Source organism: Haloarcula sp. MBLA0138, assembly GCF_055632455.1.
In genome coordinates, this window is sequence record NZ_CM145746.1 from 2,405,296 (window position 1) to 2,460,079 (window position 54,784).

The following is a 54,784-nucleotide window of genomic DNA, read 5'->3' on the forward strand; positions in this document are numbered from 1 at the left end:
CGAACGCTATCGGGTCGGGAGACGAGAAGTCCGAGTAGTCCATCCTGGATTCGAACCAGGGTCGAAGCCCCCAGAAGGCTTCAGGATTGGCCACTACCCCAATGGACTGCGCCGTCGCCGCGGACGGCGACGCGTACCCGGTTGTACCCCGCAGCCGTATTTCAGTGTTGCGGAGTGGGACAACCGTGGGAGAGGTCGGCATCCGCCGGGGACCGCCAGGGACGACACCGACGCGGCCGCGGAACATCGACACCGATTTCCCCGGACCGCCGGGAGTGTCGGGTATGTACGTCGGACGATTCGTCGTCGTCGGCCCCGAGGTCGGCGCGTACCGCGTCTCCTCGCGGTCGTTTCCCAACCGACAGGCAACCGAACGTGACGGGACCGTCACCGTCGAGCCGACGCCGGACGCCCCGGAGACGGACAACCCCTACATCTCCTACAACGGCGTCCGCGTGACCGAGCGCGGCGCGGTCGTCGGCAACGGCTCCCACGTCGACCCCATCGCCGAGAAGCTCGCCCTCGGGTATCCGGCGCGGGACGCGCTGGCCGAGCCGCTGCTGGCGCTCGACTTCGAGAAGGACGACTACGACACGCCCCGCATCGCCGGCATCGTCGGCGTCGACGCCGCGGACCCGACCACGACCGCCGACGGCCCGGGTGCGGTCGTCGGGACTGTCCGCCGGGACGCCCTGCTGGTCGAGGAGGTCATCGAGCCGACGCTGGTCGCCACCTACGAGGAGGACAGCCCGACGCCGTTCGACCTCGCGGCCACCGACGCCGCGGGCGCGGCCCGCGAGACGTACGCCAACGAGTTCGAACACGCGGTCTGTGCCGCCGGCGTCGCCGGGGCCGCCGACGACGGGTTCGACGTGGCCGTCTACAACGGCGAGTAGCTGGCGACACCCCCCCCCCCTCGAAAACTGACGCGGTGCCGACACTCAAGACCCCACACCCGCTAGGCCCCGACAATGAAGGTAGGCGTCATCTCCGACATCCACGGCAACCGGGTCGCGCTGGCGACGGTCCTGCGGGACATGCCGCCGGTCGACCGGCTGGTCTGTGCCGGCGACGTGGTGGGGTACAACCCGTGGCACGCCGACTGCGTCGACGCGATGCGGGCCGAGACAGACGGCCTCGACGACGGCGTGCCGTGGCCCGACGGCCCGGTGCCGACGGTGATGGGCAACCACGACCGGGCCGTCGCGGCCACTACCCCCTTCGCGTTCAACGGCATGGCCCAAGCCGGCGTCGAACACGCCCGCGAGCAACTCACCGACGCCCAACGCGACTGGCTCGCGGCGCTGCCCGACGAACGGCTTGCCTGTGCCGACCGCGTGAAACTCGTCCACGGCCACCCGGACGACCCCGACCACTACACCTACCCCGACGAGTTCGGGCCGGAACTACTGGGCGACGAGGACGTGCTGGTGCTGGGTCACACCCACCACCAGCACCACGAGGTGTACGCCGACGGCGTCGTGGTCAACCCCGGCAGCGTCGGCCAGCCCCGCGACGGCGACCCCCACGCGGCCTACGCCGTCCTCGACCTCGACGACCTAACCGTCGACGAGCGCCGCGTCCCCTACGACACCGACGCCGTCGTCCACGCCGTCGAGGACGCTGGCCTCCCGCGGGAAATCGGGTTCCGACTGACGCAGGGGCGGTAGTCGGTGCGGTCGTCTTCGATGAGCGCTCTCCGCGCGAGCGACGCGAGCGCGGTTCACCGGAATCGCCGGCGGCGATTCCGGCCTTTTTCATCGACGTTTTTCAAGGAGTGGTTCCCGCAGGGCCGCCGCCGGCGGCCCGAGGAAACCCGACGCCGAAAAAGGTCGACGGGCACGGTGGGATTCTCACCCGATGCCAGACCTCACTGCGTTCGGTCTGCCGTGATTCGAATCCCCTGCGTGCTGCGGTTCAGCACGCCTCGTGTTCACTCGGCGGCTTCACGGGCACGGTGGGATTCGAACCCACGACCGTCGGATGGCTTCCGCCACCGGCGAGGCCGACGGCGATAGAAGTCCGACGCTCTATCCGGACTGAGCTACGTGCCCTCGTGGACAGGTGCGCGGGGGAGTCCCAAAAGCCGTGCGATTAGCCGTCGAGGCCGTCCTCGTCGGCGGCGTCGGGGGCGGTGATGGCGATGGCGGCGGTGGTCTCGACGGCGTCGAGGCCGTCGAGGGCGCAGATGTCGGCGACGCGGTCCTGCGGGACGGTCACCGCGAGGTCGTCGAACTGGAGGTGGCGCTCGACGGTCGCGCCGGCGGCGCGGGCGGCGTCAGCGACGGTCTCGGGGTCGGCGTCGGGGGCGGTGGTGAGCGCGAGCGCGACGGACGCGTCGGGCGCGGGGTCCGCGCGGATGCTCCGGACGGCGTGGGAGACGTACATCACTCCGAGGAGGGGCCGCCGGGGCCTTGGTTGTGGCGCTCGGCGGGGTCGAAGCGGGCCTCGGCGACGGCGAAGGCGAGCGTGCTGACCAGCCCCAGCAGGGTGCCGCCGGTGAGCACCACGGCGAGGTATTCGAGGTCGCGGACGCCGAGGAAGAAGGCGCTGACGCCGTGGAGGACGGCGGCGATGGCGAGGACGTAGAAGGGCGCGTTGAGGTAGCGCCACTCGAAGGTGCCCGCCAGATACTCGTCGGTGACCCGGCCGAGGCTGGTGGTGATGCCGGCGGCGGCGAACCACTGTATCGCGCCGTAGACCAGCGCGGCCAACACCTCGACGGCGGAGAGGCCGGGCCGGTTTTCGAGGGTCTGGACGCCGCTGAGGCCGCCGATGGCGAGTAAGGCGGCGGCGACGACGTAAGTGATGATGGTGACGCGCCCGGCGTAGATGCTGGACGTGACGCCCTCGACAGCGGCGTCGAGACGCTCTTGGGCACCGAGGCCGCGAGCGAGGACGTACAGGCCCAGCAGGCCGGAGATGATGCCCAGCGCCGACCCCGGGAGGCCCAGCGAGTCGACGGCGACGGTGAGCGGGTAGACGAGCAACAGGATGCCGAGCGGGACGAGGATGGTCCCCCGCGTCTCGGGGTCGTCGAGCACCTGCTTGATGGTGTAGTACATCGATTCGAGGTCCTGTGCCTGCCGGACGACGACGCGGTGGACGCCGTCGATGGGGACCCGCGAGCGGATGACGGGGACCACCGACTCGTCCTGTGCGCCGTCGGTGACGACCAGCGCGCGGACGTCCTCGCTGGCCGTCAGCGACGCCAACACGGTGTCGAGTTCGTCGCCGACGGCGCGGTTGGCGGCCACGTCGCCTCCCTCGACCCCGGTGACGGCGGCGACCTCGACGGGTTCGTCGGTCACCTCGTCGTGGAGGTGGACGCCCTCGAAGAGGACGTTCACGTCCGAGTCCTCGGGGTCGGTCTCGGCGAGGGCGACGGCGGCGTCCTCGACGGCGTCGCGGCCGATGACCGGCGTCTCCACGTCGGTCTTGCGGCCGATGTCGTCGTCGAGGTCGACACACAGCACCAGCAGCATCGGCCGGCGATACGCCGCCGGTGTTTAACTGTCTTCGGGGGACGCCGGCCCCTCGTCGGCGCGCGCTCGGGCGGCCAGTCGGGCGACGCGGAGCGGTTCGGGCCGGCCGCCCTCGGGCGTGAACGCCTGCACCACGTCGGCCGCCTCGTCGTCGGTCAGCCCGACAGCGCGGACGTAGACGGTGCCGTCGGCGACCGCGACGGAGCGGCGGTCCGGCTGGGCGCGGTAGGTGTCGAGGCGCTCCCGGACGGCGTCGGGGTCGTCGAAGGCCTCGCGGAGGGCCGACTCGAGCCCGGGGGAGTCCTCGAAGGTGACCGAGACGACCGGGCGCTCGGCCGCGGCGCGGAGGCGGCGGAGGTCGAGAACGTTGAACCACGCGGGGGCGATGCCGGCGACGAGCAGGTACCGAACGTCGTCGCGGTCGAGGCGCTCGACCATGTCGGTGACGGCCGCGGTCGCGTCCGTCCCGCCGACCGTACAGGTCCCGAAAACGAAGCCGTCGACGACTCGGCTGGCTCTGACGACGACGCCCGCGAGGTGACTGGTCTCGTGGCGGTACGACTCGGCCACGCCGAGGGCCCGCACCCCGGCTTTCACGTGTTGTCTTGGTCCTGATTCTTGATGTCTTCGAGCCTGTCGAGCAGTTCGTCGTTGGACGCGGTGAACTCGTACTCCACGTCGCCCTCGTGGGTGTTCTCCTCCGCGTCGACACCGTCTTCGTCCTCGAAGTCTGTGTCGTACTCCTGATTCTCCTGTTCGGACTCGTCGTAGCTCCCGAACCCCATAGTACATTGAGGGGTACGGGATTCGGCCCCAAAAATCACTCGGCGGTTCGGATTGACAGTCGCGCTCGCACACGCGTGAGCGCGGACGGCGGCCGTTTTCGACCACCGTCGACGGTGGGGCTGGCTGTCAGAGCGACTCGCGGGGGTCGACGTTCCGGTTGCCGCCGCGGGCGTCGGCCCCCTCGGTGGGCGCGGCCCAGTCGACGGCGTTTGCCAGCACCCGCTGGACGTCGTCGCGGTGGTAGATGGGGTAGGTCTCGTGCCCCGGACGGAAGTAGAATATCCGCCCGCGGCCCCGCCGGTAGCAACAGCCCGAGCGGAACACCTCGCCGCCCTCGAACCACGAGGTGAAGACCAGCCGGTCGGGCTCGGGGACGCCGAAGGGCTCGCCGTACATCTCGGCCTCCTCGATGACCAGCGAGTCGTCCAGTCCGTCGGCGATGGGGTGGCCGGGGTCGACGACCCAGACGCGCTCGCGCTCGCCGGCCTCGCGCCACGTCAGGTCACAGGGCGTCCCGAGCAGGCGCTTGAACGGTTTCGACGCGTGGGCGGAGTGGAGGGGGACGAGTCCCATCCCCGCGGTGACGCGGGCGGCGACGCGCTCGACGACGGCGTCACGAACCTCGTCGTGGGCGGCGTGGCCCCACCACAGCAATACGTCGGTGTCGGCCAGTACCGACTCGGTGAGCCCGTGGTCGGGCTCGTCGAGGGTCGCCGTGTGGGTGTCGTGGCCCCGCTCGGACAGGGCGTCGGCGATAGTCGCATGGATGCCGTCGGGGTAGACCTCCGCGACGGCGTCGTCTTCGCGCTCGTGGACGAACTCGTTCCAGACGGTGACTGCGGCCATGCCCGTGTTCGGGGGGCGGTTCACATAGTGGCCCCGGTCGCCGCCGTCTGCGCCGGGTGGCCGAACGTGTCGGCTCGCTTCCCCGAAAAAATGCCACGTACGAAATATACTAACCGCGGAGGTCCGACCGTTCTGGTGACTGTGAACAGCCCACACGACCGGACGACCGGACCGGAATCCGGGGGTGCGAGGCGGTGAGTTCGGCGGCCCCGGTCAGACGGAGCATCGAAGTGGAGTACTGGGTCGTCGACGACGAGGGCCGGCTGACGGAACCGGCGGACCTCGTCGACGCGGGGCCGGGCGTCGAACCGGAGTTCGTGAAGCCGCTGTTGGAGGTCAAGACGAGCCCGTGCGAGACGACATCGGCGCTCCGCGAGGAGCTTTTCGACCGGCTCGGGACGGTCCTCGACCGCGCGGCCGAGCGGGGACTGGGGCTCGTCCCGCTCGCGACCCCGATTCACTGCGGGACCGTCGCCGACCGGCCGGCCGAGCGGACCCGGATTCAGGACCGCGTGGTCGGCGGGGACTTCGACTACGTGCGCCACTGCGCCGGCACCCACATCCACGTCGAGCAACAGCCCGGTCGGGCCGTCGAACAGTTCAATGCGCTCGTGGCACTCGACCCGGCGCTGGCGCTCGTCAACTCCTCGCCGTACTTCCGGGGGCGCTCGCTGGCGGCCAGCGCCCGGTCGAAGCTCTACCGCTGGATGGCCTACGACTCGCTCCCGGACCAAGGCCGGCTCTGGCCCTACGTCGAGGACAAGAGCGACTGGACCGAGCGGCTCGACCGCCGCTACGCGGAGTTCGTCGAGACGGCCGTCGACGCCGGGGTCGACCGGGCGACCGTCGAGGCGAACTTCGACCCCGAGAGCGCCGTCTGGACCCCGGTGCAGTTCCGGGAGGCGTTCGGGACCGTCGAGTGGCGCTCGCCCGACGCGACGTTCCCGGAGCAGGTGGTCCGGCTGGCCGACCGGCTGGCGACGGTCGTCGAGCGCGTCCGCGACGCCGAGGTGCGCATCGGGGGTCAGCGGGGCCGACTGACCGACGACGCGGTCGTGCTCCCGGCGTTCGACAGGGTCGTCGAACTGGCCAACGACGCCATCCGAGAGGGGCTGGCCGCCGACTCGGTCCGGTCGTATCTCGAGCGCATGGGGTTCGACGTGGCGAGCTACGCCCCCCTCGGCGACGAGGTCGGCGGCCGCGCGCCGGTCGACCGGGAGACGGCCCGGGAGATTCGCCTGACCTACGCCCGCCGCTTGGACCGGGCGGTCCGGGGGTGCCGACAGTAGACTCAAGCGGCCGCGGGCCGACGGTGGGGCTATGGAGGTCCACAACGTCACCGCGGACGCCGAGACGTTCACCTGCAACGCCTACCTCGCCGTCGGCGAGCGGACGACGCTCGTCGACGCGGGCGCGATGGACGGCGTCGTCGACGCGATTCGGGACCACACGGACGCGCTCGACGCCGTCGTCCTGACCCACCAACACGGCGACCACGTCGAGCGACTCGACGACGTGTTGGACGCCTTCGACGCGCCGCTGTATGCCTACGGCGACCACCCGCGTCGGGACCACGCGCTGGCCGACGGCGACGAACTGCGGGTCGGCGACGAGACGGCCGAGGTGGTGTACACGCCGGGCCACGCCGATGACCACGTCTCGCTGGTCTCGTCGGCGTCGCTGTTCTCGGGCGACGTGGTCGTCCACGACGACGGCGCGTTCGACGACGGCTCGTTCGGCCGCACGGACTACCCCGGACAGTCCCGCGACCGCCTCGTCGAGAGCATCCGGACGCTGCTGGAGCGGCTGCCCGACGGCGTCGAACACATGTACTCGGGCCACGGCGGCGTCTTCCGGGGCGACGTGCGCGCGGTCGTCGAGCGGGCCTTGGAGCGGGCCGAGCGCCGGGAACCGAAGTACCCCGACGAGTAGCGCCGCTGGCGGGGCGAGTGCGACGGAGAAGCCGACGGTCGGTTACGCGCTGCGCGGTTCCTTCGCCTTCGGGCGGAGCTTCCCGTAGCCGCACTTGCGGCACTGGCGAGCGCCCTCGGAATTGCGGGCGTTACAGCGCATGCATATCTGCTTGTTCAGGAGCCGGTCGGACGCGTCCTCGAAGCTAGCCATACGCTCCGATATCCGGTCCGCGCGTTTAAGTTTTCAGTTTCGGCCTCGTCGTGGGAGCGGCGACGAGCCGCCCCGGCGAAACCGCCCTCACGGGCGGCACGAGCGCCCCGTCGACCGAACCGAAATCGTACAAGCCTTAAGCGTCCCGGGTCCGAACGCCCGCGTATGAGCGACAACGGCGGCCGGAAGAACCTGCGGATGCCCGACGACGACGAGGTGTTCGCGGTCGTGCTGGACATGCTCGGCGCGAACCGCGTGAAGGTACGCTGTATGGACGGGACAGAGCGGACAGCCCGGATTCCGGGCAAGATGCAGAAACGCATCTGGATTCGGGAGGACGACGTGGTGCTGGTCTCGCCGTGGGACTGGCAAGACGAGAAGGCGGACATCACGTGGCGCTACGAGAAACAGGACGCCGACCAACTGCGAGAGGAGGGCCACATCCAGGAGTAGCGCCGATGAGCGCCGCTCCGGAGGCCCGAGCGTGACCGACAGCGAGTACGGTCTGCTCGACACCGACGAGGCCGACGCGCCGGGCGACGAGTGGGAGGAACTCGACGTCTCGGACACGGAGGCCGACCGCATCGCCCGCCAGCGGGACCGCGAGTTCAGCGAGTTCCGCAAGCGCATCAAGGACGCCGACCAGTTCAAGGTCGAGGCCAGCGTCTTCGACGACGCCACCTACGGCGCGCTGTACAAACTCGTTCAGGACGGCCACATCGACGCCTTCGGCGGCCCCATCTCGACGGGCAAGGAGGCCAACGTCTACACCGCCTTGGCCGGGGACAGCGAGGTCGCGGTGAAGGTGTACCGCATCAACGCCTCCGACTTCGTCGACATGCGGGGCTACTTGGACGGGGACCCCCGCTTCGAGGGTATCGGCTCGGACAAGAAGAAAGTCGTCACGGCGTGGGTCCGCAAGGAGTCCTCGAACCTCAAGCGCGCCCGGCGGGCGGGCGTGCGCACGCCGAAGCCCATCGCCGTCGAACGCAACGTCCTCGTGATGGAGTATCTGGGCACCGAGGAAGGCCGCGCTAAGCGCCTGAGCGAGGTCCGCATCGAGAACCCCGAGACGGCCTTCGAAGTCGTCCGGGAGTACGTCCGCCGGCTCTACGACGCCGGCCTCGTCCACGGCGACTTCTCCGAGTACAACGTCGTCTTCCACGAGGGCCAACTGTACATCATCGACCTCGGGCAGGCGGTGACGGTCCACCACCCCAACGCCGAGGAGTTCCTCGAACGGGACTGTCGCAACGTCGCGGCCTTCTTCGCCCGGCAGGGGGTCGACACCGACGCCGACGCCCTCGTGGCGTACGTCCGCGAACACGCGACGCCCCGGGAGGCGAGCGACACCGCGCCGGGCAGCGACGCCGACGCCGTCCCACAGCCCGACGAGGGCTGACGAGACGGGTGCCGTAAGGGTTTTTTCCGTCGGCGCGAGTTCGGTATCGTATGCCGAACGGGTGGGTGGGGCACAGCGCCGAGTGGCTGCGAGCGGCCGCGCGCAGACGCCTCGCAATCGACGCGCGGGCGCTTGGCGCGGTCCGGGTGGGGCTGGGCGTCCTCCTGCTCGCGGACCTCCTCCTTCGGGCGACGGACCTGCGGGCGCACTACACCGACGCGGGCGTGTTGCCGCGGTGGGCGCTGCTCTCGGAGGGGCAGGTCCTCTCAGCGCACCTCGCGGTCGGGAGCGCCGAGGGCGTCGCGCTCGCGTTCGCGGGCCAAGCGCTGGTCGCCGTCGCCGTCCTCGCGGGCTACCGGACGCGGGTCGCCACGGTGCTGGCGTGGCTGTGCTGGGCGTCGCTGCACGCCCGGATGCCGCTGGTGCTCAACGGCGGCGACACCCTCCTGCGGACGACGCTGTTCTGGGCGATGTTCGCGCCGCTGGGGGCGCGCTTCTCCGTCGACGCGCTCCGGACCGGCGGGCGGGACGGGCAGGTCCTCACCGTCGGGACCGCGATGTTGCTGCTAGAGGTCGTGGCGATGTACGGCGTGAACGCCGTCCTGAAACACACCGGTGAGGTCTGGCCCCGCGGGGACGGCGTCGCGTACGCGATGAGTCTGGAGATGTTCACCACGCCCGTCGGCGACGCGCTCGCGGGGGTCCCCGCGGCGACGACGGCGCTGTCGTACGCCGTCCTCGCGCTCTGGACCGCCGCACCGCTGTTGGTCCTGACGACCGGCCGGGTCCGCACCCTGCTCGCGGCGGCGTTCGCGGGGGCACACGTCGGCATGTTCCTCACGATGCATCTGGGGCTGTTCCCGCCGCTGGTCGTCGTCGTACTGGCGCTGTTCCTGCCGCCGGCCGTCTGGGACCGACTCGTCCCGGAACGGACCGAGCGGTGGACGCCGGCGGCGGCGCGGCGGGCGGCGGGCGAGTGGTACGTCACGCTGTCGCTGGGCGACGAGGCGAGCCAGCGGCTCCGGCGAGGCGTCCGGTACGGGGCGCTGGCCGTCGCCGTCGTCTCGCTCGCGTTCGTCGGGCTGTGGAACGCCCAGACGGTGGCGGCCGCGACGGGCGACGGCGACGACCCGGAACTCGTCCCGGAGCCGCTGTCGGCCTACGGCCACGCGACGATGCTGACACAGGGCTGGCGGATGTTCGCGCCGGAGCCGGTCCGGGACGACGGCTGGTACGTCGTGCCGGCGACGCTGGCAAACGGGAGCCGCGTCGACCTCTACAGCGGCGGGCCCGTCTCGTATCTCGAACCGGCCGACCGCTCGGCGACGTACCCGAACCAGCGCTGGCGCAAGTACATGCTCAACCTCCGGCTGCGGGGGAACGTCGACTACCGGCTGTACTACGGCCAGTACCGCTGTCGGGAGTGGAACCGGAGCCACGCCGTCGGCGTCGAGCGGTTCCGCGTCGACTACGTCCGGACGCGGACCACCCGGAGCGGTGGCGACGCGCCGGCCGACGCGGTGACCATCTGGGAACACGACTGTACGGCCTGATGCGGGCGGTCTCGCCGGTCGACAGACGAAGGCTTAACTGCGCCCGTCGAGTACGAACGGGCATACTTATGCAACACGTGAAGATTCCGCAGGACCGCATCGGCGTCCTCATCGGCGAAGGGGGTGAGACCATGCGCGAGATAGAGGAGCGCGCGGAGGTCCGCCTCGACATCGACTCCGAGGACGGGTCGGTGAAGGTGGAGTCGGTCGGCGACCCCGTGACGGCGCTGAAGGGGCCGGACATCGTGAAGGCCGTCGGCCGCGGCTTCGCGCCAGAGGAGGCGCTGCGCCTGCTCGACGGCGAGATGATGCTGTTCGAACTCATCGACATCGAGGCCGCCACCCGGAACAAGAACGACTTCCGGCGTCAGAAGGGCCGACTCATCGGCGAGGGCGGCCGGACCCGCGAACTGATGGAGGAACTGACCGGCGCGGCCGTCGTCATCTACGGGTCGACGCTGGGCATCATCGGCGAACCCGAGCAGGTCGAGGCGGTCCGGGAGGCCGCGGAGATGCTGCTCGACGGCGCGCCCCACGGCTCGGTGTACTCGTTCCTCGAGCGCAAGCACAACGAGATGAAACACAAGGGGCTGGAGTACCACCAGTTCACCGGATAATACAGGGGACGCGACCGTTTTCGGCCGCCGCCGGGCGTAAAGTATAATCGGGTTCGTCGACAAGTACGCCGGAGTACCGTGGCAGACGACAGGGACAGCGGGCAGACCGTCGGGGAGGTCGTCGAGCGACTCGAACGGCTCCGGAGCGAGGACGAGGCCCGCGACGAGGGCGCGAGCGAGGGCGTCCTGCTGGACCAGTTGCGCGAGGTCGAGCAGCGCCTGCTGGCGTTCGGCCGGGCGCTGGGCGGGGACCCCGACGACGTGACCGACCTCCCCTTCACCGAGGAGGCCGGGCTGGACCGCATGCCCGAACCGCTGTACGTCCGCCACGACACGGCGATGCTGAACCAAGTCACGTCGTGGCTGTTGCAGGACCAGCACATCGGGCTTGTCAGCCCCTACGGCACCGGGAAGTCGGCGTTTCGCGAGATAGTCCTGCGGGACCTCTCGAAACACGACGACTTCGTGTTGGCCCATCTGGACAACCCACGCGAGACGACGCCGCGGAAGCTCTACCAGACGGTGCTGGAAGCCGCCTACGCGGCGGGCTACTCGGTAGACCCGGCGAACTACTCGCAGGTCCGCCAAGGTATCCCGTGGGCGACGGCGGAGGCCCGCGAGGCCGTCCACGAGGTCGTCCGGCGGGTGCGCGGCGACGGCGCGACGCTGCTCCTGTTGGTCGACGAGATAGAGGTGCTGGAGGTCGACCTGCTCTCGCCGCTGCAGGTGGCCGGCGACGCCGGCGTGCGCCTGTTCCTGATGGGGACCCCCGAGGGGAAGCGGCGGGTCGCCGAGATACGCGGGACGCTGGACTCCCGACTGCGCTACTACGAGGGCATCGAGCCCTTCGGCGTCGCGGACGTGGCCGAGTACGTCGGCCGCTCGCTCGCGTACTTCCGGGACGAACCCTACGACGGCGAGCCGCCGGACCTGTTCACCGAGGCGGCCATCGAGGACCTCCGCGAGCGCACCGGCGGCGTCCCCCGCGAGGTCCGCATCGAGTGCCGCGAACTGTTCACGCGCGCGGCGTTCGTCTGGTACCGGACCGGACAGGACATCGAGCGCATCCGCGTGACGCCCGAACTGCGCCACCGGCGGTTCGGGATGGGTTACTGAACCGCCCCGAACGCGGCGAACCGGCGCGAAACCCGGCCGATATGCGTATTTAAACCCACCACGTCAGAGCGTGCCACACTGGCGAGAGTGGGGCGCAGTGGGGCGATGAATCGGCCGCCACCAAAGAGTTTATATAGAATCACATTCAATCATCGTTTGACTATGGCTCAACAGCAGATGGGTAACCAGCCCATGATCGTACTCTCCGAGGAGTCCCAGCGAACCTCCGGAAAGGACGCCCAGTCCATGAACATCACGGCCGGGACGGCCGTGGCGGAGGCCGTTCGGACCACACTCGGGCCGAAGGGCATGGACAAGATGCTCGTCGACAACTCGGGGTCGGTCGTCGTCACGAACGACGGCGTCACCATCCTCGACGAGATGGACATCGAGCACCCGGCCGCGAACATGATCGTCGAGGTCGCCCAGACCCAAGAGGACGAGGTCGGCGACGGCACGACGACCGCGGTCGTCATCTCCGGTGAACTGCTGTCGAAAGCCGAGGAACTGCTCGACCAGGACATCCACGCCACCATCCTCGCACAGGGGTACCGTCAGGCCGCCGAGAAGGCCAAGGAAATCCTCGAGGACAACGCCATCGAGGTCGACGCCGACGACACCGAGACCCTCGAGAAGGTCGCCGGCACGGCCATGACCGGCAAGGGCGCGGAGTCCTCCAAGGACGTGCTGGGCGAACTCGTCGTCCGCGCGGCGCAGGCGGTCGTCGACGACGACGGCACGGTCGACACCGACAACGTCCAGATAGAGACGGTCGTCGGCGGCTCCAGCGACGAGTCCGAACTCGTCGAGGGCGTCATCGTGGACAAGGAGCGCGTCCACGACAACATGCCCTTCGCCGTCGAGGACGCCGACGTGGCGCTGCTCGACACGGCCATCGAAGTCCCCGAGACCGAACTCGACACCGAGGTCAACGTCACCGACCCCGACCAGCTCCAGCAGTTCCTCGATCAAGAAGAGGAACAGCTCAAGGAGATGGTCGACAAGCTCGCCGACGTCGGTGCCGACGTCGTCTTCTGTCAGAAGGGCATCGACGACATGGCCCAGCACTACCTCGCACAGGAGGGCATCCTCGCCGTCCGCCGCGCGAAGAAGTCCGACATCGAGGCCCTCTCGCGGTCGACGGGTGCCCGCATCGTCTCGAACATCGACGACATCGAGGCCGACGACCTCGGCTTCGCCGGCTCCGTCGCCCAGAAGGACGTCGCCGGTGACGAGCGCATCTTCGTCGAAGAGGTCGAGGACGCCAAGGCCGTCACGATGATTCTGCGCGGCGGCACCGAACACGTCGTCGACGAGGTCGAGCGCGCCATCGAGGACTCGCTCGGCGTCGTCGCCGCCACGCTGGAGGACGGTAAGGTCCTGCCCGGCGGCGGTGCCCCCGAAACCCAGCTCGCGCTGGGCCTGCGTGACTACGCCGACTCCGTCGGTGGGCGCGAGCAGCTGGCCGTCGAGGCCTTCGCCGACGCCATCGACGTCATCCCGCGCACGCTCGCCGAGAACGCGGGCCACGACCCCATCGACTCGCTCGTGGACCTGCGCAGCAAGCACGACGGCGGCGACGTGACCAGCGGGCTGGACGCCTACTCCGGCGAGGTCGTCGACATGGAAGAGGACGGCGTCGTCGAGCCCCTGCGCGTCAAGACCCAAGCCATCGAGTCCGCCACCGAGGCGGCCGTGATGATTCTGCGCATCGACGACGTCATCGCCGCGGGCGACCTCAAGGGCGGCCAAGGCGACGACGACGACGAGGAAGGCGGGCCCGGCGGCCCCGGCGGCGCGCCCGGCGGTATGGGCGGCGGCATGGGCGGCATGGGCGGTATGGGCGGCGGCATGGGCGGCATGATGTAGGAACGGGGAACGTCAGCGCGGGCCCGCCGACTGCGGACCCGCTCGCCTGACTTCCGACATCACCGTCCGCTGCAGCGCCTTCCGAACGACTCTCTCTCTCTCTCTCTCTTTGCGGTTCGACGTTTTCAGAATCGACAGTGCAGTTCACCGGCGCGAGCCGCGGCTCACTCCTCGTCGGCGAACGCCACTTCGGCTTCCAGTTCTATCGCCACGCCGTCGGCGTCGAGGGTCGCCTCGAACTCGGTGGCGTCCTCGACTTCCGCTTCGAGCTCCTCGGTGTCTATTTCGACTTCGACCTCCACGTCGACGGTGACGTTCTCGGAGTCCATGACGACGGGTTCGGCCGGGCGGCGTAACTCAGTTGCGGCCCGAGACCGTCCCGACACGGTTATGCCCCGGAGGCACCGACCCGCCGGATATGACCGACGACGTGAAGGTGACCGTCGAACACGACGGCGACGCCGAGGTCGTGCGCGTCCGGGACCGGGCCGGGGCGGTCGAGGCCGGCGGCGCGACCGTGCGCTTCTCGTTCGGTTCGGGAAGCGACGGGAGCGCGGAGGACGAGGAACCGGCCGACGGGGGCGACGAGAGCGGCGGGACGGCGGGCGACGACGGGGACGCGGACCCGCGCCGCATCGCCGACCTGTCGGCGGTTCCGCGGGACAGCACGCTGCGGTTCAGGGCCGCGGACGGCCGCCGGAGCGTCGACTGCATCCTCCACCGGACGGGCGACGCCGTCGCCGCGTGGCGCAACTCCTGTCCGCACCGCCCCGAAGTGCCACTGGACACCGGCCGGGGAGCCATCGTCTCGGGCGACCAGTTGGTGTGTCACAAGCACGGCGCGCGCTTCGAGCGCGAGAACGGGGTCTGCACCGCGGGGCCGTGCGCCGGCGACGCCCTCGACGGCGTCTCGGTGACGGTCCGGGACGGGGCGGTGTATCTCACCGACGACCGGTTCGAGGAGGCGCGGCGGTAGCTCAGTCGAGGGACTGCGCCAGCCGCCAGCAGTCCCGCCGGACGGCGGCGGCCGTCTCGTAGCGGGTGAGCTTTTCCGGCGCGATGGCCTTTGCGACCACCTCGTCGACGGCGTCGGGGAGGTCCGGCACCGCATCGGTGGGCCGGGGAACGCCGCCGTCGACGACGGCCTCGCGGACGGTCTCGTAACGGCCCGCGTAGGGCGGTCGACCGGTCAGCAGGCGGTGACAGAGCGCGCCCAGTCCGTACACGTCGGTGGCGGCGTCGACGCCGCCGAAGTCCCGGGAGAAGTACTCCGGGGCGGCGTAGCGGGGGTCGAGGAACTCCGAGGGCGGGAAGTGGTCGCGGACGGCGTGCATCAGGCCGACGTTGTCGAGCCGAGGGGCGGGCAGTCCCTCCAGCGAACTCGACGGGTAGACGACAGTCTCGGGGTCGAGGCCGCCGTGGACGACGCCGTTGTTGTGGCAGTGGGCGACGGCCCCGGCGAGGTGGGCGGTCTCCCGGAGCGCGCGCCGGACCCCGACGCGGCCGCGGTCGGCCAGCGTCCCGTCGAGGTAGGGGGCGGCGACCCACGGCCGCGGGTAGTCGCCCCAGTCGTGGGTCGTCACGACGCCGTCGTGGTCGGCGACGGCGTCCCACTGGGCCAGCGACTCGGCGAGTTCGGCGGCGAACTCCCGGCGGCTCGCGGCGCTCTCGGGCAGGTCGAACAGGCGGAGGGCGACGCCCAGTTCCGTCCCGTCGAGGGTCGCCCGGGTCCGCAGCACCGAGCCGTAGCGGACCGCCTGTTCGGGCTCGACCACGTCGATGCTCTCGAAGGTCCCCAGCAGGCTGATGGCGCGAAACGCCCGGGACTGCTCGGCGCGCTCGATGCGGTCCCGGCGGTCCATCGCCGCGGGGTCGCCGCGGTGTTCGCGCTCGGCGGCGCGGTCGGCGTCGGCGGGCCGGTCGTCTGTCTCGCCGGCGCGCTGGACCACGTCGGGGCCGGGGTCGGTCGGGGCGTCGGTGTCGACCACCCGCCGGACCGCGCCGGCGAGGTCGGTCCCGCCGTCGGGCCGCTGCGCGAAGGCCCACCCGTCGGCCTCGGCGACGGCCGCGCGGACCCGGCGGCCGGCGTCGGCGGCGTCGAGCGCTTCGCGGACCGCGTCGGGGTGTTCCCGCGTGAGTTCGGCCAGCGTCCGAACGAGGGCGCGGCGGTCGTCGGCGTCGGGCAGACGCCCGAGGAGGCGGGCGGCCAGCGGTTGTGCGACCGCCGGGTCGGCCTCGGCGAGCAGGCAGAGCGCGCGGGCGGCCTCGCGGTCGCTCCCGGCCGCCAAGGCGTCGAGCAGCGGCCCACCGAACACCGAGAGGAGGCCCTCGGCGTCGTCGCGCTCGCCGGTCCGCGCCCCGGTACTCATCACCCGTTGGGTGCGGCCCCACACCCAAGAACCTACGTCAGACGGCCGTCACACGGCCGAGCGGGGCGGGTCGGCGCGCCGAGACACCGTGACGGCGAGCCGCGTCGTCAGTCGTCGGCGACGGTCGGGCCGGAGTCGGACCGCGGGTCGGCGTCGCGCCACGTCCCCCGGAGGAACCAGACGGCGGCGATGACCGCCGCGAGGACGTTCGAGACGCCGAAGGCGAGCCAGATGCCCTGCTCGGCCATCGAGGCCGCGAAGGCGTCGACGACGGTCGGACCGAGCCACGCCGGGACGGCGACCGGACGGGAGGCGACCCACGCGACCGGGAGGCGGATGACGCCGAGCATGGTCACCGCCAGCGCCGCCGCGGTCAGGGTCTTGCCGGCCCCGCGAAAGCCCCCGGAGTAGGCGCGGACGATGCCGATGAAGCCGAAGGTGGGGGCGACCCACTGGAGGAACTCCGCGCCGATACGGACGACCTCCGGGTCGTCGCTGAAGACGCTGACGACCGTGGGGGCGGCAAAGAGCGTGACCGCGCCAAGCGCCGTCAGCAGGACGAACGACACCTTCGCGGCGAAGTGGTTGGCCGTCGCCGCCCGGTCGGGTCGGTCCGCGCCGAGGTTCTGCCCGGTCATCGTCTCGACGCCGCGGTCCATGGCGATAGCGGGCATGAACACCAGCGAGAAGACGCGGACGCCGACGCCGAAGGCGGCGACGACGGTCACGGAGAACGTGCCGACGATGAACAGCATGGCGTTGACCGACAGCGCCCGGCCGGTCCCCTCGACGGAGGCCGGGACGCCGAGCCGGACGAGTTTCCGGAGGTACTCGGGGTCGGGCAGCATGTCGCCGGGCCGGACGCGGATGCCCCGCGTCCCCGAGAGCATGATGGCGAGGCCGACGACCAGCGCCACGGCGCGCGAGAAGATGGTGGCGATGGCGGCCCCGGTGATGCCCAGTTCCGGGAACGGGCCCCAGCCGAAGATGAGAAACGGGTCCAAGGCGATGTTGAGGACGACGGTGCCGAACATCACGAGCATCGGCGTGACGGTGTCGCCGGCCCCGCGCATCAGCGAGATGAACACGAAGAAACCGAACATGGCGAACAGGCCCAGCGAGACGACCTGCAGGTAGCCGGTCGCGCCCGGCAGGACCTGCTGGGAGGCCCCCAACAGCGCGAGGAAGTCCTCGACGAAGAAGAAGCCGGTCACGCCCAGCAGGAGCGAGGCGATGACGGCGAAGGTGACCGTCTGGGAGGCGGCGTACTCCGCCTGTCGCTCCTCGTCGGCCCCGGTGTGTTGGGCCACGAGGACGCTGCCCGCGACGGAGATGCCCATCCCCAGCGAGATGAGCAGGAATATCATCGGGAAGGCAAAGGAGATGGCCGCGAGCGCCGTCGTGGAGTACTGCCCGAGCCAGAAGGTGTCGGCGAGGTTGTACGCGACCTGCAGGAGGTTGGTCACGACGATGGGCATCGAGAGGAACAGCAGCGGCTTCCCGATGTCGCCGCCGGTGAGGTCCAGCTCCTCCTGACTCTTGAACAGGCTCCCGACGCGCCGGACCGCCCGGGCCGCCCGCTCGCGCAGCGTCACGCCTCGACCTCCCGTGGCTCGGCGAGGACGTGCGTCTCGACGTACTCGCGGAGCATCCGGCGGGTACACTCGACGGACCGCCCGACGGTGACCCGCTCGGTCGCGGCCCCGGTCAGGACGGTGACCACGAACCGCGCGGTGTCCTCGGCGTCCATCGCCGGGTCGAACTGCCCCGACTCGATGCCGTCTTCCAGCACCGCGGCCAGTTCGTCGACGAGGAAGCCGTCGAAGCGGGTCAGCCGCTCGCGGAAGCCGGGTTCATAGGGCCCCTGCGCGCGGATTTCGAGGAGCGCGGTCCCGAAGGCCTCGGTGTCGTCGCCGGGTTTGTCGAGCACCGCGTCGACGAACGCGTCGAGGCGCTGGGCGGGGTCGTCGCCGTCGGGGTCGCCGACGCGGTCGGTGAACCGCTCGTAGAGGTAGTCGAGGAACGCACAGAGGAGGTCGTGCTTGCTGTCGTAGTGGTAGTGCAGCGCCGCCTTGCTCCGCTCGGACTCGGCCGCGATGTCCTGCATCGTCAGGTCGGCGTAACCGTGGGTACACAGCGCGCGGTAGGTCGCGCCCATGATGTCCTCGGCGGTGTCGCCGTCAGTCATTGACTGAACTAACTGACCGGTCAGTCAAGTAGTCGTCGGTTCGGCGCGGCGGCGGCGACGGGACCGCGAGAACTACTCGACGTCGAGGTCGAACTGGGCGTGTTCGCTGGCGGCGTTGAGCACGACCGAGGTGTTGGACTCCTTGATTTCGGGGTCGGTCAGCAGCTCCTTTATCTGGGCGTTCATCCCGTCTGTGTCGGAGAACTTCCCGATGGCGATGATGTCGTAGTCGCCGGTGACCTCGTAGACGGATATCATCTGCTTGTGCTCGCGGAGGTCGTCGGTCACCTCGGGGAGCGAGGACCCCTCTACCTTCAGTTGGATGACCGCTGTCACGTCGTAGCCGAGCTTGTCGTAGTCGACTTTCGGCGTGTAGCCGTCGATGATGCCGTCGTCCTCGAGGTCCGAGAGGTGGTTCGAGACTGTCGTGACGGAGACGTCGAGGTCCTCGCCGAGACTCCGTAGACTGGCGCGTCCGTCGTCCAGAAGCGCGTTTATCAACTTGCGGTCGAGATTTTCGTACGTCATTACATCCGACCACGCCACCCAACCATTAGAATTTTACGAATGTCCAAATGCCATCACTGAGTCCGGAATCTTTGCGCAAATCAGCAGGATTTTAGTAGTAGCGCCGTTCCTCTCCGGTGTCCAAAGATGACAAGCGAACTCTCAGACGAAGCGCAAGCAGTCGTCGACGAGATAGACGAGAAAGACGTCGACTTCCTGCGGCTTCAGTTCACAGACATCCTCGGTACCGTCAAGAACGTCTCCGTGCCGGCCGACCAGGCCGAGAAGGCGTTCACCGAAGGCATCTACTTCGACGGCTCGTCCATCGACGGCTTCGTCCGCATTCAGGAGTCGGACATGCGCCTCGTCCCGGACCCGTCGACGTTCGCCGTCCTCCCGTGGCGGAGCCGCGACGACATCGAGGGCGGCAACAGCGCCCGCCTCATCTGTGACGTTCACGACACCTCGACGGGCGAGCCGTTCGCCGGCGACCCCCGTGGCGTCCTGCAGGACGCGCTCGACCGCGCCGACGAACTGGGCTACACCGTCAACGCGGCCCCCGAGCCGGAGTTCTTCCTCTTCGAGGAGGACGAGGACGGCCGCGCGACGACCCAGACCAACGACGCCGGCGGCTACTTCGACCTCGCGCCGAAGGACCTCGCCTCCGACGTGCGCCGTGACATCATCTACGGGCTGGAGGACATGGGCTTCGACATCGAGGCCTCCCACCACGAGGTCGCACAGGGCCAACACGAGATCAACTTCGAGTACGACGACGCCCTGTCGACGGCCGACAACGTCGCCACCTTCCGGTCGGTCGTCCGCGCCATCGCGGCCGAACACGACCTGCACGCGACGTTCATGCCCAAACCCATCCCGCGTATCAACGGCTCCGGGATGCACACCCACATCTCGCTGTTCCAGGACGGCGAGAACGCGTTCCACGACGAGAGCGACGAGTTCGACCTCTCGGAGACGGCCCACAGCTTCATCGCGGGCATCCTCGAACACGCCCCCGCGCTCGCGGCCGTCACGAACCCGACCGTGAACTCCTACAAGCGCCTCGTCCCCGGCTACGAGGCCCCGGTCTACGTCGCGTGGTCCGACCGGAACCGCTCGGCGCTCATCCGCAAGCCCGCCGCGCGCATCCCGGCCGCCAGCCGCATCGAGGCCCGCTTCCCCGACCCCTCGTGTAACCCCTATCTCGCGCTCGCCGCGCTCATCCACGCCGGCCTCGACGGCATCGAGAACGACCTCGACTGCCCCGACCCGGTCCGCGAGAACATCTACGAGTTCGACGAGGAGAAGCGCGAGGAGTACGGCATCGACACGCTGCCGACGAACCTCGGCGAGGCCATCGACGAACTCGAAGAGGACGAGGTCGTCCTCGACGCGCTCGGCCCGCACATCTCCGAGAAGTTCGTCGAGGCCAAGACCGAGGAGTTCAAAGACTACCTCGTCGACGTCTCCCAGTGGGAACTGGACCGCTACCTCGAGAAGTTCTGAGGCCTCACCCGCCGACTTTTTTCGCCGCGCGCTCGCCCAGAAGCGGCAGCGCCAGCAACAGCGCCGTCCCGCCGCCGGCCAGCCCCACCACGACGAGCGGGTCGTCGGTCGCGACGAGCGCGACCGCCGCCGCGGCGAGGACCGTCACCGTCCCCAGCGCCACGGTCGCGGCCGCGCCGCGTCGCGTCGGCTCGGGCGGGGACGGGACGAGCGTCGCCCCGACGACGCCCCCGAGACTCATCCCGACGGCCGCGGCCGCGTCCCGCGAGGGGCCGGCAACCGCCAGCCCGACTACCGCGACGGCGGCGGCGAGAGCGAACACCCGTCGGGGCGTCCGCAGGCCCGCGAGCGCGAGCCACAGCGTCGCCCCGGCGACGGCGAACCCGGCGAGTACGTCGGGGAGGTAGTGGACGCCGAGGACGAGCCGCGAGAGGCCGACCAGTAGCGTGACGGCGGCCGCGACGGCCACGCGGTGCCGGCGGGTGCCGACCCGGAGCGCCCACGCGAACCCGCCCCAGACCAGCAGCGCCGTCGTGGCGTGACCACTGGGGAAGCCGTAGCCGTCGCCGGTCGCCATCGAGACGTACGCCCCGCGCAGCGCCGCCGGGACGAGGTCGGCGTGGGCGGCCGTCCCCGCGCCGGCCGGCCGCGGGAAGGCGAACACCGCCTTCAGCGAGACGGTGAGCGCGACGGCCGCGGCCAGCAGGGCCACGACGACGGCCGCCCGGTCCCGGGTCAGGTCCGCGCCGAGCCGCGGGGTCCGCGGACCGACCCAGTAGGCCAGCGCCGCCGCGGTGAAGGTGAACCAGAAGTCGCCCAGTTGCGTGAGAAGTGCGAACAGGACCACGACCGCGCCGGGCAGGTCCGACAGCACCGCCCCGATACCGACACCGCGGGTCATCCGCGCCAGTCACGAATCCGGTCCAGCAGGCGACCGGGGAGACCGGTGACAGTGAGCGTCAGCCCGGTCACGAGCATCACCGCGTACAGCCCGAGCGTCGACAGCCAGACGACGACCATCGCCAGCACGGCCCACGGGCCGTTCAGGTAGTAGAAGGCCCCGAGCGTCATCAGCGTCCCGTACAGGAGGACGACGTAAGGCCCCCAGCCGCGGGCGTGGCCGCGGCGTTGACGGCGTCGGACGTACTGCCGGAGGTCCTGCTCGACCTCGTCGCGGTGGAGCGTCCGCCCCTCGACGTCGTCGCGGAACGACTCGAACTCCTGGCGAAGCGCTTCGAGTTCCTCCTCGGACAGGTCGGCCGCCGTCGTCTCACCGCCCGGTCCGTCGGGCGGCGTCTCCGCTGCGTCCTCGCTCATCGCTTGCCCGGAGGGTCGGCGCGGCCCCTGTTGTAGTTGCCGGTCCGGGACGCCCGAGAGCGCCGCGTTCAGCGCCGCCCCGAGCAGGAGCAGTTGGCCGGCCAGATAGAACCACGTCACCAACAGGAGGACGCCGCCGACGACGCCGTAGAGCCGGTAGCTGTCGGCGGCGGCCGCGTAGACCCCGAAGGCCGTCCCCAGCAGCGCCCAACCGACGGCGGCGAAGACGGCACCGGGCAGGGCCGCCCGCAACGAGACGGGCTGGTCGGGGAAGAGGCAGTACAGCGGCAGGAAGGCGACGGTCAAGACGGGAACGAGCACGACGCCGCTCAGCGCGACGCGGACGCCCAACAGCGCGCCCAGCGTCGCGGCGAGGCCCAGTCCCGCGAGCGCCAGCCCGATGCCGGCAAGCGCCGAGGCGGCGTCGACGAGTTGGTCGACCAGCGAGTCGGGCCCGGCGGTACCGTACACCCGCGAGAACGCGAGGTCGAGCCCGCGGAACACCTTCAGCGCCCCCCAGAGCATGACGGCGAGGCCGAACACCGTCGCCCCGCCCCGGCCGGCGGCGCTCGTCAGAGCGTCTTCCAGCACCGCCGCGGCGGCCGGCGTGAGGACGGTGCTGGCCGACCCAACCACGCGCTCGGCAAAGGCCTCGCCGCCGACGAGCGAGCCCACGACCAGCGCCAGCAGCGAGAGGGGCAACACGGAGACGAACATGTAGTACGCGAGGCTGGCGGCCAGAAACGACACCTGTTCAGTCCGAGCCGTCCGGACCAGTTCGCGGGCGACGGCGATAGCGCGCGCTCGGTCCACGGCGGGAACTGCGTCCGGCGGGGGGAATAGGCTGTCGCCCGCCGCGTAGCGGGCGTCGACTCACCGTCCCGGCCGGGGCCGTGGCGACAGGCTAATGGCCGGCCGCGCCGACCGGGGGCACATGGAGACGGAAGTCGCCGTCCGGCGTGGCACGATGCAGGTGACGGCGCTGTTGCTCGTCGCCAGCGGCCTGCTGGTCGGCCTCGGCGTCGGGGGCGTCGGAGCCTCGCTGCCGCTCGTGGCCGCGCTGGTCGCACTCGCCGGACTGCTCTATCGGACCCGCCCCTCGGAGGGCGCGGTCGGCCGCGTCGCCGGCGTCGATGTCGACCACGTCCTCGACTCGCTGTGGCTCGCCGTCCTGCTCGCGGTCGCCCCGCTCGTGGTCGAACTCGGCGCGTCGCCCGACGAGGTGCAGGCCCTCGGGGGCCTGTTAGGGCTGGCCGGGATGGCGAACTACTTCCTGCGGCCGCTGTACTTTTTGGGCTACGACCTGCTGCGGACCGTCGTCGGCGCGGGCCGGGACCGGCCCGACCACCGCTGAGAGAGCGGCAGCTGGGCCGTCGCCGGCCGCGGAGCCGTCGACGGCTCCCCGGCCACGGAATCGACGCCGGCCCCGCGTGCCGTCACTCCGCGGTCGCCTCGCGGGCCGCGACGACGTCGGCGTCGGTCTTGAACGTCGTCCCGCCGTAGTGGGTCCGCGAGGCCTCGTAGCCGGCCGCTCGGAGCTTTTCGAGGAAGTCGTCCATCGACTCCGCCCCGCGGCCCCAGCGCTTGCAGAGGCGGTGCTGGTCGTAGTGGGTCGGCGTGTCCAGTTCGGCTTCGAGCGTCGAGAGCAGGTCGCGGGCCTTCTGGGCGGTCCCCATGTCGTCGGTGACCCGCTCGCGTACGGCGGCGGCGAACTCCGGGTCACAGGTCCGGCCGAGCCATATCGGGCCGGCGGTCTGGAGGTGCTCCGCACAGACGGGACAGGCCTCGGGCGGGTCCGCGATGAGGCCGCGCTCGTGGCTCCGCCAGAGACAGCGCTGGCAGTGGTGGACGTGGCCCAGCGCGTCGATACAGTCGTTGGCGACCCGCGCGCCGCGGTCGAACGTCAAGTAGGTCCGGGCGTAGTGTTTCGTCGCGTGGCTCAGTATCGGCCGGGCGGCCACGTCGTAGCGGGCGGCAGTCCGGACCATCGCCGACAGCAGGACCCGCATCCCCATCTCGGCGTGGAACTCGGTGTTGCGCGGGACCGCCCCGTAGGTCCGGACGCCGCTCTCGAAGTGCGCGCCACACAGCGGCGCGGTGTCGGTGGCCGTGACACAGAGCAGGTCGCGGGTGCCCCGCACGGCCGCGTCGGCGAACGGAATCGGCGAGCCGAAGGGGTCCACGTCGACCACGTCGAAGGCGTCGCTGTGCATGACGACGTTGGCGTCGGCCCGCCGGACCGCCGCCGCGAGGCCGTTGCGTTCGAGGTTGCGCTCACACAGCGCCGTCGCCTCGTCGTCGATGTCACACAGCGTCGCCTCCCACCCGTCGGCCGCGGCCCGCACCCCGCGGACGCCGCTTGCCGCCGTCGCGTCGAGGTACGACTCCGCCCGTGGCTCGCGCTCCCGGTAGGCCCGTAGCGCCGCGACGGTGATGTCGCGGTTCAGCTCCTGTACGGGGTTGAAAAAGACGTTCTCGCCTTTCCCCGCGTCGGCCTGCTCGGGCACCTCGACGGTCACCTGCCCCTCGCTGACGCGCATACCCGACGGTTCGCGTGGCGGCCCGTAAGTCGTTCGAAGCACGCGGTGGCGGCCGCGGACGACGGCGGGCCGCCGAACGCCGGCGACCCGGGAGGCGACGCTGTTTAGTCGGGGGTGTCCGTAGCCGGCGTGTGAGCGCGGTCGACGAGTGGCGGGCGATGCTCGCCGAGGCGGGTACGCTGACCCCCGACGCAGTCGACCGTATCGTCGACGCCCACGGCGACCGGGGACAGAAGGCCATCGAGGCCGTCGGCGAGAGCCGGGTCAAGCGCTACCGGGACTTCGTGGTCGTCGTCGGCTACGACGACGAGTACATCGTCGAGGACGACGGCTGTACCTGCGCCGACGCGGAGTACAACCTCGACAGCGACGACCCCGACCAACTGTGCTGGCACGCCATCGCCGTCCACGTCGCCGAGGCCGTCGACGCCGTCGACGACCACGACATGTGGTACTCGGACGTGCGGGACTTCCTCTAGGGGTTACCGGTCGAGACAGTAGTCGACGAAGTTACGCAGAATCCGCAGCCCCGTCTCGCCGGACTTCTCGGGGTGGAACTGGGTCCCGAAGACGTTGCCCCGGTCGTTGGCGACGACGGAGGCGAAGTCGGTCCCGTAGTCGGTGGTGGCGACGACGCTGTCCTCGTCTTCGGGGACGGCGTAGTAGGAGTGGACGAAGTAGGCGTACTGGCCGTCGACGCCCTCGACGAGCGGGTGGTCGCGGCGCACGTCGAGTTCGTTCCAGCCCATGTGGGGCACCGTCTGGTCCGCGTCGAAGCGGACGTTCGTGCCGGGGACGAGGTCCAACCCTTCGGCGTCGCCCTCGCCGGCGTGGTCGGCCTCCTCGCTGGTGGTCAGGAGCATCTGCATCCCGAGACAGATGCCGAAAAGCGGCGTGCCGGCGTCGGCCTGTTCGAGCAGGGCCTCCCGGTAGGGGCCGGCGTTGTCCATCCCCTCGGCGAAGGCCCCGACGCCGGGAAGGACGATGCCGTCGGCCCGCCCGAACTCGGCGGGGTCGTCCGAGAGCGCCACGTCCGCGCCGGCCCGTTCGAGGCCGCGGGTCACGCTGCGGAGGTTCCCCAGACCGTAGTCGACGACGACCACCTCGGCGGTCGTCTGGCGTACACTCATACGCGCGGCTACGCCGAGGCGAGGTAAGTGGCTTCCTGTTCGGTCAGGTTTGGCCGGGGCCGGCGGCGTCCGGTCGGGACAGACCCGTCAGCGGGGGCTGCGCCGTCCCGCCACGGGTACCGGCCCGACGGGACGCGCGGTCAGTCTCGGGTCGGGCCAGCGACGAAGCGGGCGGCGAGGACGACGGCGAACAGCGCGACCAGCGGGACCGCGAGGAGGCGCATGGCCCGGGTGATGCCGGCACCGCCGACGACGAACCCCATCGCCACGGGGACGAGCGCGAGGCCGGTCGAGGACGTGACCGAGGCGGTGGCGTTGACCGGCGCGCTGTGTTCGGGCACGTCCTCGGTCGCGTAGGCCAGCAGCGTCGGGTACAGCCCCGACAGCGACAGTCCGACGCCGAAGACGCCGACGAGGAGCCAGTACCCGCTCGCGAGGAAGAAGGTGAACGCGAACGCCGGGAGGCCGAGCGCCACCAAGGCGACGGCCAGACGGACGTAGCCGACGCGCTCGGCGAGCCAGCCAGAGAGGAACCGGCCGGGGATGTACGCCACCAGCAGGACGCTCAGCGAGACGGTCGCCAGCCCGTCGGGGAGTCGGCCGCCGGCGTAGGTGGTGAGCCACGTGAACAGCCCGCCCTCGATGCCGGCCGAGAGAAAGAGGCCGACGGCCATCGCGACGACGGCCGGCCGTCGGACGAGACGGCGCAGTTCGGCGAAGTCGAGGGGGTCGTCGCCGCCGTCGGTGTCGGGCGCGGGCAGCCGCCAGAGGAGCGCGACCAGCGGGACGAACGCCAGCGCGAGGGCGGCGTAGGCGTACCGCCAGTTCCCGGCGGCGATGGCACCGGCGACCAGTATCGGGCCGAGGGTCGCGCCGACGGCCCACATCATGTCGTAGTAGCTGAACAGCCGGCCCCGCTGGCCGGGATAGAGGTGGCTCAACAGCGGCCGGTCGCTCCCGCGGCCGACACCGGTGAACACGCCGCGGCCCACCAGCGCGGTCAGGTACAACGGAAAGGTCGGGGCCGCCCCCATCAGGGCGAACCCGACGCCGGTGCCGCCGACGCCGACCAGCAGGAGCCGGCGGGTGTCGAATCGCTCGCCGACCGCGCCGACGGCGGCTACCAGCGCGACGAAGCCGACGGTGCCGGCCGGCGAGACGAGGCCCAGTTGCCACGCCGGCGCGCCGAAGGTCGTCCGGAGTTCGGGAATGACCGCGCCCCGCATCTGGAGGCCGGCCCCGACCAGCGCGATGTAGCAAAACACCGCTACAGTCCACCGACGGCGGCGGGTTCCCTCGGCGTCCGTCTCCGCTGTCCGGGGCTCGGTCGGAGCCGCCCGCTCTCCCATACCCCCACCGTCGCCGCCCCGGTGGAAAAATATTTTGTATATAGTCGTACAAACCTCTCTCATGTCGGGGAGACGGCTCCGGGCCCACCTCGAAGCGTTCGGGCTCTCGGAGAAGGAACGCGACACCTATCTGGCCGTGTTGCGGGCCGGCGCGGCGACGACGGGGGAGGTATCGAACGCGGCCGACGTGTCACAGGGGTACGTCTACGACCTCGCGGCGTCGCTGGCCGACCGAGGGCTGGTGACGGTCGACGAGTCGGCGAGTCCGGCGGTCGTCCGGGCGCGCCCGCCGGAGGAGGCACTGGGCGCGCTCTCGACGCGGCTCGACGAGATGGGCGAGGCGATGACGGACCTGTATGCGGCACCGGCCGACGACGGGCCGGCCGTCGAGGTGGTCCACTCGCGGGCGACGGTGCGAAAGCGCATCGAGCGGGCGCTGGCCGACGCCGACGCGGAGGCGTTCCTCGTCCTCCCGACCCCGGAGGCCGACCGGCTGCGCGACGCCCTCGCCGCCGCGCGCGAGCGGGGCGTGTTCGTCTACCTCCTGCTGGTCGCGCCCGTCGACGAGGCCGACGGGACCGACTGGGCGGCCGCGGCCGACGTGGTCCGGCGGTGGGACGCCACGCCGCCGGTGCAGGTCGTCGTCGACGAGCGACGGGGCGTGATGGGCGCTCACGGCGTCCTCGCGGGCCGTCACGGCGAGGAGTCGGCGCTGTCGTTCACCCAGCGCGAGGTGGCGAGTGGCTTCTTCGGCAACGCCGTCGCCAACTACTGGCCGATGGGCGAGACGGTCCACGTCGCGGACCCGCGGCCGCTGCCGGCGTCCTACGACCACCTCCGGACGGCCGTCACGGACGCGGCGCTGCACCGGGCGGCCGGGCGGGACCTGCTGGCCGACGTGACCCTCGAAGCCGTCGAGACGGGCGAGCGCCGGACCTACGAGCGCGCACCGGTCGTCGCCGTCCGGCAGCACCTCGTCGGCGACCCCAGCAACGACTTCCCGATGGAGAACAGCCTCGTCGTCGAGACGCCCAACGGCCGCGTCGCCGCGGGCAACGTCGGCGGCGGCATCCGTCCGTTCTACGAGGGGTTCGGCGCGCGGTCGGTGCGGCTGTACGAGGGGTAGCGCGGTGGCGACTGCCACACCCGTCCAGCGCTGCGACGACCCGTCACCCGTCCAGCGCGGCGGCGGCCTCGGCCAGCGTGAACCGCCCCTCGTAGAGCGCGCTGCCGACGACGACGGCCGCCGCGCCGGCCGCCCGCAGCGCCACCACGTCGTCGACGGTGGCGACGCCGCCGCTTGCGACGACCGGCACGTCCACGCTGTCGACGACGCGGCGGACGGGGTCGGTCCGGACCCCCTCTAATTGCCCCTCCACGTCCACGTCGGTAAAGAGGATACCCGCCGCCCCGAGGTCGGCGTAGCGGGCCGCGGCCTCGGCGGGGTCCAGTCCCGTCCCCTCAGTCCATCCCGAGACGACGACCTCGCCCCCTTTCGCGTCGAGGCTGACGAGGACGCTGTCGGGGTGGGTCTCGCTTATCTCGGCGACGACGTCGGGGTCCTCGACCGCGGCGGTGCCGAGGATGACCCGGTCGACGCCGCGGTCCAGCAGCGCGCGGGCGTCCTCGGCCGTGCGGATACCCCCGCCCAGTTGGACGCCCACGCCGTCGCCGACCGCCGAGCGGACGGCGTCGATGGCGTCGGCGTTGGCCCGTTCGCCCTCGAACGCGCCGTCGAGGTCGACGAGGTGTAGCGTCTCCGCGCCGGCGTCGACCCACTTGCGGGCCGCCTCGACGGGGTCGCCGTAGGTCTTACCCGTGCCGCGCTCGCCGCCCACCAACTGTACGACCTGCCCGTCCTGCATGTCGACCGCGGGGACGACCTCGAACTCGGGGAACATACCGGTGGCTGGGCGACGGCCGGCCGAAAGCGTGTCGGTCAGCCGCGGGGTGGGGCTTAAGCCCGCGTAGTGACAACCACGCTGTATGTCCAGTGGTGACAGGTCTCGCTCGTCGCTGGTCCGCTCCCTCGAAACTCTCATGTTCGGCCGGTACCGCCGCCAGTACGGGATCTTCGTCCGCGCGGTCGTCGTCGCCGCCGCGGTACTCGCCGTGGCGTGGGCGCTGGCCACCACCGGTGTCCTCCCGCTCGACGCCGCCGCCACGTCGACGCTGACGACCGCGGCGAGCGTCGCCGTCACCGCGTTCGTCGTCGTCGGCCTGCTCCAGTTTCTGGTGGTCGCGAACGTCCTCGAAGCGACCAACGCCGACGTGGCTGACACCGCCGCCGAACTGGAGGTCGCCGCCGAGCGGTTGGAGACGACCGCCGAGGAACTGGAGACCACCGCCGACGAGGTCGAGGGTGCCGCCGCGACCGTCGACGAGGCCGCCAGCGAGGTCGCGGCGACCGCAGAGACCGTCGAGGCCTCGGCCGACGCCGGCGTCGACGAGCAGGTCAGCGAGACGAAGGCCAAGACCGCCGACGTCAAGGACACGGCCACAGACGCCAAGCGGACCGCGGAGACGGCCGCCGAGCGGGTCGAGGCGGCCAAGGAGACCGCCAGCGAGGTCGAATCGACGGCGGCGAGACGCGCCCGACTCGACGGGGAGGAAGAGGACGCCTGACCGGCGGGGCCGACGCGACGGTCGCCACGTTTTAGCCGGCAACGGGAGTCCTCTCGGTATGGTCGAACTGCTCTTCGTCCTCGGACTCGGCGTCGCGGTGTTCGTCGGGTTCAACATCGGGGGGTCCTCGACGGGCGTCGCCTTCGGCCCCGCCGTCGGGAGCGACACCATCGGGAAAGTGGCCGCGGCGGCGCTGATGACCGTCTTCGCGCTCGTCGGCGGCGCGACGGTCGGGACCGAGGTCATCGAGACGATGGGCGGGCGCATCGTCCCCAGCAGCCAGTTCACGCTCGCCGCGAGCGTCACCGTCCTCTTCTTCGTGGGGTTGGCCCTGTTGGTGTCGAACCTCTTCGGCGTGCCGGCCTCGACGTCGATGACGGCCGTGGGCGCGATAGCGGGGCTGGGCGTCGCCAGCGGCACCATCGACTGGACGGTGATGGGGCGCATCATCTCGTGGTGGCTCGTCGCCCCCATCGTCGCGTTCTGGCTGTCGGCGGTCGTCGGCCGCTACCTGTACCCGCATCTGGCGGCCCGCATCGTCTTCGAGACCGAGGGTCCCGGTACCACCCGCCGCGAGCGGGTCGGACGGGTGCTCGTCGTCGTCATCGGCTGTTACATGGCCTTCTCGGCGGGGGCGAGCAACGCCGCCAACGCCGTCGCGCCGCTGGTGGGCAGCGGTGCGCTCGACCTCTACCCCGGGGTGGCGCTGGCCGGCGTCGCCATCGGGGCCGGCGCGTTCACCATCGCCCGCCGGACCTTGGACACGGTCGGCAACGACCTCACCGAACTCCCCATTCTGGCGGCGCTCATCGTCGAACTCGTGAGCGCGACCATCATCAGCCTGCTGTCGTGGGCCGGCATCCCCGCCAGCCTCGCGGTGTCGGCGACGATGTGCGTCGTCGGACTGGGGTGGGGGCGGGCGACGCGGACGACGACGCTCGCCGACGCCGCCGGCGCGGCCGTCACCGGGGCGACGCCCAGCGCCGACACCGCCGACGGCGGTGGGCTCTCCGTGGACGCGCTCGCGGCCGACCACGAGGCCGCCGTCGAGGCCGCCGACGCCGGTGCCCCGGCCCCGGAGGTGGCCGGTATCGGCGAGGCACAACCCGAGACCACCGCCGCCGACCTGTTCAACCCCGCCGCGACCGGCCGCGTGGTGATGCTGTGGATTCTTACCCCCTCCATCTCGGCGGCGGCCTCGTACCTCGTCTTCCAGTACGTCCTCTAACAGTCGTCATGAATACAGTTTCTTATTCGGTCAGTCTCTGAAACGGCTGCGCAGTGCGTCTGCGTATTGACCACCAGCATCCGCGCGAGCGGAGCGAGTGCGGTTCACCGACGGCGAGGCGGGAGGCCGAGCCGTCGGCCTTTTTCACCCACGTTTTTGCCGGGAGGGTTCCCACAGCGAGCGGAGCGAGCGAGGAAACCCGACCGGGAAAAAGGAGGTCTGTATTTATCAGACAGATGCTAAGGTCCCGTGAACAGAATCGCCGTATTCACAACAACTGCTAACGGCAGCCTTTACCGACCGCCCGCTCTGATGAGTGTATGGTCGAGGTTCTCTTCGCACTCGGGATTCTGGTGGCCGTCTTCGTCGGGTTCAACATCGGGGGGTCCTCGACGGGCGTCGCCTTCGGTCCGGCGGTCGGGTCGAACACGCTCACGAAGTTCTGGGCGGCGGCGCTGATGACCGTCTTCGCACTGGCCGGCGGCCTGCTCGTCGGGCCGGCGGTCGTCCAGAGTCTGGGCAGCGACCTCGTGGGGACCGACTTCTCGCCTCTCATCAGCATCGTCGTCCTCTTTTTCATCGGGACCGCGCTGTTCCTCTCGAACGTCGCCGGCGTGCCCGCCTCCACCTCGATGACGGCCGTGGGGGCCATCGCCGGTCTCGGACTGGCCCGGCAGACGCTCAACGAGGGGCTGATGCTGGAAATCGTCTCGTGGTGGCTCGTCTCGCCGGTCGTGGCCTTCTGGGTCAGCGGCGTCGTCGGCCGGTACTTCTACCCGGCGCTGGTCGAGGGCTTCGCCGTCTCACAGAGCGAGGGCGACCTGCTCGACGTGGACCGCTCCGGGGCGCTCCCCCGTGTCTCGCTGGGAGAAAACACCACGCCCCGGGAGTTCGTCGGCACCGCCGTCGTCGTCGGCATCGGCTGTTACATGGCCTTCTCGGCGGGGGCGAGCAACGTCGCCAACGCCGTCGCGCCGCTGGTGGGCAACGGGTCGCTGGACCTCTACCCGGCCATCCTGCTGGGCGGGGCCGCCATCGGCCTCGGGGCCTTCACCATCGCCCGCCGGACGATGGACACCGTCGGCAACGACCTCACGGACCTCCCGCTGGTCGCGGCCATCGTCGTCGCCACGGTCGCCTCGACCATCGTCACCGCCCTCTCGGCGCTCGGCATCCCCGCGAGCTTCGTCATCATCGCCACGATGAGCATCGTCGGTCTGGGCTGGGGCCGGGCGACCCGGACGACGCGGCTTGCCGAGACGGTACAGGGCGAGGCCCCCGACGTGTCCGTCGGCGCGCTGGCCGCCGACGCGCCCGACGCCCCCACCGTCGGCGGGCAGAAGGGGACACCCTCCGAGACGGACACCGACCCCATCGGTGAGGAGTCCGGCGACGACATCCCGCGGGCGTCGGACCTGTTCGAGCCGGCGACGACGGCTCGGGTCATCTTCCTCCAGAACATCGTCCCCTCGATAGCGACGGTCGCCGCATACCTCGTGTTCCGCTTCCTGCCCGTTTTCTAGGTGCGCCTGTCCCTCACAATCTTACACAGTCTGCGTCTGAAGGGCAAAGTCTAACAAGGCAGCGGTCGAACCCGGCAGGTGATGCCCACGGTAGAGTACCTTAACTACGAAGTAGTGGACGACAACGGCTGGGACATGTACGACGACGACATCTTCGCGGAGGCCGGGGACCTCGACCTCGACGACGAGGACCACGGCTCCCTCGATGTCAACGAAGGCGAGTACATCCTCGAAGCCGCCGAGGCGCAGGGCTACGACTGGCCCTTCTCGTGTCGCGCCGGTGCCTGTGCGAACTGCGCGTCCATCGTCCTCGAGGGCGACATCGACATGGACATGCAGCAGATCCTCAGCGACGAGGAGGTCGAGGACAAGAACGTCCGCCTGACCTGCATCGGTAGTCCCGCCGCCGACGAGGTGAAGATCGTCTACAACGCGAAGCACCTCGACTACCTGCAGAACCGCGTCATCTAAACAACAGCGTTCAACGCTCGTTAAACAGACGCGGCCCCTTCGAGGGGTAGCGACAGTTCAGACCAGCCGTTTCCGGCCTGAACTTGCTCTCTACTAACCGTTTTCTCTTGCAGCGCTAACTGCGTTCAGAACAGATTCGCGTTTTCCGCTTTCGTTCTGACAACGTGGCTGCAAAATAGTCGTACTGATAGCACGCGGGTCGTACTGTCAGTAGGTGTGCGGCCCCGCGCTTTCTCCCGTACTCGTATCGATGATTTCCGTTCAGCCACATCCCTCAGACGACGCTGCGATCGTGTTCTCGCTCGTTCCCCTTTGCCCCTCGCTGCACACGAAGGGAAGCGATTCTTGGGAACAGCTATTCGGACAGGTTCTCAACGACATCGTCAACTGTGAACAGACCGAAATCGTCCCGCTCCTCGGCCGCTTCCTCCACTGAGGATGCGAACCCGCTTCGGCTGAACAGTACGTACTCGTAGTTCACGTCGCTGTCAGCTGGCGACCACGCGATTTCGGGTGCCTCCCGTTCGAGCTGAGCGAGAACGTCGTACCCCGTCGGTTGTTGCTGGAACTTCGCTTCCCCGACCAGTAGCGTGTCGCCGTTCGTCGGGGCCACGATATCGATTTCACGGCCGTCGGTGTCCCACCACCGACCTGGGGATTCCGTGAACGTGTACGCGTCCCCGTACTCGTAGAGAACTGCCCGCTGGCAGAGTCGTTCGAACGACGAACTGACGAAGTCCGGAAGATGCGGTTCGACCAGTTCGTCGTACGCGTCCGCTCCGAACACTTCGTACCGAGACGAACGGCCGTGCACGAAGCGGAACCAGAACGCGAACAGTTGGTCCCTGATTCGATACCGGCTGTTTCGACTCCGGGACGGGTCAACGGTTACTGGGTACTCCTGCTCGATTATCTGGAGTTCCCGCAGGCGGGAGAGGTAGTAACTCGCGCTGTTGGCGTTGATGCCCGCCGCCTGGATGATCTCGTTTCGCTTGTGGTTCCCCTCCGCCATCGCTTTCAGGACGGCGAAATACCGGTCGACCTCGTCCAGTTCCCGGTACAGGACGTCCTCGGGCTCCTCGTGGAGGCCGCCATCCCGGAGCAGCAAGGTCTCCGTGATGTTGCCTTGGAGTGACTGCGTATCGTCCACAGCTCGGAGGTACTCCGGTGTCCCCCCGAACACTCCGTATGCGATCACCTGTTCGGCTGGCGCGTAGTTCGGGAAGAACTCCATCGCGGCCGCGAACGGGAGCGGACCGATTTCGAGTTTCCCGTTCGGCCGTTTCGATATCCGCCCGTACAGCGGTGAACTCCCGTCGAGTGCGATCTTGTGTATCATCCCGATCGCCGAGCCAGTCAACACGAAGGTCGCAGCCGTATCAGCGACTTCGTGGTCCCAGATTCGCTGGATGAGGGAGGGGAGCGCTTCGTTTTCGTCAACGAGATACGGGAACTCGTCGAGGATGACGACCGCGTCCTGCTCAGCGAGGTACGTAAGAACGTTCTCCCAGTCCCGCCGAATTCGATTGACTCCCGGGAACACCGTTGTGGCATCAGCGATGAAGGAGTCGAGTTGTTGGTCCGTCGTCCCGTGTGCAGCCTGATGGTACACCGCGTCGTCACGGTCTTCGATGGATTTGACGACGAGCGCTGTCTTCCCCATCCGCCGACGTCCGTAGACGACGCTCAACTCCGCGGACCCACTCTCGTATAACTCGTGGAGTCTGTCGAGTTCCTGTTCTCAGTTGACGAACGCGGGCATACCTCCGCCTTCGACGCACCAGCACATAAAATGTGCAGATAGCGTAGTCTAAACTATCGTAGTTCAAACTACGGTAGTTGAGGCAACAGTAAACAGACCCGCGTCATCTGAACGGTGACACGCTCGCCAACCGCCCCCTCTCGGGGGTCCGGCTCTCGACGACGGCAGTGGCTCTCCCGTGGAGACGCTACAGTCGCCGTCGCTCTTCTCTCGACTGCGAGACCTCCCCAGCCCGTCGAGCGCGCCGTTCGCCCCGCACTCGCCGCCCGGACGAGCCGACCTGCCGGGGTCTGCGCCCGTTCGGCGGTCGCCCGGCACCCTACGCGGCCCGTCCGACCGCAGGATTGAGGCCCGTCGCCCACGGAGATAGTCACACTCGTCCCGATGATGGCCCCGACCCACGTCGCCGTCGGTCTCGTCCTCGCCGCCGGCGTCACGGCGTTCGCGCCGGCGTTCACCGGCCCCGCAGTCGCCGGTGCCGTCATCGGGAGCCTGCTCCCCGACCTCGACCTCCTCGTGGGCACCCATCGGCGGACGCTCCACGCGCCGGTGTTGGCGTGGCTCCCCGCCGTCGCGCTCGCGGCCGTCGCCGCGTTCGCTCCGTCGCCGCTGACCGTCGGGCTGGCCGTCGCCGCCGTCGCCGCCGCGGTCCACCCGCTCTGTGACATCGCGGCCGACGCCGACGAACAGCGGCCGTGGGAGCGGACGAACACCGACGCCGTCTACAACCACGCGCTCGGACGCTGGCACCGCGCCCGCTACCGGGTCCGCTACGACGGCGCGCCCGAGGACGCCGCCCTCGCGCTGGCACTGCTCGCGCTCGCCGTCTGGCGGCTCGGTGACCCCGTCGTCCCGCTGGCCGCCGTCACCGGCGCGGCCGCGGTGGCGTACGCGCTGGTGCGCAAGCCCTTCGCCGAGCACGTCGGCCCGTACCTGAAGTGACGGGCGAACACTCATGGGCGTCGGCGGCCCACACACAGCCATCGAATGTCGCGCCGCTACGACCACACGCGAGTCCAAGAGTACTGGCAGCACGTCTGGGAGCGGGAGGGGGTCTACGAGACGCCCGCCGACGCCGAGGACCCGACCTACGTGCTCGGGATGTTCCCTTACACCTCCGGCTCGCTACACATGGGCCACATCCGGAACTACGCCATCACCGACGCCTACGCCCGGTACCGGCGGATGGCCGGCGACGACGTGTTACACCCGATGGGGTGGGACGCATTCGGCCTGCCCGCCGAGAACGCGGCCTACGAGCGCGACACCGACCCCGAGAGCTGGACCCGGAGCTGTATCGAGCGGATGCGCGACGACCTGCGGGAGATGGGCTTTGGCTACGACTGGTCCCGCGAGGTGACGACCTGCGACCCCGACTACTACCGCTGGAACCAGTGGCTGTTCACGCGGCTGTACGACGCCGACCTCGTCGAGTACGACGCCGCGACGAGCAACTGGTGTCCCGACTGCGAGACGGTCCTCGCGGACGCGCAGGTCGAGGCCGGCGACGGCGGCCGCGACCACGCCCCCGGCGGCGTCTGCTGGCGCTGTGGCACCGCTGTCGAGCAGCGCGAACTCGACCAGTGGTTCGTCACCATCACCGACTACGCCGACGAACTGTACGACGGGCTGGACGACCTCTCGGGGTGGCCCGAGGGCGTCCGGGACAGCCAGCGCAACTGGATCGGCCGCCAAGAGGGCGCGGCGGTGACCTTCGAGGTGGCGGGCCACGGCACCGTCGACGCCTTCACCACCCGACTGGACACGGTCTTCGGCGCGACGTATCTCGCGCTCGCGCCGGGCCACGAGGTGGTCGACGCCGTCGCCGCCGAGAACGACGCCGTCGCCGACTACGTCGAGTCGGTCGCCGCGACCGACGACGCCGGCCGCAGCGGCGTCGACACCGGACTCACGGCGACCCACCCCTACACCGGCGCGGAACTGCCGGTGTACGTCGCCGCCTACGTGCTGGACGACGTGGGGACGGGCGCGGTCATGGGCGTGCCCGCCCACAACGAGCGCGACTACGCCTTCGCCGCCACGCAGGACCTCCCGGTCGAACGGGTCGTCGAACCGCTCGACGGGAGCGACACCGACCTCCCCTACACCGGCGACGGGATGCTCACGAACAGCGGCGACTACGACGGCTTCGCCAGCACGGCCGCCCGCGAGCGCCTGCTCGACACCGACGCCGCCGACGCCACCACCACGTACCGCCTGCGGGACTGGCTCGTCTCCCGCCAGCGCTACTGGGGCACGCCCATCCCCGTCGTCCACTGCGACGACTGCGGCCCGGTCCCGGTCCCCGACGACGACCTCCCCGTCGAACTCCCCGCGTACGTCCAGACGACGGGCAATCCGCTGGACGCCGCCGAGGAGTGGAAGCGAACGACCTGTCCGGACTGCGGGGCCGACGCGGTCCGGGAGACCGACACGATGGACACCTTCGTCGACTCCTCGTGGTACTTCCTGCGCTACCTCTCCCCGGCGTTCGAGGAGGGGCCCTTCGACCGCGAGACGGCCGACGAGTGGCTCCCGGTCGACGTCTACGTCGGCGGCGAGGAACACGCCGTCCTCCACCTGCTGTACCTCCGCTTTTTCACCCGGGCGCTGGCGGACCTCGGCCTGCTCGACCGCCGGGAGCCCGTCGAGCGCCTCATCAATCAGGGGACGGTCCTCCACGGCGGCGAGAAGATGTCCAAATCGAAGGGCAACGACATCGCGCCCCACGAGTACGGCGCGGAGACGACGCGGCTGTTCGTCCTCTCGGCGGCCCACCCCGCACAGGACTTCGAGTGGACGGTCACCGACGTCTCGACGGCCTACGAGTTCCAGCAGACGCTGTACGGGATGGTCGACCAGTGGGTCTCGGACCCGCCGGCCCGGGACGAGAGCGCCCCCCACGACGCCTACCTCGAACGCGAGATAGACCGCACCATCGCCGCCGTCACCGAGGAGTACGAGCGGTTTCGCTTCCACCGCGCCGTCGGCGAACTCCGCCGGTTCGCCAGCCTCCTGCGCCGGTACGCGAGCTACGACGACCCCTACCGGTTCGCCTACAGCCGCGGCCTGCGGACGCTGTCGGCGCTGGTCGCGCCGCTGGCCCCCTATCTCGCCGAGGAGCTGTGGCATCTGCTCGACGAGGACGGCCTCGTCGCCGCGGCCCGCTGGCCCGAACCGCTCCACGACGTAGCGGACTACCGCATCGAGCGCGAACTCGTCCGGACGACGCTGGACGACGTCCGGGACATCACCGACGTGGTCGACATCGACGACCCCGAGCGCATCGACCTCGTCGTCGCCCCCGACTGGAAGTACGACGCCTACGACCGCGCCCGCGAGTTCGTCCGGGGCGACGGCGCGACCGGCGACCTCGTCGCCGACCTCCTCGACGCGGACGCGCTCCCCGACGGCGAGGCCGTCGCCGACTACGCCGCCGCCCTCGCCGAACGCGGCGGCGGGCTGGAACCGGTCGTCGACGGCGAGCGGGAACTGGACGTGCTAGAGCGGGCCACGTGGCTGTTCGAAGACGAGTTCGGGGCCGCAGTGACCGTCCGCCGGGCCGAGGACGGCGACGACCTCGCCGGGAAGGCCAAGCCGAACAAGCCGGCCATCCACATCTCCTGAGCGCGGTCCGAACGGGTGACTGCGACGCGGCCACGTCGGCCCGGCGTGACGCTCGCTCGCGCCCGGCTACCGCTCGCGGACTGTCTCGTGGGCGCGCTCGACGGCCGACCGCAACGCCTCACGGTCGGGCGCGTACCCCAGATGCGTCGCGCAGTCACAGTCAGAACAACCGAATCCGGCGAACGCCGGGCGGTCGTCGGTCGCGTCGCTCACCCGCCGGGCGACCGCACACTCCGCGTCCGCGGCCGTCGTGACCGCGCGCTCGACCGCCGTCGCGGCGTCGCCCAGCAGGTAGTCGACGTGCCAGTGGCGGGCGTCGTTGTCGCCGGCCGCGACGGCGCGGTGACGGTCGACCCGCGCGAAGCCCCCGCTACCGAGCGCGCTTCCGGTGTAGGCGTACCAGCCCGCCGGGAACTCGCGGTCGCCGAGCGCCCCCACGGTGACGGGGCCGCCCCGTTCCCGTTCGAGGACGAGCGTGTACGTCCCGCCCGTCTCCTCAGGCACCCTGCTCGGGGTCGGCCGCGAGGTCGCCGAAGCCGGCGAGCCGGTAGGCCCGGGAGTCCGGGCGGTCGTCGTCCTCCGCGACGAGGTCCCCGACCAGCCAGTCGTAGCGGTGCGCGAACTCGTCGTAGGGCGCGGCCGCGAGTCGGTCGAGCAGGTCGTCGGCCGACAGGTCCCGCTCGGTGTCCTCGGCGAACGCCGCCAGTTTCTCGGCAGCCTCGGCCGCCGTCTCCTCGTCGGTCTCCTCGCCGAACGCCGCCGCAAGCGTCTCGTCGAACTCGCTCATGTGCGGGGCCACGCCTCGGGGCCACCTATGCGTTCTGGAACCGGCCCGACGCGCCGGCGACGGCGGCCACCCGACCTTTCTTGTGGGCTGGCCGACAATCTCGGAGTGATGGGTCGCCGCCTGACAGCCAGCCCCACCGCCCTCACGCTCGCGGCGCTGGTCGCCGTGTTCGCCTGCCAGCAGGTCGTCGGTCTCGTCACCAGCGAGCGCGCCGTCTTCGCCCTCTCGAACCCGCTTCTGGCCCGCCCGTGGACGCTGGTGACGAGCGTCTACGCCCACGCCGGGCTCTCGCACCTGCTCGCCAACGCCCTCGGGGTCGCCCTGCTCGGCCTCGCGCTGGAGCGCCGGACGACGCCGCTTCGGTTCCACGTCTTCTTCCTCGGCACCGGCGCGCTGGCCGGCGTCGCGCAGGTCGCCCTCGCGGGACTCGTCGGCCCGCTCGTCCCCGGACTGCCCGCGCGGGTCAGCGTCCTCGGTGCCAGCGGCGCGGTCTTCGGTCTGCTGGGCTACCTGCTGGCGGCCAACCGAGTGACCGAGACGGTCGTCGGCGGCTTCTCGCTGTCCCCGCGGGTCCAGCTCGCGCTGGCCGGCGTCGCCGCCGTCGCCATCACGCTCGCCACGGCGAACCCGGGCGTCGCGCTGGTCGCCCACTGTACCGGCCTCCTGCTTGGGTTTCTCGCCGGCCGCGCCCACCTCCTGCGGCCCGCGACCGGGACCAGCGCGCCTGACCCAGTCTGAAGCCGTCGAACCGCCGACCGCGGGCTCAGCCCACGAACACGTCGTCGTCCAGCGTGGCCGTCGCCTCGTCGGCGAGCGTCCGGAGGTTGACCGCGTCCTCGCGGTTGTACGAGACCAGCGTCTCCAAGGCCCCGTCCCGGCCCTGTTCGTGTTCGCGCCAGAGGCGAACGGCGTCCCGCCCGGAGATGTCCGGCCGGTCGCGCTCGATGCCGATGTCCGCCTCTATCTCCTTGAGGCCGCCAGAGAGGCCGAGTTTCCGGCAGGTGTACATGAGGTCGAGGTGGGGCCGGTCGAGGTCGATGTCGAAGTTCGCCTCGAGGAAGGGCACGTCGAAGCGCTTCCCGTTGAACGTCACCAGCAGGTCGGCCCCGTCGAAGGCCGCCCGCAGGTTCCCGGCGGTGAGGTCGTCGCCCGCGACGAGCGTCTCGGTGTCGCCGCCCTGATGCAGGCTGACCGTCGTCACCCGGTTGCGCTGCTGGTCCAACCCGGTCGTCTCGATGTCGAAGAAACAGGCCCGGTCCCGGAACGTCTCGTAGAGCCGCCACCGCTCGCCGCTGGGGAAGGTCCGGTCGAAGTAGGCCACGTCACCGTCGTCGAGGCGGTCCCGACCCTCGCCGATGAACTGCTGGATGCGCTCGCCCCGGGTCCCGCCGACGACGCCCGGTTCGAACTCGTCCCAGTGGGTGACACCGCGCTCCCAGATGGACCGCTCGGTCTTCTCGCCGACGCCGTCGACCCCGATGAAGCTGTTCTCGACGCGCACGCTCTCCCGTAGGGCGGGCGGTCCACGTAAGCCCGTCGCTCCGGGCGACCGCCGAAACGCCGAAACCCCGCCGGCACCCACCGACGGGCGTGACCGACTACCTCGTCGCCACCGCCTCCGTCCACGTGACCGCCGCGGCCGCCGACTACCTGCGCGACCGCCTCGACCCCGAGGGCGACAGCGTCGTCGTGGTCGGGGTCAGGGAACCGGACGCGCCGGCCCGCGACGCCGGCGACGCCGCCAACGTCGCCCGGTCCCGGCTGGCGGCCGCTGCGCCGACGACCGAAACCCGGGAGGGCGACCCGACGGCGGCGCTGCTGGACGCCGTCGCGGCCCACGACCCCGACGAGGTCGTCGTCGGTCCCAACCGGGGTGCGGCCGACAGCGAGGGGGTCGGCTCGACCGCCCGGGACCTGCTGGCGCGTCTCGACCGGCCCGTGGTCGTCGTCCCCCTGCCGACCTGACTACCGGAGGCCGTCGAGCAGTCCCTCGTCCGCGAACGACAGGTCGAGGTCGACGCCGAGCAGCCCCTCGGCCGCCGCGGCGACGGCCGGCGCGAGCGGCGACGCCGGGTCGACGCTCTCGGGGCGGCGGGCGTCGGGGTCGCCGGCCGGCACCGCGTGGTCGGCGTCGACCGTCGCGGTCCCGTCGGTCCGGGTGGCGACGACGGCGTCGGCCGGGGCGTCGATGTCGCGCAGGCGGCCCCGCTGTCGCGGGAGCAGGTCCGCACCCCGGCGGCTGTCCGGCGCGACGAGCGCCCGCCGCTGTGCGGTCGTCGCGGCGGCGACGGACTGGTTGGCCGCCACCGGCGGCACGTCCAGCAGGACGTGGTCGGCCCCTCGGGCCGCTTCGTCGACGGCGCTCTCGAAGCGCCGCGCGGCCTCGGGCGACTTGGCGCGGGCCACCCGCTCAAAGGGGGCGTGGGCCGGACACAGCCTGACCCGACCCGGGAGGTCGAGGTCCCAATCGTACAGCGCCGCCGCCGGCGTCGCCTCGTCCGCGGCGACGGCCGTCGCGTCGGCCTCGATGCGGCCGCCGAGGTAGGTCGCCAGCCCCTGCGTGCCGAACGCGGCGTCGACGACGGCCACGTCCCGGCCGTCCCGGGCCAGCGTCCCGGCGAGTTCGACGGCGGTTCTGGTCGTCCCGGCCCCGCCGACCACCCCAACGAGCGCGAGTGTCGAAACCCCCATACCATTCATGGCTGGCCCTATCGAATAAAAGGATACTGGTGGTCGCTCGGCCGCGGGTCGGCCTCAGGCCGCGTCGGCGATGTCGGCGGCGATGGCGTCGAGTTCGCCGTCCGAGAGCTCCGGCCGGTCGCCGAAGATGGCGTGGATGGGGCGGCCGCCGTCGCCGTCGAACCGGGGGACGACGTGACCGTGGACGTGGGGGACCTCCTGTCCGGCCGCCTCGCCGTTGTTGAACGCGACGGTGGACGCGGGCGCGTCGACCGCGGCCTCGACGGCGGGCGTGAGCGCGTGCAGCGCCGCGAACACGTCGGTTGCGGCGTCGGCCGGCAGGTCGGCCACCGTCTCGTGGTGGGCCTTCGGGATGACGAGCGTGTGGCCGGCCGCCAGCGGATTCGCGTCGAGGAACGCGAGCACGGTGTCGTCCTCGTAGACGGTGCGGCTGGGGATGTCGCTGGCGACGATCTGACAGAAGATGCAGTCGTCCATGTGCCGCGGTGGGACCGGCGGTCACATCAAGGTTCGGCCCCGTCCCCGGCCCCGGCGACCGCCGCCCGTATCGCGTCGACGTACTCCGAGCGGGTGTAGTCCAGCCGCGACAGCCACACCTCCTGATAGCTCGGGTGCAACAGGGGGACGACCGGGACGCCGAGGCGTCGGCTGGCGAGGGGGTCGAGGACGGTATCGAGGAAGCCGTCCAGCGTGCGGTCGTCGAGCGCCAGCACCGTTCGCGTCGCGTGTTTCCCGGTGGTGAGAACCGCCCGCGGGGCGACCGTCTCGACCTCCCGAACGAGATAGGGGCGGCAGTTCGCCAGTTCCGCGTCCGTCGGGTCGCGGTTCCCCGGTGGATGACACTTCACCGCGTTCGTGAAGTAGGCGGCGTCGCGGCCGAAGCCGGCGTCGGCGAGGAGCGTCCGGATCTTCCGGCCGGACGCCCGCGAGGTGTAGGCCAGTCCGGTCAGGTTGCCTCCGCGCCACCGCTGGGCCTCGGGGTCGCCCGCCGCGGGCGCTTCGCCCACGACGACCACGTCGGCGTCAAGCGGGCCGTTCCCCCACGCGATGCACTCGCGGCTCTCGACCAGCGCCGGACAGCGCCGGCAGTCCGGGGCGAGCGCGTGGTCGTCGGCGTCGGGGAACTCAAGCACGGCCGGACACAGGGGCGTGGCGGCCAAAGGGGTGGCGGCCCCGCGCTCGCGGCCGGTACTGTATTGTCGGGCGACTCTCTATATCCGGTGATGGCCGACACGACAACGGTCTGTCTCGTCGGTGTCCGCGACGGCATCGAGCGGTTCGAGGCGGCACTGGGAGTCGAGACCGTCGCGACTGACGCCGACGGCGTGACGGTGGCGTTGTGTCGGTCGCCCGTCGGCTGTCTGGTGGTTTCGACGGCCGCCGACTGCCCGGCAGTCGAGAACGTCGTCTACGCGGCGGCGGGGCTGTACCCCGACCTCCCGGTCGTCGTCTACGGGCCGGACCCGCCGGCCGTCGAGGGGGCCCACGTCGTCGCGGCGGACTCGCTGGCCGCCGACGCCGTCGTCGACGCCGTTGGGGCCGCCCTCGACGCCGAACGGCTGCCGATGGCGGCCCGGGAGCCCTCCCGACCCGAGACGATTCTCGCCTCGCTGTTCGAGGGGCTGCCGGTCCACCTCTACGCCAAGGACCGCGACGCGCGCCACCTCATCGCCAGCCGGTCGATGTTCGACCCGAGCGACCTGCTCGGGCTGACCGACATGGAGACCCTGTCGGGCGAACGGAGCTTCGACGAGCCGAACTACAGCGACGACCGGCAGGTGGTCGACACCGGGGAGCCGGTCCTGCACGTCGACGAGTACTCCGACTCGCTGGGGAAGTACCTCCGCACCTCGAAGGTGCCGTGGCGCGGCGACGACGGCGAGCGGCTCGGCCTCGTCGGCGTCACGCAGGACGTGACGGTCCTCCGGGAGCAAAAGGAGGAGCTTCGGCGTCGAAACCGGCGGCTCCGGAAGCTCGCCCTGATGACGGCCCACGAACTCCGCAACGAACTGCAGGTCACGACCGGGACGCTCTCGCGGATCGACGCCGACGACCCGGCCCTCGACGCCGCGGTCGACTCCGTCGACAGGCTGGCCGCGACCGTCGACCGCATCGTCGCCACGGCCGCCCAGCGCGAGCGCTCGGTCGAGCCGACGACGCTGTGGCTCTCGGCGGTCGCGCGGGAGGCGTGGGAGAGCGTCGACGCGGCGGCCGCGACGCTGTCGGTCGCCGACGACGGCCGCGTGCTGGGTGACCCGGACTCGACGCGGCTGCTGGTCGAGTTGTTGTTCGACAACGCCGTCGAACACGGCGGCCCGGACGTGACCGTCACGGTCGGCGCGGCCGACGGGGGGTTCTACGTGGCCGACGACGGCGCGGGGCTGTCGGTCGACCCGCCCGAGCGCGTCTTCGAGGCCGGCTTCTCGGCCGCCGAGGGGGCGACCGGCTTCGGGCTCTACATCGCGCGGCGCATCGCCGACGAACACGGCTGGCGGCTGTCGGTCGCGGAGCCGCCAGACGGGGGCGCGCGCTTCGACGTGACCGGCGTCGAGCGCCCCTGACTGACGACACACCCAACCGATTGCCCTTTAATCCCGGCGGCGAATGTGCCGGGTATGGACCGGTTCGCCGCGCTCGACGACCAGTACGACCCCGAATCCGTCGAGGAGGGGGTCTTCGAGTACTGGGACGCCGTCGACGCCTACGAGCAGACCAAGCAGCACCGCGCCGACGGCGAGGAGTACTTCTTCGTCGACGGGCCGCCCTACACCTCCGGGGCCGCCCACATGGGGACGACGTGGAACAAGACGCTGAAGGACCTCTACATCCGCTACCTGCGGATGCAGGGGTACGACGTGACCGACCGGCCGGGCTACGACATGCACGGCCTCCCCATCGAGACGAAAGTCGAGGAGCGACTGGACTTCGAGAACAAGAAAGACATCGAGGAGTTCGGCGAGGAGAACTTCATCGCGGAGTGCAAGGCCTTCGCCGAGGAACAGCTAGAGGGCCTCCAGACGGACTTTCAGGACTTCGGCGTCTGGATGGACTGGGACGACCCCTACAAGACGGTCGACCCCGAGTACATGGAGGCGGCGTGGTGGGGGTTCGAGCAGGCCCACGACCGGGGCCTCGTCGAGCAAGGCCAGCGTTCCATCAACCAGTGTCCCCGGTGTGAGACGGCCATCGCCAACAACGAGGTCGAGTACCACGACGTGGAGAAGCCCTCCATCTACGTGCAGTTCCCCCTGCGCGAGCGCGAGGGGAGCCTCGTCATCTGGACGACGACGCCGTGGACCGTCGTCGCCAACACGTTCGTCGCCGCCGACGGCGACTTGGAGTACGTCGGCGTCGACGCCACCAAGGACGGCGAGACCGAGCGCCTCTACGTCGCCGCGGCCTGCGTCGAGGACGTGCTGCAGGCGGGGCGCTACGACGACTACGAGGTCGTCGAGCGGGTCGCCGGCGAGGAGATGGTCGGCTGGGAGTACGACCACCCGCTGGCCGCCGAGGTGCCCGACCACGCCGACGGCGAGGGGTCGGGACAGGTCTACACCGCCGACTACGTCGAGGCCGACCGCACCGGGCTGGTCCACTCCGCCCCGGGCCACGGTGAAGAGGACTTCGAGCGCGGGCGGGAACTCGGCTTGGAGACGTTCTGTCCGGTCGGCAGCGACGGCCGCTACACCGACGCCGCCGGCGAGTACGCGGGCACCTTCGTCCGGGACGCCAACGACGCGGTCGTCGACGACCTCGACGCGAAGGGCCTGCTGGTGGCCCGCGACGCCACGACCGTCCGCGAGGGGCAGTGTTGGCGGTGTGACACCGACATCGTCCGCATCGTCACCGACCAGTGGTTCATCACGGTCACCGATATCAAGGACGAGCTGCTCGACAACATCGAGGACGCGGAGTGGTACCCCTCGTGGGCGCGGGACAACCGCTTCCGGGACTTCGTCGAGGACGCCCCCGACTGGAACGTCTCCCGGCAGCGCTACTGGGGCATCCCCATCCCCATCTGGACGCCGGACGGCGAGGCGACGGACGGGGACAGCGAGGCCGTCGACTGGAGCGGCGACATGGACGAGGTCATCGTCGTCGGCGACCGCGAGGAACTCGCCGCGCGAGTGGACCAGGACATCGACCCCGAGAGCGTCGACCTCCACAAGGGGACCGTCGACGACCTCACCATCACCGAGGACGGCGTGATCTACACCCGCGTCGGCGACGTGTTCGACGTGTGGCTCGATTCCTCGGTGGCGACGTGGGGGACCGTCGGCTACCCCAACGAGACCGAGGCCTACGAGCGCCTGTGGCCCGCCGACCTCATCATGGAGGCCCACGACCAGACCCGCGGGTGGTTCTGGTCGCAACTGGGCATGTCGACGGCCGCCACCGGCGAGAGCCCCTACGAGCAGGTGCTGATGCACGGCTACGCCAACATGCCCGACGGCCGGGGCATGTCCAAGTCCAAGGGCATCTTCGTCGACCCCGGCGAGGTCATCGAGGAGTACGGCCGGGACCCGATGCGCCTGTTCCTGCTGTCGGTCACCGCCCAAGGCGAGGACATGAACTTCTCGTGGGACGAGACCGAGGAGATGCAGCGCCGGCTCAACATCCTCTGGAACGTCGCCCGCTTCCCGCTGCCGTACATGCGGGCCGACGGCTTCGACCCGGCGGCGACGACCGTCGAGGACGTGCGCGACGACCTCGAACTCGTCGACGAGTGGGTGCTCTCGCGGCTCCAGACCGTCGAGGCGGCGATGACCGAGCACATGGACGACTTCGAGAACGACAAGGCCGTCGACGAACTGCTTTCGTTCGTCGTCGAGGACGTCTCCCGGTTCTACATCCAAGTCGTCCGCGAGCGGATGTGGGAGGAGGAAGACAGCGACTCGAAGCTGGCCGCCTACGCCACGCTGTACCGCGTGCTGGAGGAAGTCGCCGCGCTGTTTGCCCCCTTCACGCCCTTCGTCGCCGAGGAGGTCTACGACGCCCTGACCGGCGACGCCGGCCACCCGACGGTCCACATGTGCGACTGGCCCGAGGCCGACGACGACCTGCGCGACCCCGAACTCGAAGACGAGATTTCAGTGGTCCGCGAGGTCGAGGAGGCGGGCTCGAACGCCCGCCAGCAGGCCGAGCGCAAGCTCCGCTGGCCGGTCACGCGCGTCGTCGTCGACACCGACAGCGCGGCCGTCGCCGACGCGGTGCGAGCCCAGTCGGCCGTGGTCGCCGACCGCCTCAACGCCCGCGCGGTCGAAGTCGTTGGGGCCGACGACGCGTGGGGCGAACTCCACTACTCCGCGGGGGCGGACATGAGCGAACTCGGCCCGGCCTTCGGCGACGACGCCGGCCGGGTAATGAACGCGCTCAACGACGCCCGCGTCGCGGAGCCGACCCTCGACGCCATCGAAGCCGCCGTCGCCGACGACCTCGGCGAGCCGGTCGACCTGACCGAGTCGATGGTCGAGTTCCGCCGGGAGACGCCCGACGACGTGACCGGCGTCGAGTTCGCGGCGCTGGACGGCGGGGGCGTGGTCTACGTCGACACCGAACTCAACGAGGACATCGAGAGCGAGGGGTACGCCCGCGAGGTCGTCCGCCGGATACAGGAGATGCGCAAGGACCTCGAACTCGACATCGAGGCCCGCATCGCCGTCGACCTCGCTATCGCCGATGCCCGCGTGGCCGCCCTCGTCGACGAACACGAGGCCCTCATCGCCGAGGAGGTCCGCGCCGACGCCTTCGAGGCGGTCGCGGACGGCCACCGGCGGACGTGGGAGGTCGAGGGCGTCGAGATGGACATCGCCATCGCGCCCGTCGCCGCCGCCGACGCCTCGGACTAGCGTGGCCGCCACCTACCGGACCGTCGAATCGCGCGGGCGGGCGGCCTTCGAGGTCCGGGGCTCGGAGTTCGTCGGCCGCGTCGCGCCCGCCGAGACGGTCGCCGACGCCGAGGCGTTCGTCGACGCCGTCCGCGAGGAGTACGCCGACGCGACCCACAACGTCCCGGCCTACCGCGTGCGCTCGGACCCGTTCCGGGAGTACAGCGACGACGACGGCGAGCCCGGCGGCTCGGCCGGCAAGCCCGCGCTGAACGTCCTGCAGGGACGCGACGTGGAGAACGTCGTCGCCGTCGTCACCCGCTACTACGGCGGGACGAACCTCGGCGTCGGCGGTCTCGCCGGCGCGTATTCCCGGGCGGTCGCCGACGCCGTCGAGGCCGCTGGCGTCGTCGAGGAGCGCCCCCACGAGCGGTTCACCGTCACCGTCGACTACGACGACTCCGGGACGGTGCGCGGGCTGCTCGAATCCGCCGGCGTCGACTTCGAGGCCGCCTACGAGGCCGAGGTGACCTTCGCGGTGCGCGCGCCGGTCGCCGAGGCCGGCGACCTCCGTGACCGCGTCCGCAGCGCGACGAGCGGGCGCGCGGCCATCGACCGCGACGCGCCCGAGTGAGCACGGCCCGTTCGGGGGTCGGACCCGCCCGCGGGTTCGACAGTCGACGGTCTCCAGTCCTGTCACGGAGGCGAAAACAGTGTGACGAGCGTCAGACAGACTTTCCGATGGAGACCTAATCAGGCCGCAGTCTGTCGGTTCTCCAACCGAAAGCAAGGGGTTCGGCTACCGACGAACTCGCTCGGAGAACGGGAGTACGCCTTCTCGAAACCGACACAAGTACGTTTCGACTCGGCTCAGTCGGTCCGGAACGCGCGGTCGCCGGCGTCGCCGAGGCCGGGGACGATGTAGCCGTCGTCGTCCAGTTCGTCGTCGATGGCGACGGTCAACAGTTCCGCCTCGGGGACGGCCTCGGTGACGCGAACGACGCCGGGGGGCGCGGCGACCGCCGCGAGGACGAACAGGTTCTCGGGGTCGGCGGTGTCGGTGATGTGTTCCAGCACGGCCGTCATCGTCGACCCCGTCGCCAGCATCGGGTCGGCGACGATGACGGTGTCCTCGGGCCGGATTTCGGGCAGTTTCACGTAGTCGACGGAGATGGGGAAAGCGCCGTCCTCGCCCATCCCGGCCGCCTCGTCGCGGCTGGCCGAGATGACGCCCTGTCTGGCCCGCGGGAACGCCTTCAACAGCCCCTCGACGAACGGCGTCGCCGCCCGGAGGACGTTGACGATGACCACGTCGTCGAGTCCCTTGACCCGCTCGCCCATCGTCGTCGTCAGGGGCGTCTCTATCTCGACGTACTCGGTCTCCAGCCGGCCGTCGACGATTTCGTAGCCACAGATACGGCCAAGCCGGACCAGTCCCTTCCGGAACGCCACTTGCTCGGTCTCCACGTCCCGGAGCATCGAGAGTTCGTCTTTCGCCAGCGCGTGCGTGACGACGAACGCGTCGCCGCGCCGTTCGATAGCCATGCGCGGCGTATCGTCGGGGGCCCGGGTAAATCGTTCGCCCGGCGCGGTGACTCGACGGCGGACGGGTCGACCGGTACCGTCATTTCCCGTCGGTCCGAGCGGCCGGTATGGAACTCGCACACGCGGCCGTCTGCGTCTCGGACCTCGACAGCGCGCTGGCGTTCTACGGCGCGCTCGGCCTCGAAGAGACCCACCGGTTCACCCTCGACGGCGTCGAGAACGTCTACCTCGGCAGCGACGCCGACGGCGACGGTGACCTCCAACTCCGGTACGACCCCGACCGGACGACGCCCATCGCACCCTCCCGCGCCGATGTCGACCACCTCGCGTTCACCGTCGACGACGTGCCCGACGCCTTCGAGACGGCCGCCGACGCCGGCGGCGAGCCGGTGCTGGAGCCCACAGAGATTCCCGAGGCGGGGGCCGTCGCTGCCTTCGTCGAGGACCCCGAGGGGTACACCGTGGAACTGTTCCGGTCGACCTGACGCCGCGGCGTTCGGCCGGCGTGTCGGGGTCGTCCCGCCCTACGCGCCGGCCCCGCCGTAGACGACGCCGACGTACAGCAGTCCGAACAGCGTCGCGTTGTACGCCCCGTGGATGAGCGACGGGACGACGATGTTGTCGGTCAGTTCGTAGCTCGCACCGAAGACGAGCGCCGGCGGGAGCAACAGCGTCACCGCCAGCAGCCGTCCGGTCATCGACCCGCCCGTGAGCGCGAACCAGTGGATGGCCGCGAAGCCGGCGCTTGGCAACACGATGCCGGCGACGGGACCGAACGCCTCCCGCAGGCGGCCCTGTACCACGCCGCGAAAGAGCAGTTCCTCGCCCGGGCCGACGACCAGCAGCGACGCCGGTATCAACAGGAGCAGCACCGCCGGGTTCTGGACACCGAGTTCGGCCGCCTGATTCCGACCGGTGTCGACCCCCAGCGCCGCCACCAGCGCCGACCCGGCGATGACGAACGCGAAGGCGGTCCCGTAGCCCGCCGCCGCGACGAGCACGTCTTTCGCGTCCGGGACCCGCGCCGGGATGCGGAACGTCGAAGGGTCGCCGCCAAGCCCCAGCAGCGACCGGACCCGGGGTGCGATTCGCGGCCGTATTTTCAGGTAGCCCAGCGCCACCCCGCCGAAGCCGACGCCCTGTACGAACACGAGCCAGAGGACGAGGACGGCAGTCACGGAGAGTTGGACGCCGAGGACGACCGAGAGGACGCCGCCCGCGACCGCGAACAGCGCCACGCCGCCGGCCAGTCCACTCACGCCAAGCAGGAACGCGGCGACGAGCGCGACGGCCGGCGTGCGGAGTCCGCGGTCGCCTGTCGCAGTTGCCATACCGCTCTTTCGGGCGGCGGCCGTGAAAACGTGTCGTCGCGGCCCCGCGGTCGCCCACGGGCGGCCGGGAGAGACGCGGCGCTGGCCGTCGTCGCCGAGAGAAACGCCAGGACTGGGATTTGAACCCAGAATCCCGGAAGGGAACACGCTTTCCAGGCGTGCGCCTTACCGTTCGGCCATCCTGGCTCGCATACGCCAGTCCGAGAGCGTCCGTTTAAGGGCTTTCGTTTCCCGGCAGGCGGCCGCGGGCCGCGTGCGTCAGGGCGGCGGCACCGACCGCGACCGCCAGCGCGACGCCGGCCATCGTCCCGGCGGGTATCGGCTCCGGGGCGAGCAGCGCGTACCCCTGTGCGAGCACGAGGAAGGACAACCCGCCGACGACGCCCCACAGGAGGCTGGACTTCGTCGCGGGGTCCATCACGTCGTGGCGACGGCGGCTATCTCGACGGCCACGCCCTTTGGCAGTTCCGCGACGCCGATGGCCGACCGCGCGGGCGGGGCGTCCTCGAAGAACGTCTCGTAGGTGTCGTTCATCGCGTCGAAGTCGTCCATGTCGGCCAGATAGACCGTCACCTGCAACACGTCGGCCATGGTCGCACCGGCCTCTTCGAGGACGGCTTCGACGTTCTCCAAGGCCTGTTCGGTCTGTACGTCGGCGGCGGCCCCGTCGAGTAAGTCGCCGTCGGGCGTCAGCGGAATCTGCCCGGCGGTGAACACGAGGTCGTCGGTCGCCGTCGCCTGACTGTACGCGCCGACCGCGGCGGGGGCGGCATCGGTGTGGACGGTGCGTTTCATACCTGTCCTCGCGGCCGCCGGGGAGATAAAACCCGACCGCGCGGACCGCCCCTCCGCGGTCCGTCCGACTCAGACCAGCACCTCGACCGGGAAGCCCGCGTCCCTGAGCGCCGCCAGCAGTTCCTCGACGTGGTCGGGCCCCCGCGTCTCCAAGTCCAGTTCCACCTCGGCGTCGTTCATCGCCACGTCGCGGTTGGTCCGCTCGTGCTCGATGGCGTAGATGTTGGCCCGGTGGGCCGAGAGGACGGCGACCAGTTCCTCCAGCGCGCCGGGGCGGTCCTCCAGGACCGTCCGCAGGCGGAGGTACCGGCCGGTCTCGGCCAGTCCACGCATGACGACGTTGGTCAGCGTGTTCAGGTCGATGTTCCCGCCACACAGTGCCGGGACGATTGTCTCGCCCTCGGCGTAGTCGAACCGCTCCTCCAGCACAGCCGCCAGCGCCACCGCGCCCGCCCCCTCGGCGAGGGTCTTGGCCCGCTCTAGGAGCCGCGTCAGCGCGACGGCTATCTCGGCGTCCGTGACCGTCACGACCTCGTCGACGCGTTCGCGGATGACCTCGAAGGTGCGCTCGCCGACCGTGCGGGTGGCGATGCCGTCGGCGATGGTCTCGACGCCGTCGCGTTCGATTCGACGACCCTTCGCCAGCGACTCGGCGACGCTCGACGCGCCCTCGGCCTGCACGCCGACGACGCGGATGTCCTCGTCGCGGCCCTTCAGCGCCGTGGCGACGCCGCTGACGAGGCCGCCGCCGCCGATGGGGACCACGACGGTGTCGACGTTCGGCAGGTCGTCGTGTATCTCCAAGCCGATGGTCCCCTGGCCGGCCATCACCATGTCGTCGTCGAAGGCGTGGATGTAGGTCCGCCCTTCGGCGCGCTCTATCTCGTGGGCGCGCTCGGCGGCCGCGTCGTAGTCCCGGCCGTCGAGCACCACCTCGCCGCCGTAGCTCTCCGTGGCCTCGACCTTCGAAACGGGCGCGTTCTCGGGCATCACTATCTTCGAGTCGACGCCGATACGCGTCGCCGCCAGCGCGACGCCTTGGGCGTGGTTGCCGGCGCTCGCGGTCACGACGCCGGCCTCGCGTTCGGCCGGCGAGAGCGTGGCGATGCGGTTGGTCGCGCCGCGTATCTTGAACGCGCCGGTCCGCTGGAACAGTTCGAGTTTCAGGTGAACGTCGGCCCCGGTCATCGACGAGAAGGTGTGTGAGTAGTCCAGCGGTGTGTGCCGGGCCGTCTCGGCGACGCGGTCCCGCGCTGCCAGCACGTCCTCGAAGGCGAGCATGCCACGGGCTACTCGCCGTACCGTGTTAGACCTGCGGGAAAACGTAAGGGGGAGCGTGTGACTGCAGCCGAAACGAAGGGGCGGCGGAACTTAAACCCCACCGTACCGGAGTGAAAGTGTAACCGCGTGACACAGACGGTTTCGGTGCCGCCGTCAGCCCGTCGTCGGACACACGCCGGGTTGATAAGCATTCACATGACTCCACCGTCGGTTTCGAGTCCAACGCCGCCGACCCTCTCGGACGCGTGGGGAACTGTTTTGTCCGCCCTCGGCAACGTACGACGCGATGGACACGTGGCAGCGGCGGACACTCCTGTACGTCGTCGGGCTGGTCGGTATCGTCTTCGCCTACGCCGTCGGCTACGACTACGGGATGAGCGCCTTCGAGAACCGGCCCCGGGAGTTCCTCCACGCGCTACAGGTCGTCGTCGAGACGTTCACCACCACCGGGTTCGGGTCGGACGCGCCGTGGACCAGCGACCCGATGCGGGCGTTCGTCATCGTCATGGACGTGACCGGCGTCGTCCTCATCTTTCTGGCCCTGCCGGTCCTCCTGTTCCCGCTGTTCGAGGAGGCCATGGAGACCTCGGCCCCGACCGCGCTCGAAGACGGCGTCGACGACCACGTCGTCATCTGCTCGTTCTCTCCACGGGGCGAGACGCTGGTCACCGAACTCGACGCGTGGGACGTGGACTACGTCATCGTCGAATCCGACCGCGACCGCGCGACCGAACTCTACGAGGAGGGGTATCGCGTCATCAACGCCGACCCCCAGTCCGTCGACGGACTCGAGCGCGCCCGCCTCGACAGCGCGCGAGCGGTCGTCGCCGACGCCACCGACCAAGTCAACACCAGCATCATCCTCACCGCCCGAGAGGTCGACGAGGCGGTCCGGACGGTCAGCGTCGTCGAGGAGCCAGACCGCGCCCGCTACCACGACCTCGCCGGCGCGGACGCGGTCCTCTCGCCCCGGCAGTTGCTCGGCGAGAGCCTCGCCGGGAAGGTGACCACCGGCGTCTCGACGACGCTCGGTGACTCCATCGAACTCGGGGAGGACTTCGACATCGCCGAACTGCCGGTCCACCGGGGCAGCGACCTCGTCGGTTCGACGCTGGCGGAGTCGGGCATCCGCGAGGAGACCGGCGTCAACGTCGTCGGCGCGTGGTTCCGGGGGCGCTTCGAGAGCCCGCCCTCGCCCGACGCCGAACTCGACGGCTCGACAGTCCTGCTGGTCTCGGGCACGGAGAGCCAACTCGAACGGCTCAAGGCGATGACGCTGTCGAGCGTCCGCGGCTTCGAGCAGGGCGAGACAATCATCGTCGGCTACGGCGAGGTCGGGCGGACAATCTGTGGCGAACTGGCCTCGGCCGGCATCCCCTACACCGTGTTGGACTTGGAGGACCGCCAGCGCGTCGACGTGGTCGGCGACGCCACGGAGCCCGAGGACCTGACCGCCGCCGGTGTCGCCGACGCACAGACGGTCATTCTCGCGCTCTCCGAGGACACCGACACCGAGTTCGCTACACTGGTCGTCCGCGACCTGAACCCCGACGTGGAGATAATCGCCCGCGCCGAGCAGACGGAAAACGTCACGAAGATGTACCGCGCCGGGGCCGACTACGTCCTCGCGCTATCGACGGTCAGCGGCCGCATGCTCGCCTCGGCCATCCTCGAAGACGAGGACGTCATCTCCATGGACCAGCAGGTCGAGGTGGTCCGCAGCGCGGCCGACGGGCTGGCCGGGTCGACGCTGGCCGAGGCCGACATCCGTGCCCGGACGGGCTGTACGGTCGTCGCCATCGAACGCGACGGGACGGTACTCACAGACCTCGGCCCCGACGCGCGAATCGAGCGGGGCGACGAACTCGTCGTCGCCGGGACCGACGCCGGCGTCACGCGGTTCCGGGAGCTGTACGGCTAGTCGCCGTCCACGCCGGCATCGGGTGTCATCCACGCCGGCGTCGACCACCGCCGTCCGCGGCGCTGTCACGTGTCGGTACCACTGCGAAAAGAGCCGTGACGGGGCGGGTCTACCGCTCGTCGAGCGCGACGAACTCGGTCTCGTCGGGGTCGGGGCCGACGTAGCGGGCCCGCGGCCGGATGAGGCGGTTGTCCTCGATGTACTCCAGCACGTGCGCCACCCAGCCGCCGACGCGGGACATGGCGAAGATGGGGGTGTAGATGTCGATGGGGATGCCCATCTGGTAGTACGTCGAGGCCGAGTAGAAGTCGACGTTGGGGGCCAGCCCCTTCTCGTCGCCGAGGTACTCCTCGATGGTCGTCGACATCTCGTACCACTTGAGCGAGCCGGCGGCCTCGCCCAGTTCCTTCGAGCGCTCGCCGAGTATCTTGGCCCGCGGGTCCTTGACGTTGTAGACGCGGTGGCCGAACCCGGAAACGCGCCGCCCCTCGTCCAGCGCGGTCTGGACCCACGCCAGCGGGTCCTGCTCGGCGTCGTCGACCTCCTTGAGCATCGCCATCACGTCCTGATTCGCGCCGCCGTGGAGCGGCCCCTTCAGGGTGCCGATGGCCGAGGTGACGGCGCTGTGAACGTCCGACAGCGTCGACGCGGTCACC

General features: G+C 70.5%; 57 protein-coding genes, 3 tRNA genes and 1 pseudogene (1 of these 61 cut by a window edge). 28 read left to right on the forward strand and 33 right to left on the reverse strand.

Going from position 1 to position 54,784, the window contains the following annotated elements; all coding sequences use genetic code 11:
• Positions 1-35: 35 nt before the first annotated feature.
• Positions 36-108, reverse strand: a tRNA-Gln gene (locus ACV7JO_RS12820).
• A 176-nt stretch (positions 109-284) separates the two neighbouring features.
• Here ACV7JO_RS12820 and ACV7JO_RS12825 point away from each other — a divergent pair.
• Together ACV7JO_RS12825 and ACV7JO_RS12830 are read left to right on the forward strand one after the other, a co-directional pair.
• Positions 285-896 (forward strand): IMP cyclohydrolase, encoded by a 612-nt coding sequence (locus ACV7JO_RS12825; protein ID WP_470353801.1) that lies wholly within the window; start codon positions 285-287, stop codon positions 894-896.
• 75 nt (positions 897-971) lie between these two features.
• The gene (locus tag ACV7JO_RS12830) at positions 972-1,670 is read left to right on the forward strand and encodes a metallophosphoesterase family protein (RefSeq protein ID WP_470353802.1); all 699 of its coding nucleotides are present in this window, start codon (positions 972-974) and stop codon (positions 1,668-1,670) included.
• Between the two features lie 279 nt (positions 1,671-1,949).
• Here the strand turns inward: ACV7JO_RS12830 and ACV7JO_RS12835 are convergent.
• From ACV7JO_RS12835 to ACV7JO_RS12860, 6 genes are all read right to left on the reverse strand, one after another.
• A tRNA-Arg gene (locus tag ACV7JO_RS12835) sits at positions 1,950-2,054 on the reverse strand.
• A gap of 40 nt (positions 2,055-2,094) precedes the next feature.
• Positions 2,095-2,388 carry a hypothetical protein gene (locus tag ACV7JO_RS12840; protein ID WP_470353803.1) on the reverse strand — a complete coding sequence of 98 codons (294 nt, stop codon included), beginning with the start codon at positions 2,386-2,388 and terminating at the stop codon, positions 2,095-2,097.
• Positions 2,388-3,485, reverse strand: a complete 1,098-nt coding sequence (locus tag ACV7JO_RS12845) for a DUF373 family protein (protein WP_470353804.1) — start codon at positions 3,483-3,485, stop codon at positions 2,388-2,390. Before ACV7JO_RS12845 ends, ACV7JO_RS12840 begins: the two co-directional genes overlap by 1 nt.
• Positions 3,486-3,509: 24 nt before the next feature.
• Positions 3,510-4,082, reverse strand: a complete 573-nt coding sequence (locus ACV7JO_RS12850; RefSeq protein ID WP_470353805.1) for an endonuclease dU — start codon at positions 4,080-4,082, stop codon at positions 3,510-3,512.
• The gene (locus ACV7JO_RS12855) at positions 4,079-4,270 is read right to left on the reverse strand and encodes a DUF5786 family protein (RefSeq protein ID WP_470353806.1); all 192 of its coding nucleotides are present in this window, start codon (positions 4,268-4,270) and stop codon (positions 4,079-4,081) included. The genes ACV7JO_RS12850 and ACV7JO_RS12855 overlap by 4 nt, the downstream gene beginning before the upstream one ends.
• A 127-nt stretch (positions 4,271-4,397) precedes the next feature.
• Positions 4,398-5,117, reverse strand: a complete 720-nt coding sequence (locus tag ACV7JO_RS12860) for a ThuA domain-containing protein (RefSeq protein WP_470353807.1) — start codon at positions 5,115-5,117, stop codon at positions 4,398-4,400.
• A gap of 194 nt (positions 5,118-5,311) precedes the next feature.
• Between ACV7JO_RS12860 and ACV7JO_RS12865 the strand changes: the two genes are divergently transcribed.
• Positions 5,312-6,406: a glutamate-cysteine ligase family protein gene (locus ACV7JO_RS12865; RefSeq protein ID WP_470353808.1), complete on the forward strand. Its 1,095-nt coding sequence runs from the start codon at positions 5,312-5,314 to the stop codon at positions 6,404-6,406.
• Positions 6,407-6,437: 31 nt separating this feature from the next.
• Positions 6,438-7,049: an MBL fold metallo-hydrolase gene (locus ACV7JO_RS12870; RefSeq protein ID WP_470353809.1), complete on the forward strand. Its 612-nt coding sequence runs from the start codon at positions 6,438-6,440 to the stop codon at positions 7,047-7,049.
• Between the two features lie 42 nt (positions 7,050-7,091).
• Here ACV7JO_RS12870 and ACV7JO_RS12875 read toward each other — a convergent pair whose 3' ends face one another.
• Positions 7,092-7,241, reverse strand: coding sequence for a 50S ribosomal protein L40e (locus ACV7JO_RS12875; protein WP_470353810.1), 150 nt, complete (start codon positions 7,239-7,241; stop codon positions 7,092-7,094).
• A 165-nt stretch (positions 7,242-7,406) separates the two neighbouring features.
• Here ACV7JO_RS12875 and eif1A point away from each other — a divergent pair, with 165 nt between their 5' ends.
• From eif1A to thsA, 6 genes are all read left to right on the forward strand, one after another.
• A complete protein-coding gene (gene eif1A / locus ACV7JO_RS12880) occupies positions 7,407-7,694 on the forward strand; it encodes a translation initiation factor eIF-1A (protein WP_470353811.1) in 288 nt (95 codons plus the stop codon).
• Positions 7,695-7,725: 31 nt separating this feature from the next.
• Positions 7,726-8,643: a serine/threonine-protein kinase Rio1 gene (rio1, locus tag ACV7JO_RS12885; RefSeq protein WP_470353812.1), complete on the forward strand. Its 918-nt coding sequence runs from the start codon at positions 7,726-7,728 to the stop codon at positions 8,641-8,643.
• Between the two features lie 50 nt (positions 8,644-8,693).
• Positions 8,694-10,196, forward strand: coding sequence for an HTTM domain-containing protein (locus ACV7JO_RS12890; protein ID WP_470353813.1), 1,503 nt, complete (start codon positions 8,694-8,696; stop codon positions 10,194-10,196).
• Positions 10,197-10,264: 68 nt separating this feature from the next.
• A complete protein-coding gene (locus ACV7JO_RS12895) occupies positions 10,265-10,813 on the forward strand; it encodes a KH domain-containing protein (RefSeq protein WP_470353814.1) in 549 nt (182 codons plus the stop codon).
• A 78-nt stretch (positions 10,814-10,891) separates the two neighbouring features.
• Entirely contained in the window at positions 10,892-11,929 is a 1,038-nt protein-coding gene (locus ACV7JO_RS12900; RefSeq protein WP_470353815.1) for an AAA family ATPase, read from the forward strand.
• A gap of 177 nt (positions 11,930-12,106) precedes the next feature.
• Positions 12,107-13,798 (forward strand): thermosome subunit alpha, encoded by a 1,692-nt coding sequence (thsA, locus tag ACV7JO_RS12905; RefSeq protein WP_470355783.1) that lies wholly within the window; start codon positions 12,107-12,109, stop codon positions 13,796-13,798.
• Positions 13,799-13,962: 164 nt separating this feature from the next.
• Here thsA and ACV7JO_RS12910 read toward each other — a convergent pair whose 3' ends face one another.
• Complete coding sequence (locus ACV7JO_RS12910) at positions 13,963-14,127, reverse strand: hypothetical protein (RefSeq protein WP_470353816.1); 165 nt, start codon at positions 14,125-14,127, stop codon at positions 13,963-13,965.
• An 89-nt stretch (positions 14,128-14,216) separates the two neighbouring features.
• Here ACV7JO_RS12910 and ACV7JO_RS12915 point away from each other — a divergent pair, with 89 nt between their 5' ends.
• The gene (locus tag ACV7JO_RS12915; RefSeq protein ID WP_470353817.1) at positions 14,217-14,774 is read left to right on the forward strand and encodes a Rieske (2Fe-2S) protein; all 558 of its coding nucleotides are present in this window, start codon (positions 14,217-14,219) and stop codon (positions 14,772-14,774) included.
• 1 nt (position 14,775) lies between these two features.
• Here ACV7JO_RS12915 and ACV7JO_RS12920 read toward each other — a convergent pair whose 3' ends face one another.
• The 4 genes from ACV7JO_RS12920 to lrp all read right to left on the reverse strand — a co-directional run bounded on the left by ACV7JO_RS12920 (position 14,776) and on the right by lrp (position 18,883).
• Positions 14,776-16,167 carry a protein kinase domain-containing protein gene (locus ACV7JO_RS12920; protein WP_470353818.1) on the reverse strand — a complete coding sequence of 464 codons (1,392 nt, stop codon included), beginning with the start codon at positions 16,165-16,167 and terminating at the stop codon, positions 14,776-14,778.
• A gap of 107 nt (positions 16,168-16,274) precedes the next feature.
• On the reverse strand, positions 16,275-17,762 hold the full coding sequence (locus ACV7JO_RS12925; RefSeq protein ID WP_470353819.1) for an MATE family efflux transporter: 1,488 nt from the start codon (positions 17,760-17,762) through the stop codon (positions 16,275-16,277).
• Positions 17,759-18,355 carry a TetR/AcrR family transcriptional regulator gene (locus ACV7JO_RS12930; protein WP_470353820.1) on the reverse strand — a complete coding sequence of 199 codons (597 nt, stop codon included), beginning with the start codon at positions 18,353-18,355 and terminating at the stop codon, positions 17,759-17,761. The genes ACV7JO_RS12925 and ACV7JO_RS12930 overlap by 4 nt, the downstream gene beginning before the upstream one ends.
• A gap of 72 nt (positions 18,356-18,427) precedes the next feature.
• The gene (lrp, locus tag ACV7JO_RS12935; protein WP_470353821.1) at positions 18,428-18,883 is read right to left on the reverse strand and encodes an HTH-type transcriptional regulator Lrp; all 456 of its coding nucleotides are present in this window, start codon (positions 18,881-18,883) and stop codon (positions 18,428-18,430) included.
• A 126-nt stretch (positions 18,884-19,009) separates the two neighbouring features.
• On the opposite strand from lrp, the gene glnA reads away from it, so the two are divergent.
• Positions 19,010-20,368, forward strand: a complete 1,359-nt coding sequence (glnA, locus tag ACV7JO_RS12940) for a type I glutamate--ammonia ligase (protein ID WP_470353822.1) — start codon at positions 19,010-19,012, stop codon at positions 20,366-20,368.
• A 4-nt stretch (positions 20,369-20,372) separates the two neighbouring features.
• Here glnA and ACV7JO_RS12945 read toward each other — a convergent pair whose 3' ends face one another.
• On the reverse strand, positions 20,373-21,269 hold the full coding sequence (locus ACV7JO_RS12945) for a phosphatase PAP2 family protein (protein ID WP_470353823.1): 897 nt from the start codon (positions 21,267-21,269) through the stop codon (positions 20,373-20,375).
• Positions 21,266-22,498 carry a YihY/virulence factor BrkB family protein gene (locus ACV7JO_RS12950; RefSeq protein ID WP_470353824.1) on the reverse strand — a complete coding sequence of 411 codons (1,233 nt, stop codon included), beginning with the start codon at positions 22,496-22,498 and terminating at the stop codon, positions 21,266-21,268. Before ACV7JO_RS12950 ends, ACV7JO_RS12945 begins: the two co-directional genes overlap by 4 nt.
• Positions 22,499-22,619: 121 nt before the next feature.
• On the opposite strand from ACV7JO_RS12950, the gene ACV7JO_RS12955 reads away from it, so the two are divergent.
• Entirely contained in the window at positions 22,620-23,039 is a 420-nt protein-coding gene (locus ACV7JO_RS12955) for a hypothetical protein (RefSeq protein ID WP_470353825.1), read from the forward strand.
• Positions 23,040-23,121: 82 nt separating this feature from the next.
• Here the strand turns inward: ACV7JO_RS12955 and ACV7JO_RS12960 are convergent, their stop codons facing one another.
• On the reverse strand, positions 23,122-24,225 hold the full coding sequence (locus ACV7JO_RS12960; RefSeq protein WP_470353826.1) for a tRNA (guanine(26)-N(2))-dimethyltransferase: 1,104 nt from the start codon (positions 24,223-24,225) through the stop codon (positions 23,122-23,124).
• A 131-nt stretch (positions 24,226-24,356) separates the two neighbouring features.
• Between ACV7JO_RS12960 and ACV7JO_RS12965 the strand changes: the two genes are divergently transcribed.
• Positions 24,357-24,704 carry a hypothetical protein gene (locus tag ACV7JO_RS12965; RefSeq protein ID WP_470353827.1) on the forward strand — a complete coding sequence of 116 codons (348 nt, stop codon included), beginning with the start codon at positions 24,357-24,359 and terminating at the stop codon, positions 24,702-24,704.
• A 3-nt stretch (positions 24,705-24,707) separates the two neighbouring features.
• Here the strand turns inward: ACV7JO_RS12965 and hisH are convergent, their stop codons facing one another.
• Both hisH and ACV7JO_RS12975 read right to left on the reverse strand, forming a co-directional pair.
• Entirely contained in the window at positions 24,708-25,355 is a 648-nt protein-coding gene (gene hisH / locus ACV7JO_RS12970; RefSeq protein WP_470353828.1) for an imidazole glycerol phosphate synthase subunit HisH, read from the reverse strand.
• A gap of 140 nt (positions 25,356-25,495) precedes the next feature.
• The gene (locus tag ACV7JO_RS12975; RefSeq protein WP_470353829.1) at positions 25,496-26,704 is read right to left on the reverse strand and encodes an MFS transporter; all 1,209 of its coding nucleotides are present in this window, start codon (positions 26,702-26,704) and stop codon (positions 25,496-25,498) included.
• A gap of 61 nt (positions 26,705-26,765) precedes the next feature.
• On the opposite strand from ACV7JO_RS12975, the gene ACV7JO_RS12980 reads away from it, so the two are divergent.
• Positions 26,766-27,830, forward strand: coding sequence for a TrmB family transcriptional regulator (locus ACV7JO_RS12980; protein WP_470353830.1), 1,065 nt, complete (start codon positions 26,766-26,768; stop codon positions 27,828-27,830).
• A gap of 43 nt (positions 27,831-27,873) precedes the next feature.
• On the opposite strand, the gene hisA is transcribed toward ACV7JO_RS12980, so the two are convergent.
• Entirely contained in the window at positions 27,874-28,605 is a 732-nt protein-coding gene (gene hisA, locus ACV7JO_RS12985) for a 1-(5-phosphoribosyl)-5-[(5-phosphoribosylamino)methylideneamino]imidazole-4-carboxamide isomerase (protein WP_470353831.1), read from the reverse strand.
• Positions 28,606-28,690: 85 nt separating this feature from the next.
• On the opposite strand from hisA, the gene ACV7JO_RS12990 reads away from it, so the two are divergent.
• The 4 genes from ACV7JO_RS12990 to fer all read left to right on the forward strand — a co-directional run bounded on the left by ACV7JO_RS12990 (position 28,691) and on the right by fer (position 32,551).
• Positions 28,691-29,329, forward strand: coding sequence for a hypothetical protein (locus ACV7JO_RS12990; protein WP_470353832.1), 639 nt, complete (start codon positions 28,691-28,693; stop codon positions 29,327-29,329).
• Between the two features lie 58 nt (positions 29,330-29,387).
• Positions 29,388-30,557, forward strand: a complete 1,170-nt coding sequence (locus ACV7JO_RS12995; protein WP_470353833.1) for an inorganic phosphate transporter — start codon at positions 29,388-29,390, stop codon at positions 30,555-30,557.
• A 320-nt stretch (positions 30,558-30,877) separates the two neighbouring features.
• A complete protein-coding gene (locus ACV7JO_RS13000; RefSeq protein WP_470353834.1) occupies positions 30,878-32,080 on the forward strand; it encodes an inorganic phosphate transporter in 1,203 nt (400 codons plus the stop codon).
• Positions 32,081-32,161: 81 nt separating this feature from the next.
• A complete protein-coding gene (gene fer / locus ACV7JO_RS13005) occupies positions 32,162-32,551 on the forward strand; it encodes a ferredoxin Fer (RefSeq protein WP_470353835.1) in 390 nt (129 codons plus the stop codon).
• 355 nt (positions 32,552-32,906) lie between these two features.
• On the opposite strand, the pseudogene ACV7JO_RS13010 reads toward fer, so the two are convergent.
• Positions 32,907-34,289 (reverse strand): annotated as a pseudogene (locus ACV7JO_RS13010) (ATP-binding protein); the annotation flags it as partial.
• Positions 34,290-34,697: 408 nt separating this feature from the next.
• Here ACV7JO_RS13010 and ACV7JO_RS13015 point away from each other — a divergent pair.
• Positions 34,698-35,255 carry a metal-dependent hydrolase gene (locus ACV7JO_RS13015; protein ID WP_470353836.1) on the forward strand — a complete coding sequence of 186 codons (558 nt, stop codon included), beginning with the start codon at positions 34,698-34,700 and terminating at the stop codon, positions 35,253-35,255.
• A 45-nt stretch (positions 35,256-35,300) separates the two neighbouring features.
• Positions 35,301-37,940 carry a leucine--tRNA ligase gene (leuS, locus tag ACV7JO_RS13020; protein WP_470353837.1) on the forward strand — a complete coding sequence of 880 codons (2,640 nt, stop codon included), beginning with the start codon at positions 35,301-35,303 and terminating at the stop codon, positions 37,938-37,940.
• Between the two features lie 66 nt (positions 37,941-38,006).
• Here leuS and ACV7JO_RS13025 read toward each other — a convergent pair whose 3' ends face one another.
• Both ACV7JO_RS13025 and ACV7JO_RS13030 read right to left on the reverse strand, forming a co-directional pair.
• Positions 38,007-38,444 (reverse strand): GIY-YIG nuclease family protein, encoded by a 438-nt coding sequence (locus tag ACV7JO_RS13025; protein ID WP_470353838.1) that lies wholly within the window; start codon positions 38,442-38,444, stop codon positions 38,007-38,009.
• Positions 38,437-38,727, reverse strand: coding sequence for a hypothetical protein (locus tag ACV7JO_RS13030; protein ID WP_470353839.1), 291 nt, complete (start codon positions 38,725-38,727; stop codon positions 38,437-38,439). Before ACV7JO_RS13030 ends, ACV7JO_RS13025 begins: the two co-directional genes overlap by 8 nt.
• A 108-nt stretch (positions 38,728-38,835) precedes the next feature.
• Here ACV7JO_RS13030 and ACV7JO_RS13035 point away from each other — a divergent pair, with 108 nt between their 5' ends.
• Positions 38,836-39,465 carry a rhomboid family intramembrane serine protease gene (locus ACV7JO_RS13035; protein WP_470353840.1) on the forward strand — a complete coding sequence of 210 codons (630 nt, stop codon included), beginning with the start codon at positions 38,836-38,838 and terminating at the stop codon, positions 39,463-39,465.
• Between the two features lie 25 nt (positions 39,466-39,490).
• On the opposite strand, the gene ACV7JO_RS13040 is transcribed toward ACV7JO_RS13035, so the two are convergent.
• The gene (locus ACV7JO_RS13040) at positions 39,491-40,228 is read right to left on the reverse strand and encodes a ribonuclease H-like domain-containing protein (RefSeq protein WP_470353841.1); all 738 of its coding nucleotides are present in this window, start codon (positions 40,226-40,228) and stop codon (positions 39,491-39,493) included.
• A gap of 89 nt (positions 40,229-40,317) precedes the next feature.
• On the opposite strand from ACV7JO_RS13040, the gene ACV7JO_RS13045 reads away from it, so the two are divergent.
• A complete protein-coding gene (locus ACV7JO_RS13045; RefSeq protein ID WP_470353842.1) occupies positions 40,318-40,692 on the forward strand; it encodes a universal stress protein in 375 nt (124 codons plus the stop codon).
• On the opposite strand, the gene ACV7JO_RS13050 is transcribed toward ACV7JO_RS13045, so the two are convergent.
• From ACV7JO_RS13050 to ACV7JO_RS13060, 3 genes are all read right to left on the reverse strand, one after another.
• Positions 40,693-41,418 (reverse strand): division plane positioning ATPase MipZ, encoded by a 726-nt coding sequence (locus tag ACV7JO_RS13050; RefSeq protein ID WP_470353843.1) that lies wholly within the window; start codon positions 41,416-41,418, stop codon positions 40,693-40,695.
• Between the two features lie 63 nt (positions 41,419-41,481).
• Entirely contained in the window at positions 41,482-41,904 is a 423-nt protein-coding gene (locus ACV7JO_RS13055) for an HIT family protein (RefSeq protein WP_470353844.1), read from the reverse strand.
• A gap of 26 nt (positions 41,905-41,930) precedes the next feature.
• Positions 41,931-42,560 carry a uracil-DNA glycosylase gene (locus ACV7JO_RS13060; RefSeq protein ID WP_470353845.1) on the reverse strand — a complete coding sequence of 210 codons (630 nt, stop codon included), beginning with the start codon at positions 42,558-42,560 and terminating at the stop codon, positions 41,931-41,933.
• A 90-nt stretch (positions 42,561-42,650) separates the two neighbouring features.
• Here ACV7JO_RS13060 and ACV7JO_RS13065 point away from each other — a divergent pair, with 90 nt between their 5' ends.
• From ACV7JO_RS13065 to ACV7JO_RS13075, 3 genes are read left to right on the forward strand one after another with little or no spacing between them, the layout of a single operon-like run.
• Entirely contained in the window at positions 42,651-43,988 is a 1,338-nt protein-coding gene (locus ACV7JO_RS13065) for a PAS domain-containing sensor histidine kinase (protein WP_470353846.1), read from the forward strand.
• A 54-nt stretch (positions 43,989-44,042) separates the two neighbouring features.
• A complete protein-coding gene (gene ileS / locus ACV7JO_RS13070) occupies positions 44,043-47,276 on the forward strand; it encodes an isoleucine--tRNA ligase (RefSeq protein ID WP_470353847.1) in 3,234 nt (1,077 codons plus the stop codon).
• Between the two features lies 1 nt (position 47,277).
• A complete protein-coding gene (locus ACV7JO_RS13075; RefSeq protein ID WP_470353848.1) occupies positions 47,278-47,889 on the forward strand; it encodes an IMPACT family protein in 612 nt (203 codons plus the stop codon).
• A 236-nt stretch (positions 47,890-48,125) separates the two neighbouring features.
• Here ACV7JO_RS13075 and upp read toward each other — a convergent pair whose 3' ends face one another.
• Positions 48,126-48,800 carry a uracil phosphoribosyltransferase gene (gene upp, locus ACV7JO_RS13080; protein ID WP_470353849.1) on the reverse strand — a complete coding sequence of 225 codons (675 nt, stop codon included), beginning with the start codon at positions 48,798-48,800 and terminating at the stop codon, positions 48,126-48,128.
• Positions 48,801-48,907: 107 nt separating this feature from the next.
• Between upp and ACV7JO_RS13085 the strand changes: the two genes are divergently transcribed.
• Entirely contained in the window at positions 48,908-49,285 is a 378-nt protein-coding gene (locus ACV7JO_RS13085) for a VOC family protein (RefSeq protein ID WP_470353850.1), read from the forward strand.
• A gap of 39 nt (positions 49,286-49,324) precedes the next feature.
• On the opposite strand, the gene ACV7JO_RS13090 is transcribed toward ACV7JO_RS13085, so the two are convergent.
• From ACV7JO_RS13090 to ilvA, 5 genes are all read right to left on the reverse strand, one after another.
• The gene (locus ACV7JO_RS13090; protein WP_470353851.1) at positions 49,325-50,131 is read right to left on the reverse strand and encodes a lysostaphin resistance A-like protein; all 807 of its coding nucleotides are present in this window, start codon (positions 50,129-50,131) and stop codon (positions 49,325-49,327) included.
• A 104-nt stretch (positions 50,132-50,235) separates the two neighbouring features.
• A tRNA-Ser gene (locus tag ACV7JO_RS13095) sits at positions 50,236-50,317 on the reverse strand.
• 28 nt (positions 50,318-50,345) lie between these two features.
• On the reverse strand, positions 50,346-50,549 hold the full coding sequence (locus ACV7JO_RS13100; RefSeq protein ID WP_470353852.1) for a DUF7981 family protein: 204 nt from the start codon (positions 50,547-50,549) through the stop codon (positions 50,346-50,348).
• The gene (locus ACV7JO_RS13105) at positions 50,549-50,926 is read right to left on the reverse strand and encodes a Rid family detoxifying hydrolase (protein WP_470353853.1); all 378 of its coding nucleotides are present in this window, start codon (positions 50,924-50,926) and stop codon (positions 50,549-50,551) included. Before ACV7JO_RS13105 ends, ACV7JO_RS13100 begins: the two co-directional genes overlap by 1 nt.
• Positions 50,927-50,995: 69 nt before the next feature.
• Positions 50,996-52,207 carry a threonine ammonia-lyase gene (ilvA, locus tag ACV7JO_RS13110; protein ID WP_470353854.1) on the reverse strand — a complete coding sequence of 404 codons (1,212 nt, stop codon included), beginning with the start codon at positions 52,205-52,207 and terminating at the stop codon, positions 50,996-50,998.
• Between the two features lie 286 nt (positions 52,208-52,493).
• Between ilvA and ACV7JO_RS13115 the strand changes: the two genes are divergently transcribed.
• Positions 52,494-54,128, forward strand: coding sequence for a potassium channel family protein (locus ACV7JO_RS13115; RefSeq protein ID WP_470353855.1), 1,635 nt, complete (start codon positions 52,494-52,496; stop codon positions 54,126-54,128).
• Positions 54,129-54,237: 109 nt separating this feature from the next.
• Here ACV7JO_RS13115 and citZ read toward each other — a convergent pair whose 3' ends face one another.
• Positions 54,238-54,784 carry the 3' end of a citrate synthase gene (gene citZ / locus ACV7JO_RS13120; RefSeq protein ID WP_470353856.1) on the reverse strand. 599 nt of this gene lie beyond the right edge of the window, so the window shows 547 of its 1,146 coding nt (coding positions 600-1,146); its start codon lies off the right edge, out of view; its stop codon occupies positions 54,238-54,240.

Coding starts and splice junctions, on each gene's coding strand:
- ACV7JO_RS12825 (WP_470353801.1), top strand. CDS start 285: ATGTACGTCGGACGATTCGTCGTCGTCGGCCCCGAGGTCGGCGCGTAC.
- ACV7JO_RS12830 (WP_470353802.1), top strand. CDS start 972: ATGAAGGTAGGCGTCATCTCCGACATCCACGGCAACCGGGTCGCGCTG.
- ACV7JO_RS12840 (WP_470353803.1), bottom strand. CDS start 2,388: ATGTACGTCTCCCACGCCGTCCGGAGCATCCGCGCGGACCCCGCGCCC.
- ACV7JO_RS12845 (WP_470353804.1), bottom strand. CDS start 3,485: ATGCTGCTGGTGCTGTGTGTCGACCTCGACGACGACATCGGCCGCAAG.
- ACV7JO_RS12855 (WP_470353806.1), bottom strand. CDS start 4,270: ATGGGGTTCGGGAGCTACGACGAGTCCGAACAGGAGAATCAGGAGTAC.
- ACV7JO_RS12860 (WP_470353807.1), bottom strand. CDS start 5,117: ATGGCCGCAGTCACCGTCTGGAACGAGTTCGTCCACGAGCGCGAAGAC.
- ACV7JO_RS12870 (WP_470353809.1), top strand. CDS start 6,438: ATGGAGGTCCACAACGTCACCGCGGACGCCGAGACGTTCACCTGCAAC.
- ACV7JO_RS12875 (WP_470353810.1), bottom strand. CDS start 7,241: ATGGCTAGCTTCGAGGACGCGTCCGACCGGCTCCTGAACAAGCAGATA.
- eif1A (WP_470353811.1), top strand. CDS start 7,407: ATGAGCGACAACGGCGGCCGGAAGAACCTGCGGATGCCCGACGACGAC.
- ACV7JO_RS12890 (WP_470353813.1), top strand. CDS start 8,694: ATGCCGAACGGGTGGGTGGGGCACAGCGCCGAGTGGCTGCGAGCGGCC.
- ACV7JO_RS12895 (WP_470353814.1), top strand. CDS start 10,265: ATGCAACACGTGAAGATTCCGCAGGACCGCATCGGCGTCCTCATCGGC.
- thsA (WP_470355783.1), top strand. CDS start 12,107: ATGGGTAACCAGCCCATGATCGTACTCTCCGAGGAGTCCCAGCGAACC.
- ACV7JO_RS12910 (WP_470353816.1), bottom strand. CDS start 14,127: ATGGACTCCGAGAACGTCACCGTCGACGTGGAGGTCGAAGTCGAAATA.
- ACV7JO_RS12915 (WP_470353817.1), top strand. CDS start 14,217: ATGACCGACGACGTGAAGGTGACCGTCGAACACGACGGCGACGCCGAG.
- ACV7JO_RS12920 (WP_470353818.1), bottom strand. CDS start 16,167: ATGAGTACCGGGGCGCGGACCGGCGAGCGCGACGACGCCGAGGGCCTC.
- ACV7JO_RS12930 (WP_470353820.1), bottom strand. CDS start 18,355: ATGACTGACGGCGACACCGCCGAGGACATCATGGGCGCGACCTACCGC.
- lrp (WP_470353821.1), bottom strand. CDS start 18,883: ATGACGTACGAAAATCTCGACCGCAAGTTGATAAACGCGCTTCTGGAC.
- glnA (WP_470353822.1), top strand. CDS start 19,010: ATGACAAGCGAACTCTCAGACGAAGCGCAAGCAGTCGTCGACGAGATA.
- ACV7JO_RS12945 (WP_470353823.1), bottom strand. CDS start 21,269: ATGACCCGCGGTGTCGGTATCGGGGCGGTGCTGTCGGACCTGCCCGGC.
- ACV7JO_RS12955 (WP_470353825.1), top strand. CDS start 22,620: ATGGAGACGGAAGTCGCCGTCCGGCGTGGCACGATGCAGGTGACGGCG.
- ACV7JO_RS12960 (WP_470353826.1), bottom strand. CDS start 24,225: ATGCGCGTCAGCGAGGGGCAGGTGACCGTCGAGGTGCCCGAGCAGGCC.
- hisH (WP_470353828.1), bottom strand. CDS start 25,355: ATGAGTGTACGCCAGACGACCGCCGAGGTGGTCGTCGTCGACTACGGT.
- ACV7JO_RS12975 (WP_470353829.1), bottom strand. CDS start 26,704: ATGGGAGAGCGGGCGGCTCCGACCGAGCCCCGGACAGCGGAGACGGAC.
- ACV7JO_RS12980 (WP_470353830.1), top strand. CDS start 26,766: ATGTCGGGGAGACGGCTCCGGGCCCACCTCGAAGCGTTCGGGCTCTCG.
- hisA (WP_470353831.1), bottom strand. CDS start 28,605: ATGTTCCCCGAGTTCGAGGTCGTCCCCGCGGTCGACATGCAGGACGGG.
- ACV7JO_RS12990 (WP_470353832.1), top strand. CDS start 28,691: ATGTCCAGTGGTGACAGGTCTCGCTCGTCGCTGGTCCGCTCCCTCGAA.
- ACV7JO_RS12995 (WP_470353833.1), top strand. CDS start 29,388: ATGGTCGAACTGCTCTTCGTCCTCGGACTCGGCGTCGCGGTGTTCGTC.
- ACV7JO_RS13000 (WP_470353834.1), top strand. CDS start 30,878: ATGGTCGAGGTTCTCTTCGCACTCGGGATTCTGGTGGCCGTCTTCGTC.
- fer (WP_470353835.1), top strand. CDS start 32,162: ATGCCCACGGTAGAGTACCTTAACTACGAAGTAGTGGACGACAACGGC.
- ACV7JO_RS13015 (WP_470353836.1), top strand. CDS start 34,698: ATGATGGCCCCGACCCACGTCGCCGTCGGTCTCGTCCTCGCCGCCGGC.
- leuS (WP_470353837.1), top strand. CDS start 35,301: ATGTCGCGCCGCTACGACCACACGCGAGTCCAAGAGTACTGGCAGCAC.
- ACV7JO_RS13030 (WP_470353839.1), bottom strand. CDS start 38,727: ATGAGCGAGTTCGACGAGACGCTTGCGGCGGCGTTCGGCGAGGAGACC.
- ACV7JO_RS13035 (WP_470353840.1), top strand. CDS start 38,836: ATGGGTCGCCGCCTGACAGCCAGCCCCACCGCCCTCACGCTCGCGGCG.
- ACV7JO_RS13050 (WP_470353843.1), bottom strand. CDS start 41,418: ATGGGGGTTTCGACACTCGCGCTCGTTGGGGTGGTCGGCGGGGCCGGG.
- ACV7JO_RS13055 (WP_470353844.1), bottom strand. CDS start 41,904: ATGGACGACTGCATCTTCTGTCAGATCGTCGCCAGCGACATCCCCAGC.
- ACV7JO_RS13065 (WP_470353846.1), top strand. CDS start 42,651: ATGGCCGACACGACAACGGTCTGTCTCGTCGGTGTCCGCGACGGCATC.
- ileS (WP_470353847.1), top strand. CDS start 44,043: ATGGACCGGTTCGCCGCGCTCGACGACCAGTACGACCCCGAATCCGTC.
- upp (WP_470353849.1), bottom strand. CDS start 48,800: ATGGCTATCGAACGGCGCGGCGACGCGTTCGTCGTCACGCACGCGCTG.
- ACV7JO_RS13085 (WP_470353850.1), top strand. CDS start 48,908: ATGGAACTCGCACACGCGGCCGTCTGCGTCTCGGACCTCGACAGCGCG.
- ACV7JO_RS13090 (WP_470353851.1), bottom strand. CDS start 50,131: ATGGCAACTGCGACAGGCGACCGCGGACTCCGCACGCCGGCCGTCGCG.
- ACV7JO_RS13100 (WP_470353852.1), bottom strand. CDS start 50,549: ATGGACCCCGCGACGAAGTCCAGCCTCCTGTGGGGCGTCGTCGGCGGG.
- ACV7JO_RS13105 (WP_470353853.1), bottom strand. CDS start 50,926: ATGAAACGCACCGTCCACACCGATGCCGCCCCCGCCGCGGTCGGCGCG.
- ilvA (WP_470353854.1), bottom strand. CDS start 52,207: ATGCTCGCCTTCGAGGACGTGCTGGCAGCGCGGGACCGCGTCGCCGAG.
- ACV7JO_RS13115 (WP_470353855.1), top strand. CDS start 52,494: ATGGACACGTGGCAGCGGCGGACACTCCTGTACGTCGTCGGGCTGGTC.